This window comes from Microbulbifer rhizosphaerae, assembly GCF_014191725.1.
Taxonomy (GTDB): Bacteria; Pseudomonadota; Gammaproteobacteria; order Pseudomonadales; family Cellvibrionaceae; genus Microbulbifer; species Microbulbifer rhizosphaerae.
This window is the reverse complement of the sequence record NZ_JACHWZ010000022.1, coordinates 1-56,672: the sequence shown is the minus strand read 5'-3', so window position 1 is coordinate 56,672 and position 56,672 is coordinate 1. Positions and strand designations below refer to the sequence as shown.

The following is a 56,672-nucleotide window of genomic DNA, read 5'->3' as shown; positions in this document are numbered from 1 at the left end:
AAGAAAGCAGATGATAGTGCTCTTGCGGACCGGCGCGATGCTGTGCCGCCTCGATCAGTTCCGGCACCGCGTCGATCCCCCACACCTCCAGGCCCCGCTCCGCCAGGACCCTGGCCAGCCAGCCTTCGCCACAGCCGATATCCAATACCGTTGCCGGCTGTCGTTGCAGCACGGCGTCTACAATTGCCCCATTCGTAACCAGTTTGCGGCTGGCGATATCGCCCTCGCCGATGGCGCGGATCCAGGGGGCGGCGTTTATGTGCCAGCTGTGCAGGATGTTTTTATCGCTGAATTCAGAATCGCTCATATGGGCGCCTTGTTGAAGCTGCGATTCCAAGTGTACCGTCAGGCCGGTTGGGAGAAAAAAGAGAAGCAATATGCCCCGTCAAATGGTATTCGACTATGTCATCGTCGGCGGCGGCTCCGCCGGCTGCGTACTGGCCAACCGCCTCAGCGCCGGGGAGCAGAACCGCGTCTGCCTGCTGGAAGCGGGACCGACGGACTGGAACCCGCTGATCCGGATGCCGGCGGGTATCGGCTACCTGGTCCCCGGCGCCGGCTGCAACCAGCACCACTTTACCGAACCACAGGAACGCTTGAACGGCCGCCGGCTGTTCTGGCCCCGCGGCCGTACCCTGGGGGGCAGTAGCGCGATCAATGCCATGATTTATATGCGTGGCAACTGTGCCGACTACGATGACTGGGAAGCGGCGGGCAATCCAGGCTGGGGCTGGCGGAGCCTGTTGCCTTACTTCCTCCTGGCGGAGGGCAACGAGCGCGGCAGCGATGCCTACCACAGCGGCTACGGCCCGCTGGCGGTATCGGACCTGAAATGGAAAACCCCCGTGGGCGCTGCCTTTGTGCGCGCGGGCCAATCTGCCGGGCACCCTCTCAACAATGATTTCAACGGCAGTCTGCAGGACGGTGTGGGTTTCTACCAGGTCACACAAAAACACGGACGCCGCTGTTCTTCCGCGGCGGCCTACCTGCACCCGGTGAGAAATCGTTCCAATCTCAGTGTTTTCACCCACAGCCAGGCGGCGCGGCTGCTGTTCAGGGGCGACCGGGTGTGCGGTGTGCAACTGCTGGACGGCAGGCGTATTCTCACCAACGGGGAAGTGCTGTTATGCGCCGGCGCCATCCAGTCGCCGCAGCTGCTGCTGCTGTCCGGTATAGGTCCGGGAGCGGAGCTGAAAAAGGCGGGCATAGTGCCCCAGGCGCATTTGCCGGGAGTGGGCAAGAACCTGCAGGACCACCTGGATATCACCCAGGTGGTGGAGGCTTCGGCGCCGGTGACTTTCTCCAACTCCCTGTGGCCAAAACTGAAAACCGCCCTGCACCTTCCGGAATACTGGTTTGCGGGCCGCGGCCCGCTGACCAACAACGTCGCCGAAGCCGGCGGCTTCGCCTGTTCCAGCAGGGCAAGCGGCCGGCCGGATATCCAGTTTCACCTGACCGCCGCGCCGCTGTTCCAGCACGGGCTGTGCAAGCCCGGCGGCTACGGCTATTCGCTGCATGCCTGTGCGTTGAGGCCGAAAAGCCGCGGCGAGATCACCCTGGCTTCCGGGGACCCGCGCGCGCTGCCGCTGATCCACCCCAATTACCTGGGTGCAAACGAGGATCAGGCTGTCCTGGCCGAGGGTTTGGAAATGGCGCGGGAGATTCTCCTGCAGCCGGCGTTGCAGCGCTATCACAAGCGTTGGTGGAGCCCGGATAAACCGCTGAAAACCCAGAAGGCCATCGGGGAATTTATTGCGCGGCACGCGGAAACCATTTATCACCCCGCGGGCACCTGCAAAATGGGCGCCGACGAAATGGCGGTGGTGGACGCGCAGTTGAAAGTGCACGGCGTCGATGGACTGCGGGTGGTGGACGCCTCCATAATGCCCGCCCTGATCAGCGGCAACACCAATGCGCCGGTGATTGCTATCGCGGAAAAGGCCGCAGATAGTATTTTGCAGCGTCAGCAAAAGCCGCTGCCTGCGCAAGTTGCTTTGGAACCCGAATGATTTGGCTGTGTCCCGTCTGTCAGTTGCCACTGGAGTTTACCGATGCCGCCTGGCGCTGTGCCGAGAGGCACAGTTTCGATCGTGCGCGCGAGGGATATGTCAACCTGCTGCCGGTCAGTCGCAAGCGCAGTAAAGAGCCGGGAGATTCGGCGGACATGCTGCGGGCGCGGCGGCGCTTTCTCGAGGCGGGGCACTACCGCCCGCTGGTGGACGCCACCGTGGCGCTGCTGCCCTATATACCGGGCCGGCAGCTACTGGATATCGGCTGTGGCGAGGGCTATTACTCACGTCAACTGGAAGCCGCGGGCTGGCCGTCGGAGGCCCTGGCGGGAATCGATATTTCCAAGGCCGGGGTGCGCATGGCGGCGAGAAGCCAGCCGGGAACCCAGTTCGCGGTGGCGGGCAGCTACCATTTACCGCTGGTTCGGGACAGCGTCGACCACCTGCTGCGTATCTTCGCGCCGGCGGCGGATGATGAGATGCACCGGGTGGTGAACCCCGGCGGTTCCCTGCTGGACGTGGCTCCCGGCCCGGAGCATCTCTGGTCATTGAAGTCCGCGCTCTATACCGAACCCCGGCAGCACCCGCCACCGAAACCGGTTGTGGGGTTCGCCGCGGAAGTGGAAATGCGCTGCAGTTTTCCGTTTACCCTGCGCGGGCCCGAAGCGATTGCCGACTTCCTCGCCATGACGCCCTTTGCCTGGAAGGGGCACAGCGAAGTGCGCGAGGAACTGGAACGGCGCGACTCGCTGAAAATGGAGGCGGATTTCGTGGTGCGCAGACTGGTCAGTAAAAAGTAACTATAAAAAGTAACTATGGCTACCCCGAGAGATTACGGTTTTATGCAGCGCGCCATCGAACTGGCGCGCATTGCCGGCGAGCGCGGCGAAGTGCCGGTGGGCGCAGTGGTGGTGCTGAACGGGCAGATCGTCGGTGAGGGCAGCAATCGCCCCATCGGCAACTGCGACCCCAGCGCCCACGCGGAAATTATCGCCCTGCGCCAGGCGGCGGAACACCTGCAGAACTACCGCCTGCCGGAGGCCACCCTGTATGTCACCATAGAGCCCTGCACCATGTGCTTTGGTGCCATGGTGCACGCGCGGGTTGGGCGGCTCGTATACGGTGCCGCGGAACCCCGCGCCGGTGCGGTGGAGAGCCGTTTGCGATTGAGCAAAGAGAATTTTTTCAATCACCGAATAGCCGTGGAGGGCGGTGTGATGGCAGGGGAGACAGGGGACTTGGTGAAGGAGTTTTTCCGGGGCAGGCGCTGACATGCTGGTCGCCTTCCTGCTCAACAGCTTCCTTGTGGCGGTGACGGTACTGATTCACCACGAGGCGTTAAACAGTCTCTTTCTGTTGGGGCAGAAGTTTTCCGTCCGGCGCAATACGGCAGTATTGATCGGCGTATTCGGCGCGCTGCTCGCGCATATTGTCGAGATGTGGCTTTTTGCCTTGGGCTATTTCTTTATGGTGCACTCGGATTACTTCGAAACCCTTGAGGGCAATTTCGACGGCAGCCTGATCGACTGCGCCTACTTCTCCTTTGTCACCTACACCTCCCTCGGTATCGGCGACATTGCGCCCACGGGACATTTGCGCTTTACCGCCGGGCTGGAGGCGCTGACCGGACTGATGATGATCACCTGGACCGCGTCGTTTATGTTCCTGAAAATGCAGAGATACTGGGAGCGCTGACCGCGTTAATTTGCTACAGGCCGAGATTGCGATTGTATTCCCGAAGCTGTCCCGGGGCGCGTCAGAGCCCTGCCGGCCGCGATCGAGGGGCGCTCTACCAGTTGATACAGAATCCAGGCCATGACAATGGCGAGCAGGCTTGTTGCGAGTATATAGAAGCTCAACGACAAAGCCGCGAAAGCCTGTCCCCAGCTTTGCTTGATCGACCAGTCCACCAGCCTCATGGCTATCGGGTGGAACAAGTAGATCGAGTAGCTGATGGTGCCAAGCAGTAACAGGAAAGCTGGGGGCCTTATCGGTAGCAGCAGTACCCCAAAGAAAACCGCCAAGGCAATTAGATGTGAAAGACCGAACCGGAAGGGGCTTTCTACGACATTGATTTCCATAACGCCCAACAGCAGTACGCAAAGCGGCAGTAAAAAAAACCCCAGAACACCGAGAAGCGCATGGAGATAGCCCGATTTTTTTGTATGGCAATAGCGAATCAAGGCTCCACAGAACATAACTGCGAGGCAATAGGGAATATAGGTTATTGTGGATGGCAGGTCGACGATTTGAGGAACCAGTTTGCCTGCTAGCTGCCATGCGACAAAAAAGAACAGGCTGCCCCAGCAAAGCAACAACAGTGGTAGGCGCCTGTGGAGAATGTTTAGCGCAAATGCCAGTACGCACAGGAAATAAAAGATCAGTTCGACTGTCAGTGTCCAATAGAGCCCCTGGATATTCTGGAAACCGAACAGTCCCTGCATCATAGTTGTGTTGGCGGCGATGACGGAACCCGAAAACCGGTATTCCGCGAGAGCCACGGACGCGGCTACCGCCATGATCAGGGATAACCAGTAGACCGGATACAGTCGAAAGAATCGGCGTACGGCAAATTTTTTGATCGTGGAGTCCGTGCCAGAAAAGCTGTAGGGAATAACGAATCCTGAAATCAGGAAAAAACAGATGACCCCGATTCTGCCGAAATCCACTGTGGAGGCTATGTCCGCCAGGATTGTTCCGTGTTGCGCAATACCGGGATTGCGGACGAAAGATTCACTGCTGTGCTGCCACACCACCAGCAAAGCCGCAATGCCGCGTAGTGCGTCCAGGTTTAGGAAGCGGTTATTCATATTCTTGTTGCTGTCGGGAGTTTGCGACTGGGGCTGAGAAGTTGAAATTGCGGCATTGTACAGGAGGAATGAGGCCGCTTACGAGACAGGCTGGAAAAAGTGCTCTCGCGTCGGGCGGGCTCAATTTTGATTTGGTACCGGAGGCCGGACTCGAACCGGCACGCTATCGCTAGCGGGGGATTTTGAATCCCCTGTGTCTACCAATTTCACCACTCCGGCAGGCGAGGTGTTGCGGTGGGCTGCAATTATAGCCATCACCCTTAGACGGTCAACCGGATTTCGGGTACCCTTCGCCGCCGTTGCCAACTGCCTACACTACTGAGCCCATGCGCCGCCAGGATTTCCACTTCGAGCTGCCCGACGAGCTGATCGCCCGCACTCCCGCAAAGGAGCGTCGCGGCAGTCGCCTGCTGTGCCTGGACGGTCCCAGCGGTGCCTTGGAGCACCGCCGCTTTGCCGAGTTGCCAGGGTTATTGCTGCCGGGCGATCTGCTGGTGTTCAACGATACGCGGGTGATCCCCGCGCGATTGTTCGGGCGCAAGGCCAGCGGCGGCAGGCTGGAAATACTGATCGAGCGGGTGCTGGACGGGGGGAGGGCGCTGGCACATATTCGTGCCAGCAAGTCCCCCAAACCCGGCAGCCGGATACTGCTGGAGGACGGCACGCCGCTGCAAATGACGGCCCGGCACGAGGCGTTGTTCGAGCTGGAATTTCCCGCGGAAGGGGTATTGCCGGTGCTGGAGCGCCTGGGGCATATGCCGCTGCCGCCCTATATCGACCGGCCCGACGACGATGCCGACAGGGAGCGCTACCAAACGGTTTACAGCCGCACCGCCGGCGCCGTAGCGGCCCCCACGGCGGGGCTGCATTTCGATGACGAGATGCTGGATCACCTGCGCGAAATGGGGGTGGAAACCGCTTTCGTGACCCTGCATGTGGGGGCGGGCACTTTCCAGCCGGTGCGGGTGGACAATATCTTTGAGCACCGGATGCACAGCGAGGTGCTGGATGTGCCCCAACGGGTCTGCGAGGCAGTTGCGGACTGCCGTGCCCGTGGCGGCAGGGTGACGGCGGTGGGCACTACCAGTGTGCGCGCGCTAGAGAGCGCTGCGGCCAGTGGCGAACTGAAGCCTACGGTGGGCGAGACGGACATCTTTATCTACCCGGGCTACCGGTTCCAGGTGGTGGACCGGCTGATCACCAACTTCCACCTGCCGGAGTCCACGCTGCTGATGCTGGTGAGCGCCTTCGCAGGTTACGAGCAGACGATGAATGCCTATCGAGAGGCGGTAAAAGAGAAGTACCGTTTCTTCAGTTACGGCGATGCGATGTTGATCAACGGCAATCCCGAAGTGGGTGCCCTCTCCCCCAGCTCCTCTCCCGCAAGCGGGAGAGGGGGGTAATCTTCCCCGAGGTCAGAATAAACTGAGGATATATCCTTGAGTCGTCAGTGCTTTATGCAATTCGAGCTGGACACCACCGACGGCCTGGCCCGCCGCGGGCGCCTGCGCTTTCCCCGCGGCGTGGTGGAGACCCCGGCGTTTATGCCGGTGGGCACCTACGGCACCGTCAAGGGCATGCTGCCGCGGGATATCGAGGCCATCGGCGCGCAGATTATTCTCGGCAACACCTTCCACTTGATGCTGCGCCCGGGTACCCAAGTAGTGAAGGAGCACGGCGACCTGCACGATTTTATGCAGTGGCACGGCCCCATTCTCACGGATTCCGGCGGCTTCCAGGTATTCAGCCTGGGGCAGATGCGCAAGATCACCGAGGAGGGGGTTTCCTTCAAATCCCCGGTGGACGGCAGCCCGGTGTACCTGGACCCGGAGGAATCCATGCGTGTGCAGCGGGAGCTGGGTGCGGATATCGTGATGATCTTCGACGAGTGCACCCCCTATCCGGCCACCCCCGACGAGGCGCGCAAGTCCATGGAGTTGTCGCTGCGCTGGGCGGAGCGCTCCCAAAAAGCCCACGGCGACAGCCCCTCCGCGTTGTTCGGCATAGTGCAGGGGGGCATGTACCCGGAATTGCGGGATGTCTCCCTGAGGGGGCTCACCGAAATCGGCTTTGACGGCTACGCCATCGGCGGGCTGTCTGTGGGCGAGCCGAAAGAGAAAATGATCAAAATCCTCGACCACCTGCCCCCCAGGATGCCCGCGGACAGGCCCCGCTATTTGATGGGAGTCGGCAAGCCGGAGGACATCGTCGAGGCGGTGCGCCGCGGGGTGGATATGTTCGACTGCGTGATGCCCACCCGCAATGCGCGCAACGGCCACCTGTTCACCGCGGAGGGCGTGGTCAAGATCCGCAATGCCCGCTACCGCCACGACACCGGCCCGCTGGAGCCCGGCTGCGATTGCTACACCTGCGAGAACTTTTCCCGCAGCTACCTGCACCACCTGGATCGCTGCGGAGAGATATTGGGGGCGCAGCTCAACACCATCCACAATCTGCGCCACTACCAGCGGTTGATGCAGGGGTTGCGCGATGCGATTGCCGCGGGCGAGTTGGAGGCTTTCGTAGCGGACTTCTACCGCCGCCTGGGCCGCGAAGTGCCGCCGCTGGCCGTGTAGGGGCCAACTCCGCTTTCGCCTGGACGGGCCTGCGGCCCATTTGCCGGGCTGGGCCCGTGCCCCCCGATTTGTACCACAAGACGATGCCCGTATAATCGGCCCCCATTCGAGAGAGACGGCGCCGCCTTGCAATCCGCGGAGGCTGCCCGCATATCTCCCGACATTGTCGCGAACGTCCGGCCTTCCGGGGCCTGAATACAACAATGAGAGCAGCATGAATCGCTACCCCTTCTGGAAGTACCTCCTGATTCTCACGGTTGCGGTGCTCGGCTTCCTGTACGCCGCGCCCAACCTCTACGCACCGGACCCCGCAGTGCAGATCTCCGGCCAGTCCAGCACCACCAGTATCGGGCCGGCGGTGCTGGAACAGGCGGAAAAGGCCCTCGACCAGGCCGGTATCGAGTATTTCGGCGGCGAGGTCGGCGATAAAAACTCCGTGCTGCTGCGCCTTGAGTCCATCGAGGAGCAGCTACCCGCCAAGCGCGCTATCCAGGAGGCCCTGGGGCACAGTGACTATGTGGTGGCCCTGAACCTGGCCTCCACCACCCCCGAATGGCTGAGCAACCTTGGCGCCAGCCCGATGAAACTGGGCCTGGACCTGGCCGGTGGCGTGCACTTCCTGATGGAGGTGGACACCAACTCCATTGTGAAAACCAACTTGGAGGGCTACGAGGCCGACGTAAAAGCCAAGCTGCGCGCGGCGGACGCCCGCTACCGCAGCGTGGATCTGGTGGACGACCGCGAGATCGTCGCCCGCTTCCGCAGTGAGGAACTGCGCGACCTGGGCATGTCCACCCTGCGCAAGGAATTCCCGCAACTGCAGCTCACCGAGGCCGGCAGAGGCGAGAACCTGGAGATTCGCGCGACTCTGACCGACCAGGAGATCAAGCAACTGGAGGACTACGCGGTAACCCAGAACCTCACCACCCTGCGCAACCGGGTCAACGAACTGGGCGTGGCCGAACCCATAGTGCAGCGCCAGGGGCGCAACCGCATCGTGGTGGAATTGCCCGGGGTGCAGGACACCGCCGAGGCCAAGCGCATTATCGGCAAGACCGCCAACCTGGAATTCCGCATGGAGGCGCGCCCGGACGCGCTGGTGACCAACAAGGAATATTTCGAATACCGCAACGAGCGGGACCGCCAGATGTACGGCGGTGCCTGGCTGGAGCGCAAGGTGATCATCACCGGCGAGCGGGTGACCGACGCCCGTGTGGGTTATGACGAGAGCGGCTTCCCGCAGGTGAACATCACCCTGGACTCCCGCGGCGGCGAGATGATGCACCGCGCCACCTGGAAAAACGTCGGCCGCCGCATGGGCACCCTGTTTATCGAGAGCCGCTTTACCCCGGAGACCAAAATCGACGCGGAAGGCAACGAAATCGTGGTGCAGAAGCGCACTGACGAGAAGAAGATCATCAGCCTGGCCACGGTGCAGAGTGCCCTGGGCCGGCAGTTCCGCACCACCGGCCTGGACAGTCCGGCGGACGCCCAGGAACTGGCGCTGCTGTTGCGCGCCGGTGCCCTGGCCGCGCCCATGTATTTTGTGGAAGAGCGGGTGATCGGCCCGTCCCTGGGCGCGGACAATATCGAGGTGGGTGTCACATCGGTACAGATAGGCCTGCTTGCGGTGGTGATCTGCATGCTGCTGTTCTACCGCGCCTTCGGCCTGGCCGCCAATATTGCGCTGGCGATGAATATGGTGCTGCTGGTGGCGGTGATGTCGATACTCGGCGCCACCCTGACCCTGCCAGGTATCGCCGGCATGGTGCTCACTATCGGTATGGCCGTGGATGCGAACGTGCTGATCTTCTCGCGAATACGGGAGGAATTGCGCAACGGCATGCCGCCGCAATCGGCGATCACGGCCGGTTTTGACAATGCCTACAGCACTATCGTGGATGCCAATATCACCACCCTGATCGTCGCAGTGATCCTTTATGCGATCGGTTCCGGCCCGGTACAGGGCTTCGCAGTGACCCTGTCCATCGGCATCCTGACCTCCATGTTCAGCGCCATTATGGGTACGCGGGCGTTGATCAACTTGTTCTACGGCGGCCGCCGTGTACAGAAGCTTTGGATATAGGAGCGCCGACCGTGAGTGAGAGCAAAAGCAAAGCCGCTGAGACCAAAGTGGAAGATGGCCAGATCACCGAATATATGGGCAAGCGCGTATTCGATTTTATGCGCTGGCGCAAACTGGCTGCGGCCGCGTCCATCGCCCTGGTGGTGGCATCCATCGCCGCGCTTGTGGTGAATGGCCTGCAGTTCGGGCTGGATTTTACCGGCGGCACCCAGGTGGAGGTGGGCTATGAAAAAGCCCCGCGCATCGAGGATGTGCGCAGTCAGCTGGTGGATGCCGGCTATGCCGGCGCTTCGGTGGTGCGCTTCGGTTCCGATAACGAGCTGCTGATCAAGCTGCCTCCGGAAGTGGCCGAGGAGCAGACCCAGCTCAGCGCGCGGGATGAAGAGGCGACACAGTCCATCGGCGACGAGGTAGTGAGCGTGTTGCGCCAGGGCGCGGACGGCGATGTGGAGCTGCGCCGGGTGGAAATGGTCGGCCCGCAGATCGGCGAAGAGCTGAGGGACGACGGCGGCCTGGGCATGCTGTTCGCGCTGTTTGTGGTGATGGCCTATGTGGCCCTGCGTTTCCAGTACAAGTTTTCCATCGGCGCGGTGGTGGCCCTGGCCCACGACGTGATTATCGTGCTGGGCTTCTTCGCGCTGTTGAAACTGGATTTCGATCTCACCGTGCTGGCGGCGGTCCTGGCGGTAATCGGCTACTCGCTCAACGACACCATCGTGGTGTCGGACCGCATCCGCGAGAACTTCCGCAGGGTGCGCAAGGCGAGCACGATGGAAATCATCAATATTTCCATCAGCCAGACGCTCGGCCGTACCTTCATGACGTCCTTCACCACCTTGCTGGTGCTATGGGCCCTGCAATTCTTCGGCGGCGAGCTGATTCACAACTTCTCGCTGGCGCTGATCGTCGGCGTGGTAGTGGGTACCTATTCGTCCGTCTACGTGGCCGCCAACACTCTGATGCTGCTGGGAATCACCCGGGAGGACATGATGCCACCGGTGAAGGAGGGGGCGGAGCTGGAGGAAATGCCCTGAGGCTAGCGGATGGTGGTTAGTGGTCGGTGTTTTTCACTGGCCACTGACCACTGTTAACTGCGGGGTTTCTTACCCAGGGTAATGTGCTTGGGGCCGGAGGTGCTGGTCTGGCCGCTCACACCCTTCGGCACCTGCTGGATTTCACCGCCAGCGGCGAGGAAGGCCTTTACTTGTTCCTCGATATTCTCGCGGCTCTCGAGGGTGGTGGGTTGCTTGCGTTTGGAGGCGCTGGTAGCTTTCTTGGCCACAATAAATGTCCCGATTTTCTACGTGAATCGGCCATTGTACAGCAGTTTGCACAAAAAATCACCCAAGTGCCTAAGCGCTGCTCAGCTGACTCAGGACTGCCTGGTAATCCCTGGCCAGCCGGGTCGGAGTGGTTGCGTCCAGCAGCCCGTAACGGCGCATCTTCTTTACCAGAGCGGGCCGCACGTGGATCAGGTAAAGGGTGGTGTGCCGCCCGGCCAGATGCCTGGCGATAGCCTCCAGGTTTTCCATGGCAGTGGCATCCAACACCGCAACATCCCGCATATCCAGCACCACCGTGTGCACATCGCGATCCACCGCGGTGACGATTTTCAGGGCCTTGTAGGCGGCGCCGAAAAACAGTGGGCCGTCCAGGTCGTAGAGCACTACCCCTTTTTCCTGCTGATGTTCCGCTTCCCCGTGGGGTTTGATCAGTGTGGTTTGCGTGAGTTCGGTCACCCGGCGGATAAACAGCACCGAGGCCAGCGCCAGGCCCGCGGCTACCGCCACCTGCATATCGATCGCCACGGTGAGTGCGAAGCAGGTGAGCAGCACCGCGGCGTCCGCCCGCGGCGCCCGGCGCAGGATATGCAGTGCGTGGCCCGCCTCGCTCATATTCCAGGCCACGACCAGAAGTACCGCGGCCATCGCTGCCATGGGGATCAGCGACAGCCAGGGGGCCAGCAACAGCATGGCCAGCAGTACAAACAGTCCGTGCACCACTGCGGACAGCGGAGTGCTGCCACCGGAGCGCACGTTGGTCGCTGTACGCGCGATAGCCGCTGTGACCGGGATGCCACCGAAAAAAGCCACCGCTATATTGCCCATGCCCTGACCGACCAGTTCGCCGTCCGGGTCGTGCTGCTGGCCGCTCATGCCGTCTGCCACTACCGCACACAGCAGGGATTCCAATGCGCCCAGCAGGGCGATGGAAAACGCCGGTCCGATCAGCGCGCGCAGCAGTTCCCAGCTGAAACCTATGGGCATGCCGTCCGGCCCTGGCAATTGCCAGGGTAGTAAAAAGTGCGGTGCCACCGGCGGTATTCCGCTGCCCTCGACACCGCCCAGGGAAAAGCGGAAGCGCGAGGCGATGGTGTCCACGTCCGGCAGGTCGGCGCTGCCGTTGAATACCGACGCGACGAGAGTGCCCACCAGCAGCGCCACCAGGTAGGCGGGAATGCGCCCGGGTACTTTTTTCCACAGTATCAGCATACCCAGGGTAAGCGCGCCGATAGCGAACTCCTGCCAGCGAAAGCTGGGCAGCGCTGCCGCGAGTGCGCCCAGTTGCTGCAGAAAATGTGTGGCCCCCGGTTCCGGTTGCAGGCCGAGGAAGTCTTTCATTTGCAAAAAGGCGATCACCGTGCCGATACCGGAGGTGAATCCGACGATCACCGGATAGGGGATAATCTGGATGAGCCGTCCCAGCTTGAGCAGGCCGAACCCAATTGTGATCAACCCTGCCAGCAGGCCCGCCAGCAGCAGGCCGCCGAGGCCGAACTGCTGCACCACCGGCAGCAGTACCACCACAAATGCGGCGGTGGGGCCGGAGATATTCACCCGGGAGCCGCCCAGCAGTGCCACCACGATACCGCCGACGATGGCGGTATAGAGCCCGTGCTGCGGCGGCACACCGCTGGCGATGGCGAGGCCCATGGACAGTGGCAGCGCCACTATGCCCACGGTGATCCCGGCGATCAGGTTGCGCGGCAGGGTGCCGAAAAGACTGCCGTCGGCGAAGGATTGACGTAGGGCGGAGACGAACAAGTGGAGAGCTCCCGGTTTTCAGTGGCACAACCGGAAAGACCCGGCAAAAAACCGGGTCTTTCTGAAGAGCGGGATTATAGCGCCTCGCCGGGGGCGCGGTAAGTAGCGGGAGTTAGTTCCAGCGGGCCTCCCATGGAAAACCGCTTACAGACGATTGTCTCAGGCCCTGTTGGAGAGCCTCCACAGCCAGATGCACAGTATTGCGAGGATTATCAGCGCCAGCACGCTCGGCCAGACGGGCATGGGTGCGCCGCCAACCAATACTTCCGGGGTGGCGAATACCCGCCACAGCTGGCCCAGGGCCATCAGTCCGAACAGCACGCTGGCCACGCGCAGGCCACCTCTCGGAGTGTTCATCTTCTGCCTCCTCCGCATCGGGAAAACCGCATTTTCACCGAATGGTAGTGTCCGGGATGGCGACTCCGCTATTCCGGTGGGCGTATCCTTTTCCCGTAGGAGCGGCCGCCCCTACAGCACAGTCCCGCCGGCCGATCAGGGGCAGGCGCCCTTCTCCCAGTAATTTCCGCCGCTGCTGTACAGGGTGTTCCGGCCCCAGATGGACTCGGTGCTGCTTTCATCGTCATTGCCGTGCCGGAGCAGGCGGCCAGCGATGCGGTGCAGGAGTCGTCATCGTCCCGCTATTGACACTAACCTCCGGATATTGGGGCACTCGTCCAGACGGAAAGGATCGGCGCCGTACTTTGGTGGCATCATTTATTTCATAAATAGTAATCAATATCATTTGCATTTAATTTATCTTTGCATACAATCCTGCCCGCCTTCTTCCAATAATCACACGATGTGAGGTATGCCCATGAACCCCAGGCTAAACGCCTTCGCCCCCCTGTCTCTGGCAGTAAGTCTCACCCTGCCGTTGGTTGCCCAGGCAGCTGAAAGTCGCTCGGATGAGTCCGGCGATATCGAAGAAGTGTTTATCGTCGGCGTGCGCGAGAATCGCACCAGCAAGGGGGCAACGGGCCTGAACCTCGACCTCAAGAACACACCCCAATCCATCAGCGTGGTCGATAGGGAACTGATGGATGCCTACGGTGCCAGCAGTATCAACGACGCGCTGGATCTGGCCACCGGTATCAGCGTGGAGAGATGGGAGACCAACAGAACCAATTACCTGTCCCGTGGATTTGAGATCCAGAACACCCAGGTGGATGGCGTCGGCCTTCCCAACGGCTGGGGCCTGGTGCGCGGTGCAACGGATTCCTTCGGTTACGAGAAAGTGGAGATTATCCGCGGCGCCAACGGCCTGCTGACCGGTGTCGGCAACTCGTCCGGCACCATCAACTACGTGCGGAAGCGGCCTGCCAACCACGCCCGTGGGCAGATGGGAGTTACCGCAGGCTCCTACGACCGGGTCCGGGTGGAGGTGGATTATTCGACGCCGCTCAGCGGCAGTGGCGACTGGGCCGGTCGCCTGGTGGTGGCGGCGGAGGATTCCGGTTCCCACCTGCGCGGGGTGGAGAATGACCGTACTTTTATCTACGGCGTGGTCGACGGCCAGTTGACGGAAAATTCCACCCTGGCCGCGGGCTATTCTCACCAGGCGGCGAACACCGTCGGCGGTATGTGGGGCGGCCTGGTATTCGCCAACAGCGACGGCACCCAGGCGGAGTGGGACACGGATGCGTCCACCAGCCAGGACTGGACCTACTGGGATACGGTCAACCAAACGGCTTTTGTGGAATACAGCTACCGGCTGCCGTCGGACTGGGAGTTGAAGCTCTCCTACAACTATCGCGGCTTCGAGGACGAAAGCCAGCTGTTTTTTGCCTATTCCATCACGGGCCTCGACCCGGAGACCGGCACCGGCCTGCTGGGCAATCCGGGCAAGTGGCCGACGAAGGATGAGGCCCATCTGTTTGACGCCGGCCTCTCTGGGGGGTACGAGCTGTTTGGTGCCACCCATGAAGCCGTCCTCGGCGCCAGCCATTCAACCAGCGAGCGAGACCAGTACTGGCACCCGGTGGATACCACCGATCCTGCCTTCGGTGCGCTGCCGGGGTTTCCTTACGGGGGAGACATGGTGGCCGAGCCTCCCTGGGGGGCCAGGACCCTGTGGGACCAGAGCGAACAGACGCTCTCCCGTGTTTACGGCGCCACCAGGCTCAATTTTGGCAGCCTGAGTATTATTCCCGGCTTCAACGCCGTCAGTTACGAGCGCTCGGTGACCAGCCTGCGCGGCGATATCGACGAAAGCGAGATCAGCCCCTACCTGGGCCTGACCTATTCAGTCACCGGCAATATCTCCGTTTACGCCAGTTACTCGGATATCTACCAGCCTCAGGATCAATACGATATCGACGGCGTTTACCTGGACCCCACCAAGGGCGTGAATTACGAGCTGGGGGCCAAGGCCGACTGGCTGGATGGCCGCCTGCTGGCGACGCTGGCGGTATTCAAGGCCGAGCAGCGCGGGCTCGCCACCTATGCAGGCCTGAATCCCGATACTCTCCAATATTATTACCAAGGCGCGGATGTCGATTCGGAGGGATTCGAAATAGAAGTTTCCGGGGCGCTGAACGAGTACATGAACCTGGTGCTCGGTTTCACCTCCCTCGAACTCGAAGACGAGGCCGGTGACGATACCTACACCTGGGTGCCGCGGGAGACCGTCAACTTCTCCGTGAACGCGACCCTGCCCCAACTGCCGGACGTTTCCCTGGGGCTGGGCGGCAACTGGCAGTCGCGGACCTCCAAGGTGGATTCCTATACCGGGGTGGAAATAGAGCAGGGTGCCCACCTGCTGCTCAACGCTTTTGCGCGCTGGGATATCGACGCCAATTCCCGGCTGCAGCTCAACGTGAGCAACCTCACGGACGAGAAATACATCACCAGCCTGTACGAAATCGGCTATTACGGTGCGCCGCGCAATATGGCGGTGAGCTACCAGTACACTTTCTAGGGAGGGCTGTGTGAAATGAAGGCGCAATCCATCCGCAACTGGTACCTGGTCCACAAATGGACCAGCCTGATCTCCACTCTGTTCCTGTTGATGCTGTGCGTCACCGGCCTGCCGCTGATCTTCTACCACGAGATAGATCACGCCCTGGGCAATTCGGTGGAGCCGCCGGAGATGCCCGGGGCTGCCGCGACGGCCAGCGTCGACGATATCGCGGCGGCCGCCGCTGTGCGCCGGCCGCAGGACGCGGTGCAGTACCTGTATCGGGAACCTGAGGAGCCGGAGGCCTGGTACGTGGGGATGGCGAAAACGGTGGACGCCGCGGAGGCCACCGCCTTCTTCATGTACGACGCCCGCACCGGGGAATTCCTTCACGAATATCCCCTCCAGCAGGGATTCATGTATGTGATTTACCGCCTGCACCTGGATATGTTCGCCGGGCTCGGCGGCACCTTGTTTCTCGGCTTTATGGGATTGCTGCTGGCGGCATCGCTGGTGTCCGGCGCAGTGGTCTACGGCCCGTTTATGTCGAAGCTGAAGTTCGGCACCGTGCGCCGCAACCGCTCGCCGCGACTGAAATGGCTGGATCTGCACAACCTGCTCGGCATCGCCATCCTGGTGTGGGTGATGGTGGTCGGCGTCACCGGCGTGATCAACACCCTCGCGCTGCCGATATTCGGCCAGTGGCAGAGCAGTGAGCTGGCGGTGATGACCGAGGATTACCGGAACGACGCCCTGACCGAAGGTGTGGACCACTCGGTGGAGCGCGCCCTGGAAACGGCGCGGGCCGCGGCGCCGGAGATGGAGCCCGGCTTTGTCGCCTTCCCAGGCAACCCCTTCGCCAGCCCGCATCACTTCGGCGTCTTTATGCAGGGGAATACGCCGTTTACTTCCAAACTGATGACACCAGTGCTGGTGGACGCCGCCACCGGCGAACTGACGGCGGTGGCGGAGATGCCCTGGTATGTGACCGCGTTGCTGCTGTCCCGCCCGCTGCACTTCGGAGACTACGGCGGCCTGCCGCTGAAAATTCTCTGGGCCTTGCTGGATCTTATCGCCATCCTGGTGCTGGGCAGCGGCGTCTACCTGTGGGTGAAGAAGCGCAACGTCTCCATCGAGGAAAAGCTCGCGGCCCTGCGCCCGGCTGAAGACAAGTTCCCGCCGCTGGCGGCGCGGCAGTCACAGGAGGTTCTGTGAGCAGAAAGTTGACCCGCTCTCAGGTATGGGGCACGCCCGTCGTCTTGGGTATCCTCAGTGCCGCCGGTTTGCTGGCGGCGCTGTTCTCGGACGGCAGCGGGGATCTGGCCGCCTGGGTGACGCTGGCGGTGCCGGTGGCTGTCAGCGGCTGGTATTCCTTTCGGGAGAATTGATTCGGCGCCGTCTATTTTCTAAGAGTCTGTTTGATATCTTGCACTGAGCTTGCCGACCCCCGCTCTGGGCCTGAAAAATATGGAGACTTTAAACAGGCTCTAACGGAACAGCTCCAGAATTTCCTCTCCGCTCAACCGCGAGAGCGCGGCGCCTTCGCCGCTGAGTAGAGCGTCGGCGAGGGACTGCTTGCGCTGTTGCAGTTGCTGGATACGCTCCTCGATGGTGCCTTCGGCGATCAGCTTGTAGACGAAGACCGCTTTCTGCTGGCCGATGCGGTGGGCGCGGTCGGTGGCCTGGTTTTCCGCCGCCGGGTTCCACCAGGGGTCGTAGTGGATCACCGTGTCCGCCGCGGTGAGGTTGAGGCCGAAGCCGCCGGCCTTGAGGCTGATCAGAAACAACGGCACCTCGCCGGACTGGAATCGATCGATCGCTTCGTCCCGCTTGCGGGTGCGCCCGGTAAGTTTGCTGTGGGCGATGCCGCGCTTGTTCAGTTCGCGCTCGATAATCGACAGCATGCTGGTGAACTGGGAAAACAGCAGTATTTTGCGCCCCTCGGCGAGCATCTCCTCGAGCATTTCCAGCAGTGCCTCCAGCTTGGCAGACTGCTTTACCTTCGCCGCGCTGGGAATTTTCACCAGCGCGGGATCGCAGCAGATCTGGCGAAGCTTGAGCAGGGCATCCAGCACTTGGATATGGCTCTTGGCCAGGCCCTTGTTCTGCAGCAGCTTGCGCACCTCTTTCTCCATGCTGGCGCGTACGGCCTGGTAGAGTTTCTGCTGGCCGCCGCCCAGGGTCACCGTCTGCACGATCTCGGTTTTCGGTGGCAGCTCGCCGGCCACCTGTCCCTTGGTGCGCCGCAGCATAAAGGGCGCGGTGCGGTTGCGCAGCTGGCGCTGGCGGGTCTCCTCGCCGTGCTTTTCGATAGGGTTGCGATAGAGACGATTGAAGGATTTGTCATTGCCGAGCAGCCCCGGCATCAGGAAATCGAACTGGGCCCAGAATTCCCCCAGGTGATTTTCCAGCGGCGTGCCGGTGAGGCACAGGCGCTGCTCGGCGCTGTAATTGCGCAGCGCCTGGGAGACCTTGGCGCGCGGGTTCTTGATCGCCTGGGCCTCGTCCAGCACCAGCAGGCTGAAGGGGTGGGGCGCGAGGATGTCCGCGTCCCGCTGTGCCAGGGCGTAGCTGGTGATCAACAGATCGCAGTCGGCGAGTTTGCGCAGTTTCGGTTTTCTGTCGATGCCGTGGCTGACCACTGCCCTGAGCCCCGGAGTGAATTTCTCTGCTTCGTGCAGCCAGTTGCCCAGCAGGCTGGTGGGGGCGACGATCAGCGCCGCTTCGGGCAGTTCGCCGCTCTCTTTCAAGTGGAGAATAAAAGCCAGGGTTTGCAGGGTTTTGCCCAGGCCCATATCGTCGGCGAGTATGCCGCCGAAGCGGAAGCGGTGCAGGAAGCCGAGCCAGTTGAGGCCCTCCTGCTGGTAGTGGCGCAGGTCGGCATTCAGCCCTTGTGGCGGCGCGACCGCTTCGACCCCCTTGAGGTTTTTCAGTTGCCGCGCCAGGGCGCGGCGCTCCTCGCCGCCGCTCCACTGGAGTTCGCGCTCGCCCAGCGCGTCCTTGAGCTGTGTGAGTGGCGCCAGGTTGTGGCGGTGCAGCTTGAGGCGGCCGTCGGCATCGAGATCCGGCTCCTCGTGCAATTCAATCAGGGTATCGAGCACCGGGCGCAGCCAGTCGCTGGGGATGTTCAGCCACTGGTCCGGTTCCAGTTCCACCATCAGCCCGCCCTCGGGCAGTTGGTCCCCGTATTCGAGGGCGCGCACCAGCAGCGGCAACAGGGCGAGCTGCTCATCGCCGAAATTGACCTGGATGCCGAGGCTGTCTTCTCCCAACTCGCCCGACAGGCTTTCGGCGCGGGTGATATTGAGCTGGAAGCTCGGGTCCGTTTCCACCCGCCAACCCTGTGCGCGCAGGGCATCCGCGTCCCGCTCGAGGAATTCCTGCCAGCGCAGCGGCGAGGGGAGTATCTCGTCGTCGGGCAGCAGAAAGCCGATATCGCCAGGGTCCCCGGCGGACAGGCGGTAGCCGGTGAAGCCGAGCCCTTCCAGTTCGTCCGCGGCGTCGCTCTCGAAATCCTCGTCGCGCGCCAGTAGCAGCCGTTGGTTCTCTGTTTCCACAATCTGTGTGGGGCGGGAGGGGAAGGCCGGAACCTGGTATTTCCCGTAGAGGAAATGCAGGCTGGCGTAGAGGTAGCCCTGGGGCTCCCGGCGTGCCAGCCGCAAAAGCGGCACCGGCTCGCCGGCGACGCTGGCGGGCTGCTCCACTGGCAGTGGCAGGCTGTTGGCGGGCAGCTTCTCCGCCAGCAGCTGTGCCATTTCCAGCCGCGAGTGCTCCGGCACCGGAGGCATTTGCATCAGCAACAGTATCTGCTCGCCGGTGAGCGGCGTGTCGATGACGCCGCAGAGGCCGGTTGCGGGCTCCAGGTAGTGGGGCGGCTCGGTGGCGGCGGCCAGACATTCGCCGGCGCAGTCCTCGAGCATCACCCGCAGCTGTGTCTGTTCCACACTGCCGTTGTCGTCCCAGGTGAAGGCCAGGCGGCGCTCGCCGCCGGCGGTGACAGGGAGATCGCTGGAGGCGAGGAAAGCGCGGCCCGTGGCCAGTATTTCCGCCAGCGCCAGGGTGCCAAGGCGGCCTTTGGGGGCGAAATCCCAGTCCGCATTGCCGCAATTCGTGAGCAGTTCCACGATGGTGTCGTCGTGGGGGGATAGGTGTTCGTTGCCCTCGTAGGTCCAGGGGTTGCCGGGAATGGATTCTATCTTGCCCCAGTTGCCATCCTTCCTGCGCCTGACCCGGCGCATGCTCACCTGAAATCCGCCGTCGGCGGAGCGGTCGAACAGGTAGATCACCCTCCGGTCGCGGCGCTCCGGCAGTGGGGTGGAGGCGCGGCCGATGGCGTGGAGGCGCCGCTGCCAGTTCGACAGGGCGAAATTGCCGCTGGAAACATTGCCGCTTTCCATCTGCCGCATGACGGTGAGCAGTACGGCGGTCACATGCTTGCAGTTGAAACCTACCGGGCAGTCGCAGTAACCGCTGATTCGCGCCTGCCGCTGGCCCGGCGCCAGGTGAATTTCCTGCTCGTAAATGTCGCCACCGGATACCGCGCTGTAGATGACGCCGGCTTCCCCATCGACTCTGATGTCCGTTACCCGCTGGTCTTCGGCGTACTGCTGGCCGCGTTGAAAGGCGCCGGCGCCACAGGCGGCGAGTATGGCACCGCGGGTGACGGTCGGTAACGGCATGGGAATGGCTCCGTGCGGGGAAAAGGCGAAATCCTATGCCAGTGTCGGGGAGGTGTCGAGGGGCTGGCACCTATCGCGATACCTGGTCGGCAAAACCGCCTTCAGAGCGGCAACTGGCCCAATGCCCAGCGCAGCAGGAAGAACACCAGCAGCCCGCCGCCGATGGTCGCCAGCAGGTGCCGGCTGAGGGCGGCGATGGCGATGGTCGCCAGCCCGGCCAGCAGGTAGGCGTTGTCCGGGCCTAGAGCCCAGTGCTCGCCGTCCGGCAGCAGCATGCCCGGCACCACGATGGCGGTGAGCACCGCGGTCGGCACGTAGTGCAGGCCCTGGCGCACCAGTGGCGGGAAGCGCAGGTCGGGAAAGGCGAACAGGCTGTAGCGGATTGAAAAGGTGATCGCCAGCATGCCGAGAATCAATAGCCAGTTGTCCATCAGGCCAGTTCCTCCACCATCTGCTCCTTGCGCCGCTCCAGCAGCACGCCGACTGCTATCCCGCTGAATGCCGCCGCCATCAGGCCGAGCTTGTATGGCAGGCCATAACAGGCCAGGGCGACCGCGCCGGCCACCAGGGCCGCCGCCACCTGGGGGCTGTTGCGCAGCGTGGGCACGACGATGCCGATAAAAGTCGCCAGCATGGCGAAGTCCAGCCCCCACGCGCTTAGATTTGGCACGCTCTGGCCGAACAGCACGCCGATCAGGGTGCTCAGTTGCCAGTTCAGGTACATGGCCAGCGCCGCGCCGAAAAAATACCAGTGCTTGTTCGGTGAGACATCGGCGTCGGTGTAGCGATGCAGTACCACCGCGTAGGCCTCGTCGGTCAGCCAGAAGGCCAGTGGCACCCGCCAGCGCTTGGGCAGATGGCGCACGAAGGGCTGCAGGCTGGCGCTGTAGAGGGCGTGGCGCAGGTTGACGACGAAGGTGGTGAGCAGCAGCACGATCAGGCCGGTGCCGGCGTTGAGCAGACTGATGGCGATGAACTGGGCCGAGCCGGCGAATACCAGCAACGACATGCCGAGGGTCTGCCAGGCACTCATCCCGGCGGCGCCGGCCAGGCTGCCGAAGATGATGCCGAAGGGCATGGCGCCGAGCAGCATCGGCAGCATGTCGCGGGCGCCCTGGGTGAATTCCTGCAAGCGGGTCATGGACGTTCTCCTCCTGACCCGGAAGCCTACCGCTGCCGCTCCGCCAGGTCTTGAACGATCTTGCGCAATCGCTTGCGGAAGGGATATCTACCGTCTGCGAGTGCCGCAGGCCCTGCGGTATTCGCCGGGGCCGACGCCGTAGGCTTGTTTGAATTGGCGGGTCAGGTGGCTCTGGTCGGCGAAGCCAAGCTGCAGGGCCACGTCGAGCGGCGCGCAGCCTTCCTTCAGCAGGGCGCGCGCCCGCTCCAGGCGCCGCTGCCTGAGCCAGGCATGGGGCGGCAGGCCGGTGGCGCGGCGAAACACCCGGGCGAAGTGGAACGGCGACAGGTTGACCGCCGCCGCCAGTTGCTCCAGTGACGGCGGCTCGGCCATGCGGCTGCTCAACAGTTCCCTGGCCAGCGCCACCGCCTGCGGTTCGCGCCCCGGCGATGGCGCCTCTGGAATATGGGCATGGCGCTGGAACAACAGGAGAATCGCCTCGCGCCAGGCGGTCTGTTGCTGCAAGGCGCTGGCGCCGCCGTCGAGCAGGCGGTGCAGTTGGGCAAAGCGCCGGTGTAACCGCGGGTCATGCAGCACGCTGGCGGAGAATGCAGGCAGCCCCCTCCGGCCCAATTGCAGCTCCTCCAACACTCCGACAACCTGGGCATCATCCGGGTAGAAGCCACGGTAGCTCCATCCCTGCTCATGCGCTTTGGAGCCGGTGTGCACTTCGTTGGGATTGATCAGCACCATGCTGCCCACCGGCGCCAGGTGTTCGCTTCCCTTGTGACGGAAGCGCTGGGCACCCCGCTCGATCACGGTGAACACAAAGCCTTCATGCACATGGGGGGCGAAGCGCTGCTCAAGATATTGCGCGTGTAGCAACTCCACTCCGCCGAGCTCTCGGGATTGCCAGAAACGGGTCTGTTCGCTGCTGCCCTTGGCCATCTTTTTACGCGCTGAATTCTTTCAGTTGTTGCTTGCGGCCATTCCCGGCCGGTGCTGCCGCACAGCACGAGACCGTCGAACAAGTCACTCGCCGCTCGATTCCTGCAGGGGCCATCCGCCCAGCTCCCGCCATCGATTTACGATACCGCAGAACAGTTCCGCGGTCTTCTCCGCGTCGTATTCGGCGGAGTGGGCGCTGCTGTTGTCGAACTCGATACCGGCCACCTGACAGGCCTTGGCCAGCACTGTCTGCCCGTAGGCAAGGCCGGCGAGGGAGGCGGTGTCGAAGCAGGAAAAGGGGTGGAAGGGGTTGCGTTTGATACCGCAGCGCTCCACGGCGGCGTTGATAAAGCCCAAATCAAAATGGGCATTGTGGGCCACCACCACGGCGCGGGTGCAGCTGTGTTTCTTTACCGCCGCGCGCACCTTGCGGAAGAGTTCCGGCAGGGCGATTTCCTCGGGCAGGGCGTCGCGATCCGGGGATTCCAGGTCCACGCCGATAAAGTCCAGTGCCGACTGCTCGATATTGGCGCCCTCGAAAGGGTCCAGGTGGAAGCTGTGGGTCTCCACCGGTTTGAGCACGCCGCTGTCGTCCATATCCAGGATCACCGCGGAGATTTCCAGCAGGGCATCGGTGCGTGCGTTGAAGCCCCCGCTCTCCAGGTCCACCACTACGGGCAGGAAGCCGCGAAATCGCTGTGCCAGGAGGCTCTTGGGTCCAGTGGGTTCTTCCGCGGGGGTCACTTGGGGTCCTTAAAAATCAAAAATCTGACTTGGTTTTGAAGCTTACTTGTAGGATGGGCAAAGGAGCGGTCCCGATCATACCAACCGCCAGCTCAATACCTCCCCGGCGGCCAGAGGAATCAATTGTTCCTCGCCCATGGCCAGGCTGTCCGGCAGGGCCCAGGGCCGCTTCTCCAGGGTGATGGTATCCGTGTTGCGCGGCAGGCCGTAGAAATCCGGGCCGAACTCGCTGGCGAAGCCCTCCAGTTTGTCCAGCTTGCCCACGCGGTCGAAAACCTCGGCGTAGAGCTCGATGGCGCTGAAGGCGGTATAGCAGCCGGCGCAGCCGCAGGCGGTCTCTTTCTTGTGTTGGGCGTGGGGCGCGGAGTCGGTGCCCAGGAAGAATTTCGGGCTGCCGCTGGTGGCCGCTTCGATCAGCGCGGACTGGTGATAGCTGCGCTTGAGGATCGGCAGGCAGTAGTAGTGGGGCCGGACGCCGCCTACTAACATGTGGTTGCGGTTGTACAGCAAGTGATGGGCGGTGATGGTGGCGCCCACGCCGTCGCGGGCCTGGCCGACAAATTCCGCCGCCTGGGCGGTGGTGATATGTTCCAGCACGATTTTCAGCTGTGGAAAGTCGTCCACCACCCGGGACAGGATCTTTTCGATAAACACCCGCTCGCGGTCGAAGATGTCGATATCCGCAGTGGTGACTTCCCCGTGCAGCAGCAGTTTCATGCCGCAGGCCTGCATGGCCTCCAGCGCCGGGTAGATGTTGGCGATATCGGTGACGCCGGAATCGGAGTTGGTAGTGGCGCCGGCGGGGTAGAGCTTGGCGGCGACCACGCCGGCTTGATGGGCCTGGCGGACGATTTCCGCACTGGTCCGGTCGGTCAGGTAGATGACCATCAGCGGCTCGAAGGGGTTGCCCTCGGGAATCTGTCCGTGGATGCGCAGCTGATAGGAGAGGGCGTCTTCCGCATCCACTACCGGCGGCACCAGGTTGGGCATCACGATGGCGCGGCGGAACTGCCTGGCTGCGTCGCCCACGGTGCGCGGAAGAGCGGCGCCGTCGCGCAGGTGGATATGCCAGTCGTCCGGAGTGCGTAAAGTGACGCGGAGGGTGGGTTGCTCCATCATAGGCTGTGGTCAAATGGCCGGTGGTTAGTGGATGCGATCAGCGCCGCGAATGCTACCCGAAGCGCGGGCAAATTGCGATGAATTGTCTGGTCAAAAAGTGTACAATGGTGAGCCGATAGCCTGCTGGCGCTAGTCGTCCGCGAGTTGAGGCGCTACAATCGCGCCCCGAAAAAGGCGGGCCAACCGCCTGTCCTGGGTACACTTCCAACAATAACCCCTCCCAGACCGACACTCTCCGGGGCGTGGTAGCGCTCTGTGTGGTGGCTTATTTCCCAGCAGAGGACAGCAATGAGCAAGATCGACAAAGTGGTACTGGCGTACTCTGGCGGACTGGACACTTCCGTGATTGTGCGCTGGCTGCAGGAAACCTACGGCTGTGAGGTGGTGACCTTCACCGCCGATATCGGCCAGGGCGAGGAAGTGGAACCGGCGCGCGCGAAGGCGCAGGCACTGGGGGTGAAGGATATCTACATCGACGACCTGCGCGAGGAGTATGTGCGCGATTTCGTCTTCCCTATGTTCCGCGCCAACACCATCTATGAGGGCGAGTATCTGCTGGGCACTTCCATCGCCCGCCCGCTGATCGCCAAGCGCCTGATCGAGATTGCCAACGAGACCGGTGCCGACGCCATTTCCCATGGGGCCACCGGCAAGGGCAACGACCAGGTGCGCTTTGAGCTCGGCGCCTATGCGCTCAAGCCGGGTATCAAGGTGATCGCCCCCTGGCGGGAGTGGGATCTCACTTCCCGCGAAAAGCTGATGCAGTACTGCGAACAGCACAAGATCCCGGTGGACTTCTCCTCCGGCAAGAAGAAATCCCCCTATTCCATGGATGCCAACCTGCTGCATATCTCCTATGAGGGCGGCATTCTGGAGGACCCCTGGGCGGAAGCCGAGGAGGATATGTGGCGCTGGAGCGTGAGTCCGGAAGCGGCGCCGGATGAGCCTGTGTATATCACCCTGACGTTTGAGAACGGCGACCCGGTGGCCATCGACGGCGAGCGCCTGAGCCCCGCGACCCTGCTGGAGAAGCTGAACAAGCTGGGCGGCGCCAATGGCATTGGCCGCCTGGATATCGTCGAGAACCGCTACGTGGGCATGAAGTCCCGGGGCTGCTATGAAACTCCCGGTGGCACCATCCTGCTCAAGGCCCACCGCGCCATCGAGTCCATCACTCTGGACCGGGAGGTGGCTCATATGAAAGACGAGCTGATGCCGCGCTACGCCAATCTGATCTACAACGGCTACTGGTGGTCCCCGGAGCGCCGCATGCTGCAGGCTGCAATCGATGAATCCCAGCAGGTTGTCAACGGTGAGGTGCGCCTGAAACTGTATAAAGGCAGCGTCAGCGCCGTGGGCCGCCGCTCCACGGAGAGCCTGTTCGACGAGCGTATCGCCACCTTTGAAGAGGATGCCGGCGCCTATGACCAGAAGGACGCCGAGGGCTTCATCAAATTGAATGCCCTGAGACTGCGGATTGCCGCTGGTAAAGGACGAAAATTGATATAGATCAGTTCCCGCCGGCAACGGGTGCGTTTAAATCCCTGCCGGCAAAGATTCACCGGGCAGATCCCGGCCCTTCGGGCGGCTTCGCTGCTCCGGATTATCCGGTGGCCGGCAGGCGGGTTCCTACACTGTAGGCTCTGTTCCCGCCCGATAGGGGCCTGCGTCGCCACGGATGGCGGGATGCCGCCCAACGGGATGCCGCCCAACGGAATGCCGCCCAACGGAATTACAGATTCTGCGGGGCTGAAGGTGCCGTGAATACCTGGAGCTGGGGGCAAAAATCTGTCCGTGGCCGCGATCGATGCCCGCTCCGCCAGCGACCGTTCCCGCGAGAGCACGAATTTTAAAAAGTAACGGAAGTAACACAATGACGACAACCGTGGCAAAGGCCGGCGATGCGCCGGACTATGACTACACAGTGGTACGCCAGTTCACCATCATGGCGGTGGTCTGGGGTATCGTTGGTATGGCTGTAGGCGACCTGATTGCGGCCCAACTGGCCTGGCCCCATCTGAACGATCTGTGGCAACCCTTCACCCACTTCGGCCGCCTGCGGCCGCTGCACACCAACGGGGTGATCTTCGCCTTCGGCGGCAGTGTGCTGTTCGCGACTTCCTATTACGTGGTGCAACGCACCTGCCAGACCCGCCTGTGGGGCGGCTGGCTGATCCCGTTTACCTTCTGGGGCTGGCAGGTGGTGATTATCGCCGCGGCCATCACCCTGCCCATGGGCTACACCTCCACCAAGGAGTACGCCGAACTGGAGTGGCCGATCGATATCCTGATCGCACTGATCTGGATCGCCTACGCGCTGGTGTTCTTCGGCACCATCGCCAAGCGCCGGACCTCGCACATCTATGTGGCCAACTGGTTCTTCGGTGCCTACATCATCACCATCGCCGCGCTGCATATCGTCAATAACCTGGAAATTCCGGTCGCGCCGTTCAAGTCCTACTCCATTTACTCCGGTACCAAGGACGCGATGATCCAGTGGTGGTACGGGCACAACGCGGTGGGCTTCTTCCTCACTGCGGCCTTCCTCGGCATCATGTACTACTTCGTGCCCAAGCAGGCGGGCAGGCCGATCTACTCCTACCAGCTGTCCATCGTGCACTTCTGGGCGCTGATTTCTATCTACGTCTGGGCCGGCGGCCACCACCTGCACTACTCGGCGCTGCCGGACTGGACCCAGAGCCTGGCGATGGTGATGTCAATCATCCTGCTCGCGCCCTCCTGGGGCGGCATGATCAACGGCATCATGACCCTGTCCGGCGCCTGGCACAAACTGCGCACCGATCCGACCCTGCGCTTCCTGGTGGTGTCCCTGTCCTTCTACGGCATGTCCACCTTCGAGGGGCCGATGATGTCCATCAAGACGGTCAACGCGCTGTCCCACAACACCGACTGGACCGTGGGCCACGTGCACTCCGGTGCCCTGGGCTGGGTGGCGATGATTTCCATCGGTGCCATCTATCACCTGGTGCCGGTGCTCTTCCACCGCCGGCAGATGTACAGCGTGCAGCTGATCAACGCCCACTTCTGGCTGGCTACCGTGGGCACGGTCCTGTACATCGCCGCCATGTGGGTCAATGGCATCACCCAGGGCCTGATGTGGCGCGCCTTTAACGCCGACGGCACCCTGACCTACAGCTTTGTGGAGAGCGTGATCGCCAGTCACCCGGGTTACGTAGTGCGTTGGCTGGGCGGGGCCCTCTTCCTGCTGGGGATGTTCATAATGGCCTACAACGTGTTCCGCACCGTCACCGAAGAGGAAGATGTGGCCCGCAATGACAACACAGCGCCAGTGCCGCATGCGGTTTAGGAGGTCGAATCGTGAAAAATCATGACATAGTAGAGAAGAACGTCGGCATCCTGATCGTATTCATCTGTATCGCCATCAGCTTCGGCGCCCTGGTGGAAATCGTGCCGCAGTTTTTTGTCGAGGCCAATGTGGAACCCGTCGCCGGTCTCAAGCCGCTGGGGCCGGTCGAACTGGAAGGCCGGGATATCTATATCCGCGAGGGCTGCCACGTGTGCCACACGCAGATGGTGCGCCCCCTGCGCGCGGAAGTGGAACGCTACGGCCACTACTCCATGTCCCAGGAGTCCGTCTACGATCACCCCTTCCTGTGGGGTTCCAAGCGCACCGGCCCGGACCTGGCCCGCGTGGGCGGCCGCTACTCCGACGAGTGGCACCGCGCGCACCTGTACAACCCGCGCAACGTGGTGCCGGAATCCAATATGCCTTCTTTCCCCTGGCTGTTTGACAATGTGGTCCACGGCGATCGCACTGCCATCAAGATGCGCGCGCTTCGCACAGTGGGAGTGCCCTATACCGATGAGGATATCGCCAAGGCCGGCGAGCCCTTCGTGGGCGGCCGGGTAAAAGAGATCGACGCGCTGGTCGCCTACCTGCAGCAGTTGGGTGTTCTGGTTCAGCAGAAACGCTAACGGAGCGGGATATTCGTGGATATCAACACTTTGCGAGTAATCGGCGTCGTCCTGGGGGCGCTGGCATTTTTGGGAATCTGTTGGTGGGCGTTTTCCCCCAAGCGCAAAAAGCGCTTTGAAGAGGACGCCAAACTGCCGTTTGCCGATGAAGAGCTGTCCGAGCGGTCAGCGAGAAAGGCTGGCGAGAAAAAAGAAAGCGGAACACCGGCAAAACAGAATACGAGGCAAGACGATAAATGAGTACCTTCTGGAGTATATGGGTCATTGTGCTCACGCTCGCCAACCTGGCGCTGGTCACCTGGATATTATTCGCCAACCGCAGGGTTGCGGTGAACGACCAGGAAGATCCTGAGGACCGTACCACCGGTCACGTGTACGACGGCATTGAAGAGTTCGACAATCCCCTGCCCAGATGGTGGTTTCTGCTGTTTGTCGCCACACTGGTTTTTACCGGCATCTACCTGGCGATCTATCCTGGCCTGGGTAACTTCAAGGGCTTCAGCGGCTGGACCTCCGTGGGCCAACTGGAGAACGAGGAGGCCAAGGCCCGCGAGAAATTCGACGAGACCTTCGGCCGGTATGTAGAAATGTCCATCGAAGAGATTGCCGACAACCGCGAAGCGCTGAAAATGGGTGCGCGCATCTTCGCCAACAACTGCGCCGTATGCCACGGCGCCGATGGTGGCGGCAACTACGGCTTCCCGAACCTGACCGACAGCGATTGGCTCTATGGCGGCTCTCCGGAAGATATTCTCAAGACGATTCACGAAGGTCGCAAAGGCACCATGCCGCCCCAGGGGTCGGTGATCGGCGAAGAGGGTGTGAGAAATGCCGCGGAATACGTACTGGCTCTGAACGGACTGGAGCACGATGCCGCCATGGCCACTGAGGGCCAGAAGACCTTCGGCACTGTGTGCTATGTCTGTCACGGTCCGGACGGCAAGGGCAACCAGGCCATGGGCGCCCCCAATCTCACCGACAATATCTGGCTCTACGGTGGCAGCCGCGAGCAGATACAGCACACCATTCGCAGCGGCCGCAGCAACCAGATGCCGGCGCAAAAGGAAAAGCTGCGCGAGGACAAGATCAAACTGGTGGCGGCCTATGTGTACAGCCTGTCCCGTCAGGAAGAGGTGGAACAGTAGTCGGTGATCGGCTGGTGGGGTGGGCATAGATCAGCACATCCCGCCGGCAAAAACTGCGGCGGACAGGGAAGAAAAAGAAAAGCCTCATATCTTTTGAAACAGCACCCTGTTGTCATATTTGCGAAGGGTATCAGTGAGGTTTTGTGAGCGATCAAATTCCCACACGCGAAGAGCAGGACGGTGATGGCGAAGTGCGCTATCGCATGCTCTACGAGTCCGAAGACAAGGTCTATATCCGCCATATCCGCGGCTTTTACACCCGTATCCGCAAATACACCGGCCTGCCGCTGCTGGCGCTGTTCTTCTTTACCCCCTGGCTGAATATCGAAGGCCGGCAGGCGGTACATTTCGATCTGCCCGCGCGGCAATTTCACATTTTCTGGACCACCTTCGGCCCCCAGGACGGTTTCCTGCTCGCCTGGCTGCTGATCATTGCCGCTTTTGCGCTGTTCGCGGTCACCACCTGGCTGGGGCGGGTCTGGTGTGGTTTCACCTGTCCCCAAACCGTATGGACGCTGATGTTTATATGGGCCGAGCGCATCTGTGAAGGCGATCGCAACAAGCGCATGAAGCTGGACGCCGGCCCCTGGAATGCGGAAAAGATTCTGCGCAAGGGCGGCACCCACGCCCTCTGGATTTTTATCTCCCTGGCCACGGCGCTGGCATTCGTGGGTTATTTTTACGGTATTCGCGACCTGGTGGTGGACCTGGCGGGCTTCCAGGCCCATCCCCAGGGGGTCTTCTGGGTGGGTTTCTTTACCTTTGCCACTTATATGAACGCCGGTTTCCTGCGCGAGCAGGTGTGCAAATACATGTGCCCCTACGCGCGCTTCCAGTCGGTGATGTACGACCGCGACACCTTGACAGTGCACTACGATGCCCGTCGCGGCGAGACCCGCGGTCCGCGCAAAAAAGGCATCGACTACCGCGCCGAAGGGTTGGGGGACTGCATCGACTGCTATTGGTGCGTGCAGGTGTGCCCGGTGGATATCGATATCCGCGATGGCCTGCAGTACGAGTGCATCAATTGCGGTCTCTGTGTGGACGCCTGTAATAGCGTGATGGACAAAATGGAATATCCGCAGGGGCTGATCCGCTACACCTCGGAAGACGAACTGGAAACCGGCAAAACCCAATTGCTGCGCCCACGTCTGTTCGGCTATGCCCTGGTGCTGCTGTTGATGGCCGGCCTGTTCGTGCAGCAGGTGGTTACCCGCAGCCCCATCGAGGCGGAAGTCCTGCGCGACCGCGGCGCCCGGATGTTCCGGGAGTCGCAGGGCCTGATCCAGAATGTGTACACCGTCAAGATCAACAATATGGACCAGGCTCCACACGAATTTACCATTCGCGTGGAGGGTAAAGTCGGATACGACTACACCTTGCGCATGCCGCGGGATATCTACCTGAAGGCCGGCGAGATTTTTGCCGTGCCCATCCGCGTGAGCATACCGAAGGAACAGTTGAAGGATGCGAAGCACGATATTTATATCGTGGTGCAGGCGGTGGACAAGCCGGAGCTGGTGGACAAGCACCAGACGGTGTTTATTGGACCGAAACGGTAATTATGAACGAACACAATTCGAAACCCTGGTACCGCGAGCCCTGGCTCTGGCTGGTGCTGTCGCCGATTATCCTGGTAGTCGTGGTCTCCACGACCATGGTGGCGATTTCGGTGCGCTATGCCGACGACACCGTGAGCGACACCTATTACAAAGACAGCCGCATGTATCACTACAGCGCCCGCCAGGACGAGCGCGCCCGGGAGCTGGGGTTGGCGGGGATGGTGCAGTTCCAAAGCGGCGCCGGCAAAGTGGTTTTGGAGCTGAACGGCGATCTCGAATACCCGCAGCGGCTGCTGCTGACCCTGAGCCACCCGGTGGAGGCGGACCAGGACCGGCATATCCTGCTCACCCGCGAGACCGGCGGGCGCTACGCCGGGTCCATCGACCAGCCTCTGCAGCACCGCTGGTACCTGCGCCTGATGCCGGAACTGCACCCGGATCGACATCTGAAGGCGGAATGGCGCCTCAAGGGCGAAATCGATTTCGACCTGGGAGATGCCGCGCCCCTCAGCCCCAGGATGCAATGAGCAAGACCAGCTGTTTTCACTGCGGCCTGCCGGTCCCCGCCGGCAGCCGCCATTCGGTATTGATCAACGGAACTGAACGACCCATGTGCTGCCCTGGCTGCGAGGCAGTGGCCGGCGCCATTGTGGCCGGGGGCCTGGACAACTTCTATCGCTATCGCGATACCTGCAGCGAGCGCCCGGAACCGGCAGCGTCGGCTTCCAATGCTGCCAACTGGGCTGCCTACGACCTGCCGGAAGTTCAAAAACAGTTTGTGCGCGAACACGAAGGCGGCCTGAAAATTGCCGGTCTGCTGGTGGGCGGTATCAGCTGTGCCGCCTGTGTGTGGCTGATCGAAAAGCACCTGGGCCGCCTGCCTGGAGTGGAAAAAGTATCGGTCAATGCGAGCAGCCAGCGCGCACAAATCTGTTTTGATCCCCAGGCCATACAGCCGCGCCAGCTGTTTGCCGAACTGGCGCACATCGGTTACCGCCCGGCGCCGGCCACCGCCGCTGAAAGTGAGCGGCTGATCCGGGACGAACAGCGCAGCGCCCTGCGCCGCCTGGGCGTGGCCGGGCTGGGCACCATGCAGGTGATGATGTTCGCCATCGCCCTCTACTTCGGCGCGAGTTCCGGCATCGATCCGCAACTGGAGCACTACCTGCGCTGGGTGTCGCTGCTGGTGGCCACCCCGGTGGTGCTCTACGCCGCGCGGCCTTTTTTCTCCGCCGCCCTGCGCAGCCTGCGCGGCGGCCAGTTGAGCATGGATATGCCGGTATCCCTGGCCATCGGGCTGGCCTACGCGGCGAGCTTCTACGCCACGGTATTCAATACCGGCGACGTGTACTTCGAATCCATCTCTATGTTCACTTTCTTCCTGCTGCTGGGGCGCACCGTGGAAATGCGCGCGCGTCACCGCGCGGGGCTCGCCCGGGGCGGGCTGGCACAGTTGCTGCCGCTGACCGCGACCCGTCTCACCGGCTCCGGCGAGGAGTCGGTACCGGTTGCGGCGCTGGCACCGGGAGATCGCCTGCTGTTGCGCCCTGGGGATACCATTCCCGCGGACGGCGAGGTCTGCGAAGGAGAGAGCGGGGTGGACGAGTCCCTGCTCAGCGGCGAGTCGGCACTGCAGCAAAAGACCGCCGGCGATCGGGTTTTTGCCGGCAGCGTCAACGGCGATTCCCCGCTCAGGATAAAAGTGCTGGCCGCCGGCGAGTCCACCCGCCTGTCCGCGATCGAAAAACTGGTGGAGCGGGCGCAGCTGGAAAAGCCCCTACAGGTGGCGTTGGCGGACCGTGTCGCCGGGGTGTTCGTTGGCCTGGTGCTGCTGGCGGCGCTGGGCGCCTTCTCCTTTTGGTGGCAGGTGGAGCCCGATCGGGCCTTCTGGGTTGCGCTGTCGGTGCTGGTGGTGACCTGTCCCTGCGCCCTGTCCCTGGCCACCCCGGCGGCGCTGGCGGCGGCCACCCTGCGCCTGCAGCAGTTGGGGCTGCTGGTGGCCGGCGGCCACGTGCTGGAAACACTGCCCCGGCTCACTCGGGTTGTGTTCGACAAGACCGGCACCCTGACCCGGGGCGAGCCGCGCATCCTGCGTATCGAAATCCTGCGCGAGGGCTGGACTCCGCAGCGGGTGAAGGATTGTGCGGCGGCACTGGAATCGGAGAGCAACCATCCGCTGGCGCGGGCCTTTCGCGCCTGGACCGGCAAGCTCTCCGCAACCGGGTTGCGCGTGCACACCGGCCGAGGGTTGGAGGGCGTAATCGAGGATGTCCGTTACCGGCTGGGGCGCGCGGACTTCGCCCTGTCACAGCCCCTGCAGGCGCCCGCGGGCGAAGGGCAGTGGCTGTTGCTGTCTGGTGAGGGCGAGGCCATTGCCTGGATAGCCCTGGGCGATCGCCTGCGCCCCACGGCGAAAGCGGCGGTGGTTCAGTTGGCGGGGGCGGGGCTGGCGGTGGAACTGCTCAGCGGCGACCAATCCGCGGAAGTGGCGCGCCTGGCGGCGCGGGCCGGCATTGATGAATATCGCTCCGGCGCCTCCCCTGAGGCCAAGCTGGCGCGGCTGCGCGAGTTGCAGCAGCGTGGCGAGCGGGTATTGATGGTGGGCGACGGCCTCAACGATGTACCAGTGCTGTCCGGTGCCGACGTGTCCGTGTCGATGATGTCCGCCGCGGACCTGGCCCAATCCAGGGCCGATGCGATTCTGTTGCGGGGCGACCTCGCCGTGCTGCCCCGGGCTGTGGTACTGGCACTGAAATGCCGGCGCATCGTGCGCCAGAACCTGGCCTGGGCGCTGGGTTACAATGCGCTGGCACTGCCGCTGGCGGTGTGCGGCCTGGTGCCCCCCTGGGCGGCGGCCATCGGTATGTCCGTCAGCTCCCTGGTGGTGGTGCTCAATGCGATGCGTCTTTCCCGGGGCGAGGGGCAGCCCGCGGATACCCCCTACCCCAACCCCTCCCCCGCAAGCGGGGGAGGGGAGTTTCATTAGCGGTAGTTGAAAATGGACAGCCTGTATATCCTGATTCCCATCGCCATTATTTTTATCGGCACTGCGGTCAAGCTGTTTTTCTGGGCGGTCAACAGCGGTCAGTACGACGACCTGGAGACTGAGGGCCGGCGCATTCTCTTCGACGACGACCCGCCCGACGACGAGCGCGTGGAGGAGTAGTGGAAGGCTGGGGGTTTCTCGCCGCGGCGCTGGCGATCGGTTTTCTCGGCAGCAGCCACTGTATCGGCATGTGTGGCGGAATTGCCGGCGCGCTGGGCGTGGCGGTGCCGGGGCAGAGGCCGGCCTGGGGTCAGTTGATCGGCTATTCCGCCGGGCGCCTGGGCAGCTATGCGCTGATGGGGGCGCTGGTCGGCGCCGTGGGCGCCGCGATCCTGCCAGCGCTGGGGCCCCTGCGCCTGGTGGCTGGTTTGATGTTGATCGCGATGGCGCTGTATATCGCCGGAATCTGGCGCGGCCTCGTATGGCTGGAGCGGGGTGGGGCCTATCTGTGGCGCTACCTGCAGCCGCTGTCCGCGAAGCTGCTGCCAGTGCGCAGTGCGAGCAGCGCGATGGCCTTGGGTTCGCTCTGGGGGTGGTTGCCCTGCGGGCTGGTATACAGCGCGCTCACCTTCGCCCTGGCCCAGGGCGGCAGCCTGCGCGCGGCGCTGGCGATGCTGGCCTTCGGCCTGGGCACGGTGCCGGCGATGCTGGCAACCGGCGCCGCAGCGGCGCGGGTGCGCGGCTTTGTGCAGCGCCCGGCGGTGCGGTTGCTGTTTGCCGGATTGATCCTGCTGTTCGGCCTCTGGACGATCTGGGGTGGGCTTGGGCACCACAGTGCTCCGACTGAAACAGGTGTTGAGCATCACCATCACCGCCACTAGTCCCCATTTTAAATTGACGTGGTGGCGGCCCAACAGCCGGGTGGCTTCGCATCAGAGATTGGTTATTCTTGCCGAGTCCCGAGTCCCGAGTCCCGAGTCCCGAGTCCCGAGTCCCGAGTCCCGAGTTCGTAGGGTGCGCCGCGCGCACCATTTGCCATTGACGGACCGATTCGCCGAGACGCACCCACCATTCACTTTGCGCACTTGCACTATCCCTTTCGCCTGCAAGCAGGCTCCTACAGGGCACTTTGTAGGAGCCTGCTGTGACCGCCATGGATGGCAGAATGCCGCCCAACGGAGTGCCGCCCAACGGAGTGCCGCCCAACGGAGTGCCGCCCAACGGAGTGCCGCCCAACGGAAATACAGATTTTGCAGGAGCAAAAATCTGTCAGGCGAGGCCGCTAGGCGCGGTCGACTAATTCGTCGTGCCCCGCTGCAGAGGCGCAGTGGGCGCAGCAGTAGAACTCATCGCCCACCTCGGTACCGTGACCGAGAATCCGGCAGTTGCAGTGCGCGCAAGTGGGCGCCAGGGCCTGGATGGCACACTCGAAGCTGTCGAATGTGTGGCTCTGATTGTGCAGGGTGATTTCCATGGGCTTGTCGTACTGGTTGCCACAGGTCTCGCACTGTTTCATGGCGTCGCTCTCCTCTTTTGGTAAGCGGTTACCAGTAGAATAGCCGCTGCCCGCTGACTCACAGGTCGATGCGCAGGGAGAGGTCGATTGCGCGCAGGTGCTTGGTCAGACTGCCGGAGGAGATGTAGTCCACATCCAGTTGAGCCAACTGCCGCAACCGTTCGCTGTCCACGCTGCCGGAGATCTCGATCTTGGCTTTTCCCCTGGCCAGGGAGAGGGCGGCCTGGGTATCCGCGTCGGTGAATTCGTCGAGCATAATCACATCGGCGCCGCTCGCCAGGGCCTGTTTCAATTCTTCGAGATTTTCCACCTCCACTTCCACCAGGGCTTCCGGCTTGATGGCGCGTGCCTGGGCCACCGCCTTGTCGATGCCCCCGGCGGCGGCGATATGGTTCTCCTTGATCAGGAAGGCGTCGTAGAGGCCGATGCGGTGATTGTGGCAGCCACCGCAAAGCACGGCGTATTTCTGTGCGCTGCGCAGGCCGGGGATGGTCTTGCGCGTATCCAGTATCCTGATTTGCGTATCCGCCGCGCGCGTGGCGTATTGACTCGCCGTGGTGGCGGTGCCGGAGAGTGTCTGCAGGAAGTTCAGCGCGGTGCGTTCGCCGGTGAGAATGCTGCGGGCGCTGCCCTCCAGTTCGAAGATCACCGACTCCGCCGGGACCTTGTCGCCGTCCTCGAAATGCCACTCGAGGCGCAGTTCCGGGTCCAGTTGGCGAAAGACCTCCTCGGCCCAGGCGCGCCCGCACAGGGTGCAGTCTTCGCGGGTGATCACCCGCGCGCGGGCCCGCTGGTCGGCGGGGATCAACTGGGCGGTGATATCGCCGGAGCCCACGTCCTCCGCCAGTGCCGCGCGCACCGAGTGCTGCATGTCGGCGACCAGGTTGGGGATGTCGGTGTCTTGCGGGTGCATGGCCGGACCTCGGAAATTCGGGGGCGCAATATTAACAGAAGCGGCCCCTCCTGGTTTATTCGCAATCGGCTGTGACTAGCGTCTCAAATTGTCATTGCTCCCTTTTTAAGGGGCCTATGGTGGGCGGTAGAATAATGCCCGGTTGCGGACTTTCAGCCGGGCGGTGCCACACAAACAAAAAGAACAGAAGGTTACCGGGCGCCAACCGCATTCACTATCAATAGCGCAGTGCGCCCGGCGGGTGCGCAGAGGTCCTAATGGATATGAAAGACTCGAACAAGGTGGTGTCCCTGGCGGAGAAAAGTGCCGGGACGGGTTTCTCCGCGCGCAAGAATACCCCCCTGCCTTCGACGGTGGCAGCCCTGCGGGAGAAAGCGAGCAGTTTGCTGCTGGAACAGTTCAAGCAGCTGTTCGGCAAGGTGGACGATTCCCTCTTCTCCATGGCCGAGCGTGCCCACGGCCAGGAAGAACAGGATGGCCTGTTCCAGGCGCTGCGACTGCTGCGGGTGGAGCGGCGGGCGATCGCCGAGCGCTTTGCCGACAATATTGACCGGGCTTTCCAGGTTCGGGAGGAGCGCGGGGCGGACCCCTTTGCCTCGGAGAGTCTCTCCCTGGTGCACAACGACGACCTCGAACAGCTGGTGGCCGCGGATACCATGGTGGCCAACGCCAAGCGCGACTTCGCCGAGCCCATCACCGAGCTGTCCCTGCGGCTGGATACCCTCTACGCAGTCAAGATTTACGACAAGAACAACCCCCTGGGGCCCGACGGCATCTGTGACGCTTTCGTCGAGGCCGTGCGGCCCCTGGATCTGCATATCCGCGCCCGCCTGACCCTGCTGAAGAAATTCGAGCAGGTGGTGATGCTGCAGCTGAGAGACTTCTACGACCGCTGCAACCAACTGCTGATGGAGCGGGGAATTCTCCCAAACCTGCGCGAACAGCGGCGCCTGGTCCGGCAGCGGTCGTCGCGCCCCACGCCAACAACGCCCGCGGGCGGGTCGTCGGCGCCCGCCCAGGGCCCCGGCACCCAGGGTACCGGCGGCGGTGGCACGGGTATGTCCGGCGGTATGATTTCCGGCAATTTCGCACCGGGACTGGTGCCAGCCAGTGCGGGACTCGCCCCCATGCCCTCCGGTGACCTTCTGGGCCATCTGGGAGAGTTGCAGAGCGCCGCGCCCTACCAGAGCGGCGGGGAGATACAGTTACTCAACGTGGCCGAGCTGTTGCAGCAGCGACTGGTGCAGGCCAACCAGTCTGCATCCCTCGCCAAGGTGGACAGCGACATCATCAAGCTGGTGGAAATGCTGTTTTCCTTCATCCTGGACGACCGCAACCTGGCGGAGCCGCTCAAGAACCAGTTGGGGCGCCTGCAGTTGCCGCTGCTTAAGGTGGCGATCGCCGACAAGTCTTTCTTCAGCAAGGGCGGCCACCCGGCGCGCAAACTGCTCAACGAGCTCGCCGATGCCGCCACCGGCTGGCAGCCGGGGGAGCACTTCGAGACCGATCCCCTGTACCGGGAGGTCAGCAAGGTCGTCGACCGGGTACTCGAGGAGTTCGACCGCGACGTGAACATCTTCTCCCTGCTGCTGGAATCCTTCCGCCAGTTTATCCAGCGCGAGCGCAAGCGCGCGGAGATGCTCGAGCGCCGCATCGTCGACGAGGCCGATGGTCGCGCCAAGACCCAGGCCGCGCGCGCCCGCGTAGCCGCGGTGATGGACGCCCTGGTCGCCGAGCGGGAGCTGCCGCCGGTGGTGCAGGAGTGGCTGCAAAAGGTGTGGAACAACATGCTGTTTCTCACCTGTGTGAAAGAGGGCACCGAAAGCGAGGCCTGGAGCCGCGATGTGCGCACCGCCCGTGACCTGGTGTGGAGTGTGCAGGCCCCGATGCCGGACAGCCGCCAGCAACTGCTCGGCCTGCTGCCGGCGCTGCAGGAGCGCCTGCGGGAGGGCGTCGAGGCGGTATCCCTGAACCCCTTCGAGGCCCGGCGCCTGTTCGCCGAGCTGAAAGAGGTTTACCGGGAGCGCTTTGCCCTGGCCCAGCGGGTCAGCGAGGAGCGCGAGCGGCAGGCCAGGGAACAGGCGGAACAGGACCTGGCGGAAGAGCGCGAAGTGGAACAGGTCGCGGCGGCCGAGCCGGAGTCAGAGTTGGCACCGGAAGTGGCTGTGCCGCAGATGGAGGAGCTGGAGCAGGTGGTGGCCGAGGCGGAAGTTGCCCCGATGGAGCCGGAGGGCGAAAGCCTGGCGGCACTCCCGGAAAGCGACCCTCACTGGCAGCAGACTTTCCGCTTGGCCCAAGGCAGCTGGTTCGAACTCAAGCGCTCCGACGATGAGCAGTTCCGCTGCCGCCTGGCCGCGGTGATCAAGGACATCGACCAGTTTATTTTCGTCAACCGCAACGGCGCCAAGGTGGCGGAGTTCTCGCGCCTTGAACTGGCCCATGCCCTGCGCACCGCCCAGTTGATGTCCCTGGACGACGGTATGCTGTTCGAGCGGGCGCTGCAGTCGGTGATCGGCAATGTGCGCAAGAAGCGTGGCGAGATGAGCTAGTGTACTGTCTCATACTAAATGGTCCTATCAGCGGGCCGCTAAGCGGCCAGATGCAAGGCGCACTTGCGCAGGCGTAGTCATTCTACGTCAAGCAAGTGCAACGCCGCAGATGGCTGCTTAGCGGCCCGCCCGCAGGGAGCCCCCCAAAATGCCCACAGCGGCGTTGCAGCTCTTGAAAATGGAATGACCATTCCCTGCGAGCTGCGCCTAACTGTGAGCATTTTGGGGGGCTCTGATAGGACCATTTAGTATGAGACAGTACACTAGTTGGGGCCACCTGCGGGAGCCAGCCCCGCTGGCGAAGCGGGTGTCGCCGGTACCTCAATCGCCTGCAGGCAGGCTCCCACAGTGTGCCATCCATCGATAGTCCATCCCGCCCCGAAATTTGAGTTACAAGAATCGTCCGCATGAAAGATCTCAAACAGGCTTTTTCAGCATCCTCGCCACTTTCATGGCTCTTCCCATAGAATTGTCTCCAGTCGTACTGGAGAAATCATAGTGAAATACCAATTCGAATCCGGCTGGCTGTCCGGCGCCCGCCGGGTACCGAGCCCCCACTGCAACGATCGCCCCGACGGCACCGAGGTGGATCTGCTGGTGATCCACTGTATCAGCCTGCCGCCGGGACAGTACGGCGGCCCTTACATCGACGACTTCTTTCTCGGGCAGTTGGATATCGACGCTCATCCCTACTTCTCCGAAGTTGCCGGATTGCGGGTTTCCGCCCATATCCTGATCGATCGAGGCGGCCGGGTCACCCAGTACGTGCCTTGCGGCAAGCGGGCCTGGCACGCCGGTCAGTCGGAGTTCTGCGGGCGTTCGGACTGCAACGACTTCTCCATCGGTATCGAGCTGGAGGGGCTGGATACGGATACCTACACCGACATCCAGTACCGCATACTGGCGGAGATCACCGCGGCGATTATGGACACTTATCCGGCGATCGGCCGCGACAGGATCACCGGCCACTCCGATATTGCCCCCGGACGCAAACTGGACCCCGGCCCCGGGTTCGACTGGCAGCGCTACTTTGCGTTGCTCGATGATATGGTTAGTGACTAGCTACTCCCCGCGAATCACTAACCATTGACCGCCAACTACTGGTTTTCCCTGTGCCGCTGGCGTTATTCTTCTCGTTCGATAATTTATTCGACTGGACCTGACTATGGCTCTTTTCACGGTACTGCTGGCCCTGGGGCTGGTGCAGTTCTGGGGCTCCGGCGCGCCCCTGCACCGGGACGACTGGTTCCACTGGTGGTGCGGTCGCCTCTTCGGCCGCGGGGAGCTGCAAGGCCACCCGGAGCGGATGCTCGCCGTGGCGGTACTGCCGCCGGTTGTGGCCGCAGCGATACTGATGGTGCTGGTGGAAGCCGCACTGGGCGGCCTGGGGGCCCTGTTGCTGGGGGCGCTGCTGCTGCTCTACTGCCTGGGGCGGGGCAACTTCAACGAAATGGTTAGCAGTTACCTGCGCAACTGGTATCAGGGCGACCTGGAAGCGGCGCGCAAGGCCGCCGCGCCGTTGTTGCGCGAATTGCCGGAGGCCCCGGCGGATGAACCGCAGGTACTGCACGAGCAGGTTTTTCGCGGCGCGGCCTACTGCGCCTTCGAGCGCCTGTTCGCGGTGCTGTTCTGGTTCCTGTTATTGGGGATACCCGGCGCGGTGATGTACCGTCTCAGCGCACTCTACGCGGACGCGGCGCCAGAGGGTGGGAACAGGGAAACCGCCATGCGCTGGCTGTGGCTGCTCGAGTGGTTGCCGGTGCGGGCAATGGGATTCAGCTTTGCCATCGTGGGTAATTTCGCGGGCTGCTACCGCGCCTGGCGCCAGTGTCTCACTTGTCGCGAGCGGAGTACCCCGGAGGTGCTGGAGATCTACCTGGAGGGCGCGCTGGGCGGTATCGACGCCAGTGAGTGCAGCGCCGGCGTGGAGGTGGCCGAGGGGCAGCGGGCCTGCGGTGCGCAACTGGAAGGGCTGCAGGCGCTGTTGTCCCGCGCCCTGTTGTTGTGGATCACGGTACTGGCACTATTGGTGCTGTTTGATTTCTGATCGGCCCGTAGGATGGAAGAAGTGAACTGGCGCCAAGTTTGGAACTTTGTTCCAATTGGCGGCTTGACTTGGTGCCGGCTGCCCCGGATATTGCGCGCAAGGTCAAGGCCGATAAGTGGCCTTTGTTGTGCGGAGTCAAAAGAACAATAAGAATTCAAGGCGGGGCAGAATTATTTATGCAAGCATTCACCCTGGAGCCGCAAATGGCAGCCAATCTCGACGGTGGTACTGGCGGCGAACTCAATGCCGCGGCCCTGATGGCCGGTTTGAGAACCTACTTTCGCAGCGGCACCACGGCGGATCTCGCCTGGCGTCGCCAGCAGCTCAGCCAGTTGCGCAGGATGCTCTCGGACAACGAGGAGCAGTTCCTGCAGGCCCTGCGCGAGGACCTGAACAAGGCGCCGCAAGAGGGCTATACCACCGAGGTCTCCGCCCTTTATGGCGATATCGACCACGCCCTCAAATACCTGAAAAAGTGGGCCGGCAAACGCCGCGTCTCCACTCCGGTCATCGCCCAGCCGGGCCGGAGCTACATCCAGCCCGAGCCACTGGGGGTGGTGCTGATCATCGGTGCCTGGAACTACCCGTTACAATTATTGCTATCGCCGCTGGTACCGGCTATTGCCGCCGGCAATTGTGCCGTGGTGAAACCCTCTGAGCTGGCTCCCGCCACCTCAAAGCTGGTGACGGAACTGCTGCCACGCTATCTGGACAATGACGCCTTTGCCTGTGTCGAGGGCGCGGTACCGGAAACCACCGCGCTGCTGGAGCAGCGCTGGGATCATATCCTCTACACCGGTGGCGGCGCCGTGGGCAAGATAGTGATGAACGCTGCGGCCAGGCACCTGACGCCGGTTACCTTGGAGCTGGGGGGCAAGAGCCCCTGTATCGTCGCTGACGACGCAAATATCGATGTGGCCGCGCGCCGCATCGCCTGGGGCAAGTTCACCAATGCCGGGCAGACCTGCGTAGCGCCGGATTACCTGCTGTGCACCAAGGCTACCGCTGACCGGCTGCTGCCGGCGATTGAGAAGGCTGTGCGCGAAATGTTCGGCGACGATCCCGGCCGGTCCGCCGACTACGGGCGTATCGTCAACCGCCGCCACGCCCAGCGCCTGGCCGATTACCTGGCCGACGGGGATGTGGTATTCGGCGGCCGCGTGGAGATTGAGAACCGCTATGTGGCGCCCACCGTGCTGCGCAACGTGGGCGTGCAGGCCCCGGTGATGCAGGAGGAGATATTCGGGCCGATGCTGCCGGTAATCGAGCTGGAGGATTTCGGGCAGGTGGAGGCGTTCGTCAACGGGCGGGAGAAGCCGCTGGCGCTCTATGTCTTCACCCGGAACGAGCACCTCGCCGACCGCATCCTCAGCCACTGCAGCTCCGGAAATGCCTGCGTCAACGACTGCATGATGTTTATGACTGCCCACGACCTGCCGTTCGGCGGCGTGGGCCCCAGCGGCATGGGCGCCTACCACGGCGAGCACGGTTTCAAGACCTTCAGCCATTTCAAGGCGGTGATGAAGCGCAGCTACCTGTTCGACCTGGACCTGCGCTACGCGCCGTTTACCGGCAAAAAATTCAAACTGCTGCGCCTGTTGCGGTAGTCTGATTCCGCGCTGTAGAGCCCTCAGTAGGATGGGCACGTCGCTGCGCTCCTTTGCCCACCCTACAAGAAGAGGTCGCTTAACTCAGAGCCTTTCATGTCAGGCCTTGGAAACCAGCAGCGACGCGTTGACCCCACCAAAGCCAAAGCCGTTGCACAGCGCGTGCTGCGTCTGCTGGCTCCGGCTCGTGTTCGGCACCAGGTCCAGATCCTGCATGCATTCATCCGCACAACCGAGATTCAGGGTAGGCGGCAGCTTGTTCTCGCGCACGGCCATGATGGTGAATATGGCTTCCGCCCCTCCGGCGGCGCCCAGCAGATGGCCGGTGGCGGATTTGGTGGAGGAAATGGGGATGTGCGCCAGCTGTCCACCGAATACATTGCGCAGCGAGGTAATCTCCGCCCGGTCACCCACCGGAGTGGAGGTGGCGTGGGCGTTGATATAGTGCACATCCTGTGGCGTCAGGCCGGCCATGGCCAGGGCGCTGCGTATGGCCGCGGCGGCACCGGCGCCGTCCTCCGGGCCGGCGGTGATATGGTGGGCATCGGCACTGGTGCCGTAGCCGTTGATCACCGCCAGCGGCGTCGCGCCGCGGGCCTCGGCGTGCTCCAGGGTCTCGATCACCAGCAGGCCGGCTCCTTCCCCCATCACAAAACCATCGCGGTCGCGGTCGAAGGGACGGGATGCCCGGGGCGGATCGTCGTTGCGGGTGGAAAGTGCCTTCATGGCGTGGAAGCTCGCCAGCGACAGGGGATCGACACAGCCCTCGGCGCCACCCACCAGCGCCACTTCCGCCTCACCGCTGCGGATCAGGCGCATGCCGTCGCCGATCGCCTGCAGTCCGGCGGCGCAGGCGGTCACCGGGCAGCCCATGGGGCCTTTGAAGCCGAAGCGGATCGACAGGTTTCCCGCCGCCAGGTTGGCGAGAAAAGCCGGCACGGTGAAGGGGGAGAGGCGCTTGTAGCCGCGCTCCACCAGGGTCTGCTGGGCCTGGGTGATGGTGGGAAATCCGCCGATGCCGCTGCCCACTACTGTGGCCGTGGCGCGTCGCTCGGCTTCGGTGCGCGGCTGCCAGCCTGACTGCGCGAGGGCTTCCTGCGCCGCCGCCAGGGCAAACACAGTGAAGCGGTCCATTTTCTTGCGCTCTTTGGCGCCGGCCACCGCCTCGCCGTCGAGCCCGATCTCAGGGTCCCGCTCACGGTCCGGCACCATTCCTGCCAGGCGGACGGGAAAATCGACGGTGTCGAAATGTTCGATGGGCCCCACGCCGGACACGCCGGCGCACAGCCGTTGCCACACCGCGTCGACGCCGCAGCCCAGCGGGCTGACCAACCCCATGCCGGTGACGACAATTGGTGAATTCATACAGCCTCCCGGTGATTCATACCTCGGAAGCAAATTACCCACAGCTAATATATGATCAAGATAATATTTCGGGGGGGGAGAGACCGTGCCTTATTCCAAAACCCATAAATCGCAAACGAAAGACCGTATCCTGCGCTCGGCCACCGAGCTGTTCTGCCGCCACGGTTTCGATAAGGTCTCCATCGGCCAGATCATGGAAGTGGCGCGCATGACCCACGGGGCCTTCTACACCCACTTCGAATCCAAGGAGGCGCTGTTCAATGCCTCTTTTCTGGAGAGTTTCAAGCGCAGTCGGGTCGCGCGGCTGGCCAAGGCTCCCTTTTCGATAAAACACCTCACCGCGCTGGTCACCGACTACCTGAACCTGCGCGCGCTCAGGGACCGGGGTGCACCGGGCCCGGAAGCCCTTCTGTTCAATGAAATCGGCAGCGATCGCCCCCGCATCAAAAAATTGTACGAAGAGGCCTACGAGCGCATGAAAAAAATGCTGGAGACGCGCATCACCGCTCTCGGGCGCTTGAAGAAACTGCCGTATGCGGCGGATCGGGAAACCGTTGCGGAAAAGGCCCGGGGAATTATCGCGGCTATGGTCGGGGCGGTGGCCGTGGCCAGAAGTATTTCCCAGGAGCGGGAGCAGCACCTGATTCTGCAGGCCGCGCAGAAACAGATCCTGGGAATTCTGGGGGTCAATGAAACGGAATTTGACCCGGCGGTGAGAAAGGGGAGCGCCATGCGGCTTGAACACGCGTGAAAATCCGGCGCCGTAAATTTTATCTTTGACTGGCCCCGGCCGCTGGGTCACCATGCTTTTTTGGCGGACCGGGCTGTGGTGGAGTTTTGACCCGGAGCCCGCTGCGCTGCCAACTATCGCCAATAGCGGACTACCACGACGGATTTGTCGACACCATGCCAACCGATCGCAATGACCTGCCCACCAGCGCGGAAGTCTTCACCGCCGCACAGAATATCGCCGGCCGCATACACCGCACCCCATTGATCAGCAGCGGCCAGATCAACGGCATCACTGGCGCCAACCTCTGGTTCAAGTGCGAGCATCTGCAGAAAGTCGGCGCTTTCAAGGCCCGCGGCGCCAGCAATGCCCTGGCCCAGTTGCCACCGGAAACCCGCCGGGTCGCCACCCACTCCTCCGGTAACCACGGCGCCGCCCTGGCCTGGGCGGCAGCGGAGCGCGGCCTGGCCTGCATCGTGGTCATGCCGGAGACCGTACCGGCGGCCAAGCGCGCCGCGGTGGCCGGCTACGGCGCGGAGATAGTTACCTGCGGCGCCACCCAGGATGAGCGAGAAGCGGCCCTGAAGAAGGTGGTAGCCGAGACCGGCGCCCATGTGGTGCCGCCCTTCGACGACCGGCGAATCATCGCCGGCCAGGGCACAGTGGCGCTGGAAATCATGCAACAGTGCCGCGAGCAGGGTTTTACCCCGGACATCGTCATGGCCCCGGTGGGCGGCGGGGGGCTGCTCGCCGGGGTGGGTCTGGCGATCGCCGCGCTGGCACCGGACGTGTTGGTGATCGGCGCCGAGCCCGCCGGTGCCGACGACGCCCAGCGCTCCCTGCGCGGCGGTGTACATATCACCTCCCAGGAACCCCGCACGATAGCGGACGGCCTGCGGACCACCCTCGGACGCCGCAATTACGCGATAGCGCGGCGCACGGTACGGGATGTCGTCACCGTATCCGAGCGGGGTATAGTGGAGGCCATGCGACTGCTGTGGACCCGCACCAAGCAGCTGGTGGAGCCCTCCGCGGCAGTGCCGCTGGCCGCGGTGCTGGAACACGGCGCGCGCTTTCGCAACAAGAATGTTGCCCTGGTGCTGACCGGTGGCAATATGGATCTCGACAGAGTCGCCGAACTCTTTTCCGAATCGAGCGAGGAGGATGAATCGCCATGAACTCACGCAAACTGCGCTGTTTTGGGGCTGCTAAACTGGTGGCTGCCACAGTTCTTTCGGTACTTGCCGCTATGTCTTCAACAGCATCTTCCGCCGCGGGGCTCGTCCTCACCTCGAAAACCCTGGCGCCGGGTAAGCGCATGCCGGACGCGCATGTCTACAACGGTTGTGGTGGCGAAAATGTTTCCCCCCAACTGAGTTGGAGCGGTGCCCCGGAGGGCACCAAGAGCTTCGCCCTGATGGTCCACGATCCGGATGCGCCCACCGGCAGTGGCTGGTGGCACTGGGTGATGTTCAATATTCCCGCCGATGTGACCGAACTGGCGGAGGGCGCAGGGGATCCGAAAACCGGTTTGATCCCCGAGGCGATTCAGGGCCGCAACGACTTCGGCAGCCTCGGTTACGGGGGCGCCTGTCCTCCCGAGGGACACGGTGACCACCACTACCAATTCAAGGTATTCGCGCTCAAAGTCGAGCAACTGCCGCTGGACGAGATGGACACGCCGGCGAAGGTGGGCTTTTACGTCAACGCCAATAAATTGGCGGAGGCGCAGCTGGAAGTGGTCTACGGTCGGTAGTGGGCCGCTGAAGTGCTCTAAATGTCACGACGGGGCATCCCCCTCAACGAATAATACTCGGAGGCACCCTTCAGGGATCGCATGAGCGGAATTACACTAAGGGAGGCCATATTCAACCGGCGTATGCTGATCTGTATCGCTACCGGGTTCAGTTCAGGGTTGCCGCTTTACGTACTGATACAGCTCGTCCCCGCCTGGCTTCGCTCCGAAGATGTCAGTTTGGCAGCTATCGGCCTCTTTTCTCTGGTGGGCTTCCCCTACACATGGAAATTTCTGTGGTCTCCTTTGATGGAGCGCTATCAGATGCCGTTTTTGGGTAGGCGTCGCGGTTGGCTGCTGGTCACACAGCTCCTGCTGTTGCTTAGCATCGGTGTGCTGGGCATGCTGAATCCCAAGGTTTCCATCTGGACCGTGGCCGTATTATGTGGCGGCGTGGCTTTCTTTAGTGCCAGCCAGGATATAGTACTGGACGCTTATCGCAGGGAGATCCTTCCTGATCGTGAGCTGGGTTTAGGCAACTCCTTCCACGTCAATGCCTACCGGATCGCCGGGCTTATACCCGGGGCGCTGAGCCTGGTGCTTGCCGATATTCTCCCCTGGGATCAGGTGTTTTTAATCACTGCCGCCTTTATGGGCGTGGGCCTGTTGATGACCCTGATGGTGAGTGAGCCCATTCATCCGGGTGCGAGGCCAAAGACTTTGGCGGAAGCGGTGACCCAGCCGTTTGTAGAATTTTTCAAACGCAACGGCGTCAGGCAGGCATTGTTGGTGCTCACCTTCATGTTCCTCTACAAGTTGGGGGACAACATGGCCACTGCGCTGGCCACCCCCTTTTACCTGGATATGGGTTACAGCAAAACCGAAATCGGCCTGGTTGCCAAAAACGCCGGCCTTTGGCCAATGGTCATCGGCGGTATTTTGGGCGGCCTTCTGATGGTGCGTATCGGTATCAATAAGAGTCTATGGCTATTTGGGGTTGTGCAAATGGCGTCAATCCTGGGCTTTATCCTGCTCTCCGAGGCGAATGTGGGAAGGGTGGGCACGCCGGGCTTTGAACCCAACCTGTGGTTGCTGGCACTGGTGATCAGTTTTGAATACCTCGGTGTAGGGCTGGGTACCGCGGCATTTGTGGCGTTCATTGCGCGAACTACCAGCAAGCACCACACAGCGACGCAGTTGGCCCTGTTCACCGCACTCACCGCGCTGCCGCGCACCTTCGCCAATGCCACTACGGGATTCATCGTGGAGAGAGTGGGGTGGACCGAGTTCTACCTGATTTGCACAGCACTGGCCGTGCCCGGGATGCTGCTGCTGATGGTGGTGGCGCCCTGGAAGGGGAACAGCAAGCCCGAATCGGTCACCGTTATGGCCAAGCCGATAGAGCGAAACCCGGATTAGGGGCTCCATCGGTACTTCTTCAAATCCACCCTGCCGTTCAGCAGGGTGATCCCTTCCTTCTGCAATCGTTCGATCTGCCGTTGTGACGCCGGCTCCGGCAGGGAGATACGCCCCTGGGCGTTGATCACCCGGTGCCAGGGAAGCTTGGTGCCGCGGGGCAGTTTGCGCAGCGTCTGCCCGGCGAGCCTTGCTGCGCGGGGGTAGCCGGCCATCTCCGCGAGGTCGCCGTAAGTGATTACATACCCCCGAGGTATCTCCGCCAGTACACTGCAGATTCGAGTTGTGGCATCATTGCCCCCGTTTAGTGCGTTATCTCCCACAGAAAAATTCACTTTCGATAACTCCAGTAATTCCAGGATTTTCTTTCGTGGTTCGAGCTGTTTATAAATTAACCTCTATCTTCCTGTTTTTTCTTTCCCTTGTCTCCCTCAATGCCGCGGCTGGTGTTCTCACCCTGAGCAACGGCGACCGGGTGCACGGCGAACTGGTGCTGGTGGAGCGGGAGCATGTGGTGTGGAATGCGGAGAACTTCGGTGAGGTGCGCATCGAAAAGAGCAAAATCCTGTCGCTGGATACGGATCTGGACCTGAAGATCGCCGGCCGCGATGAGCCCTGTACCCTGGCTGGTCACCGGCGTGAACAGTGGGAGTTGTACTGCGACGAGGGCTCCGGCTGGGTGATGGATTTTCCCGCAATCGAACGCGCCGAACCCTATGTCAAATTTGTCGGCAACCCCACGATTCTCCATGGCAATGTCAGTGCGGGTGGGGTCTTCGAACACGGTAACCGCGAGCGCAAAGACCTGGATGTCAATGCGAATCTGGATATCCGCCATAGCGATTTCCACCACCTGTTGAATGCGCTCTACCAGAACCAGAATAATATCGAAGTGGGTTCCCTGGAAAAGTACCAGCTCAGCTACAACTTGCGCTGGATCTTCGCGGAGAAGTGGTTCGCCGCGGCCAATAGCGCGCTGGAGCACGAGGAGGCACGCAACCTGGATCTGGGCACCACCTTGGGTGTCGGCCTGGGTTACCTGTTCTACGATACCGACAAGACCGCCTTTTCGGTGCAAGGTGGTATCAGCAGCCTAAAAGAGGATTTTATAGACAGCGAGCTGAGCGAGAACCAGGACGATCGCTACGGCGCGGCCCGGGCCGCGATCGACTACCGTTACAAGTTCTCCCTAGGACCGGAGATCTACTTTAACCAGGAGATGCTGCAGTCCATCGACAGCGGCGACGACTTCCAGAGCAACGCCAAGCTGGGAATGCGTACGCCGCTGGTGAAGGGGGTGCTGATGGAGGTTGCCTACCACTGGCTCTACGATAACACCCCCTCCCTGGAGAGCGAGAAAGAAGACACCAAGCTGACCGTGGGCGTCGGCTACCAGTGGTAGCAGTCTTCAATTTCCCCTCTCCCTAACCCTCTCCCCGGAGGGGAGAGGGAACTGATAACGATTACGACAAGGAACCCAAATGCAAGTTGCCCAAAGTATTGTGGCCATCACCGGCGCCGGCCAGGGCCTGGGCCGGGCCATGGCGGAGTACCTGGCGGCCCGCGGCGCCCGCCTGGCGCTGATCGACGTGAACGAGCCGGGTCTGGCGGAGAGTGTCGCCGCCTGCGAAAAGCTGGGGGCCGAGGCGCGCAGCTACCGCATCGATGTATCCTCGGAAGAGGAGGTGGACAGCGGTCTGGCGCAGATCGCCGCGGATTTTGGTGGGTTCGATGTGCTGGTCAACAACGCCGGCATCATGCGCGACGGCCTGCTGATCAAGGTGAAGGACGGCAAGCTGGCCGACCGTATGTCCCTGGCCCAGTGGCAGTCGGTGATCGATGTCAATCTCACTGGCGTCTTCCTGTGTGGTCGTGCAGCGGCGGGCATCATGGCGGAGAGCGGGCGGGGTGGGGTGATCGTGAACATCTCCAGCCTGTCCCGCGCCGGCAATATGGGCCAGACCAACTACTCCGCGAGCAAGGCCGGCGTGGCCGCCATGACCGTCACCTGGGCGCGGGAGCTGGCCCGCTACGGCGTGCGCGTTGCCGCCATTGCACCGGGCTTTATCAATACCGATATGGTGGCGCAGATGCGCCCCGAAATCCTCAAGTCCCTGGTCAAGCAGGTGCCCCTGCGCCGGCTGGGTGAACAGGAGGAAATCGCCTCCACTGTGGCGTTTATCCTCGAAAACGACTTCGTCAGCGGCCGTGTGCTGGATATCGACGGCGGCGCCCGTATCTGATTTGAGTCGCATTCCCTGTAGGAGCGGCCGTTGGCCGCGACAAATTTATCTGGAACAAATTTGGACGCCGAAGGCGCCCGAAGGGTGAGCGCCACGGATGGCGCAAATCAGCGGCATATGCTACGTAGCTTTCGCCAATCGCGGCCAACGGCCGCTCCTACAAGGATTCCCCAAATCTGGGCTCAGGAAACTCTCTGTACGCCGCCCTCCAGCCTTTCCGAGAATATCCACTGCCACAGCTGGATATGCCGAGCGCGGAAGGCGCCGGCGCAGGACAGCAGGTAGTAGCGCCACATACGGTAGAAGCGCTGGCCATACTGCCCCGCGAAGCGCGGCCAGTGCTCCTCGAAGTTGCGGTGCCAGGCCATCAGGGTGCGGTCGTAGTCGCTGCCGAAGTTGTGCAGGTCCTCGCAAACCAGCAGGTTGTTGGCGGCATCGCCGATCTGGCCCGCCGAGGGCAGCTCGCCGTTGGGGAATATGTACTTCTCAATCCAGGGATCGGTGGTGGAGCGGCGCTGGTTCTTGCCGATGGTATGGAGCAGCAACAGCCCGTCCCTCTTCAGGCAGCGCCTGGCCACGCGCATGAAGGCGCGGTGGTTTTTGTGCCCCACATGCTCGAACATGCCCACACTGGCGATGCGGTCGAACGACTGGCTGAGGCTGCGGTAGTCCTGCAGGTGTACGGTGATCGGCAGGTCCTCGTAGTGCTCCCGGATATAGTCGCACTGGGCCTTGGAGACGGTGACCCCCACGCATTCAACCCCATAATGCTCTGCGGCGTAGCTCACCAGGCTGCCCCAGCCGCAGCCGATATCCAGCAGGCGCATCCCCGGCTTCAGGCCGAGCTTGCGGCAGATCAGGTCCAGTTTGGCAGTCTGCGCCTGCTCCAGGGTCTCGGCCTCGCGCCAGTAGCCGCAGCTGTAAGTGAGGCGGCGGTCGAGCATGGCGCTGTAGAACTCGTTGCCCAGATCGTAGTGGCGCTCGCCCACCTCAAAGGCGCGGCCACGGCTCTGCAGGTTGATCAGGTAGCTGCGAAGAATACGCCCGGCGTGGCGCCAGGGCTTGATATGGCGGGTCAGGTCGGCGCGCAGTAAGCGGTAGAAGAACTGGTCCAGAGCCGGTACGTCCCAGTCGCCCCGCATATAGGTCTCGCCCAGCCCCAGGCTGTGGCGCGCCACTATCTCGTCCAGCGCTTCGGCGCGGTGTAGTTGAAGATCCCAGGGCCTGTCGCCGTTGATGCGGATATCCGCTTCGCCGAGCACCTCATCCAGTAGATGGCGGTTCCGGGACAATGCCGGTGTGGGTACCGCGCTCTGCTGTTCGCTCTCCATGAAAGCCTCCTTTGCTTCCGGCCGCATTAGGTTGATTGCGGCGCCCTTGAAGTATTTGCCAGCACTCCTCATTTATTACAGCATATTGAAAAATACCCAGTTTCGCTTGAAGCAACAAGTGAACTGCCCCGGAGGAACCCACCCCATGCGCCCACTGCTGTTGCTGTTTATTACCATGCCCATCCTGGAGATGTGGCTGCTGATCACCGTGGGCCGCGAAATCGGCGCGCTACCCACTATCGGGCTGGTGCTGCTCACCGCGGTGGTGGGGCTGGCGCTGCTGCGCCGCCAGGGCCTGTCCACCGTTATGCGGGCCCAGCGCAAGATGGAGGCCGGTGAACTCCCCGCCAGGGAGATGGCGGAGGGGATCTTTCTCGCCGTGGGTGGCGCGCTGCTGCTCACCCCGGGCTTTATCACCGACGCGCTCGGCTTCGCCTGCCTGATCCCGGGGCTGCGCCAGCTGTTGCTGGGACGGATTCTGCGTCATGTAACGGTGGTGCGCGGCCCCGGTTACCCCCCGGGAGAGGGACGCGGGCGAGAGCGCGACCAGGACGTCATTGAGGGAGACTACAAGCGCGAAGATGACAAGCACGAATAAAAAATGATCAGTTTTGCCGCTGGGTCTCCCCGGCGGCCCCCGCCCGCACAGTTTTTTTTCCCACTCCTGTTGAAATCGCTACGGCTGCCCATAGATAGGGAGCACCCCAAGTTTTTGCCCCGGCTCTGCCGGTCAGAGTGGGGCACTCGGGCCCGAAAGCCCACTGGGTTCAGGGCCTTTCTGACATTGGAAACCTCAAACGACTCAATGGAGAGCTTATCCATGAAAATTCGTCCTTTACACGACCGCGTCGTAGTGCGCCGTAAGGAAGAAGAAGAGAAAACCGCCGGTGGCATCGTGCTGCCGGGCGCCGCCAAAGAGAAGCCGAACCAGGGCGAAGTCGTCGCCGTGGGCGAAGGCAAGCTGCTCGACAACGGCGACGTGCGTGCGCTGTCCGTCAAAGTGGGCGACACCGTGGTATTCGGCCGCTACGCCGACAGCAACACCCTCAAGATGGATGGCGAAGAGCTGATCATCATGAGTGAGAGCGACATCTACGGCGTGCTGGAAGGCTAAATCCGGCTTCCACTTCACACAGAATTGAGGAAAAAGAATCATGGCAGCTAAAGACGTAAAATTCGGAGACAGCGCCCGCCAGAGGATGCTCAAGGGCGTAAACATCCTGGCCGACGCGGTCAAGGCCACCCTGGGCCCCAAAGGCCGCAACGTGGTACTGGACAAGTCCTTCGGCGCTCCCACCGTCACCAAAGACGGCGTATCTGTAGCCAAGGAAATCGAGCTGAAAGACAAGTTCGAAAATATGGGCGCGCAGATGTTGAAAGAAGTGGCCTCCAAGGCTTCCGACACCGCTGGTGACGGCACCACCACCGCCACCGTACTGGCCCAGGCCATCGTTACCGAAGGCCTCAAATCCGTCGCCGCGGGCTTCAACCCCATGGACCTGAAGCGCGGTATCGACAAGGCGGTGAGTGCCGCCGTGGATCATATCGCCAGCCTGGCCACCCCCTGTGAAGACAGCAAGTCCATCGCCCAGGTGGGCACTATCTCCGCCAACAGCGACCAGAGCGTGGGCACCATCATCGCCGAAGCCATGGAGAAAGTAGGCAAGGAAGGCGTGATCACCGTGGAAGAGGGCAGCGGCCTGGAGAACGAACTGGACGTAGTGGAAGGCATGCAGTTCGACCGCGGTTACCTGTCCCCCTACTTCATCACCAACCAGGAGAACATGACCGCGGAGCTGGAAGCGCCTTACATCCTGCTGGTGGACAAGAAAATCTCCAACATCCGCGATCTGCTGCCGCTGCTTGAGCAGGTAGCCAAGGCGTCCAAGCCGTTGCTGATCGTCGCTGAAGACGTGGAAGGCGAAGCCCTGGCCACCCTGGTGGTGAACAGCATGCGCGGTATCGTGAAAGTGGCCGCCGTCAAGGCACCGGGCTTCGGCGACCGCCGCAAGGCCATGCTGCAGGACATCGCCATCCTCACTGGCGGCACCGTGATCTCCGAAGAAGTGGGCCTGGAGCTGGAAAGCGCCACCCTGGAGCATCTGGGCAGCGCCAAGCGCGTCACCCTGTCCAAGGAGAACACCGTGATCGTGGACGGCGCCGGCGATGTCAAAGACATCGAAGCCCGCGTCGGCCAGATCCGTGCCCAGATCGAAGACTCCTCTTCCGACTACGACAAAGAGAAACTGCAGGAACGCGTGGCCAAGCTGGCCGGTGGTGTTGCAGTGATCAAGGTCGGCGCCGCTACCGAAGTGGAAATGAAAGAGAAGAAAGCCCGCGTCGAAGACGCCCTGCACGCCACCCGCGCCGCGGTTGAAGAGGGCGTGGTGCCCGGCGGCGGTACCGCACTGCTTCGCGCCGTTCTGGCGGTCAAGGTGACCGGCGACAACGAAGACCAGAACCACGGCATCGCCGCCGCACTGCGCGCCATGGAAATGCCGCTGCGCCAGATCGTAGAGAACGCTGGTGACGAGTCTTCCGTCGTGGTGGACAAAGTGAAGCAGGGTTCCGGCAACTACGGTTACAACGCCGCTACCGGCGAGTACGGCGACATGCTGGAAATGGGTATCCTCGACCCGGCCAAGGTAACCCGCACTGCACTGCAGGCGGCCGCCTCCATCGCCGGCTTGATGATCACCACCGAAGTCATGGTCGCCGAACTGCCGGAAGAAAAGCCCGCAGCACCTGACATGGGTGGTATGGGTGGCATGGGCGGAATGGGCGGCATGATGTAAGCCAGCCTTATCCGGCCAACTAACGAAGCCCCGCATCCGCGGGGCTTTTTTTAATCCCCCCTCTCCCGCAAGCGGGACAAGTTTGAGGGGATCAAATTTGGACGCCGAAGGCGCCCGCAGGGTGGGCGCCATGGACGGCGCCTATCAGAGGGCCCGGGGGAGAGGGCTTAACCCAAACAGCTGCAGTCCCTTATCTTCAAATTGCCATTCCATAAGCCACCACCGGCTCAGCGATTCCGTCCGGCGGCTGCATTCGGTCTACCGGACTGAGCACACCTTTACCACCACGGTTCACCACATGGGTATAGATCTCCGTGGTTGTGATATCCGTATGGCCCAGCAACTCCTGAATCGTGCGCAGATCATAGCCCGCCTCCAACAGGTGGGTGGCAAAGCTGTGGCGAAAGGCGTGGGCGCGGGCTGGCTTATGAATCCCGGCGGCTCGGACAGCGTGACGAATACGCTTTGCCAATGCAGATGGATGCAAATGGTGGCGTCGTGCGACTCCGGCACGGGGATCACGGCTGATTTTGCTGGCGGGAAACAAATACTGCCATGCAATCTCCCGCGCCGCATTGGGATATTTCCGCTCCAACGCATCCGGCAAATAGACCGCACCAAAACCGTCGGCCAGATCCTGAGCGTGTAGGACCTGCACCCTCTGTATCTGCCGCTTGAGTTCCGGTACCAGGGACTGCGGCAACATAGTAGTGCGATCCTTATTGCCCTTGCCTCCACGTACGAAAATATTATTACTGCCGAAATCGATATCCTTGATCCGCAGGGAAAGCAACTCCGCGGATCGCAAGCCGGCGCCGTAGAGCAGCTGTACCTGTAACCGGCTTACCCCTTGCAGGTGAGAGAGAATCGCCGAAACCTCATTGCGGCTATAGACCACAGGCAGGCGCCGGGGAATTCTCGCTTGCGAGAAAGTCAGGTTGTCGAGTGCCACATCGAGAAAGCGCGTGTAGAGGTACACCAAAGCATTCAGCGCTATTCTCTGTGTGCTTACCGAACAATCCCTCTGTTGTGCGAGATGCGTCAGAAAATGCTCCACTTCCGCGGCACCCATTTCCTGCGGATGGCGTTTCTGATGAAAGTAGATAAAACGCCGCACCCAATGGATATAAGTGCGTTCAGTGGTATACGCCAATCCGCTCTCGCGAATGTGAAGTCGCAGCCTGTCCAAAAAACGTACCGGTTGGGCGGGAATCCGAGGCCGAATATCATCCATGGTCATAATCAAGCACTCTTTTACTGTTTTTATATACAGTATTGACGCGGGGAAACTTATGTCAAGCCCGTATTCAGAAGCCAGTGGCTCTTGTTCACCGGCAAACAATCGCTAAGTGATTGACTTTAAAGGAAACAACATCGAAACTTTGAGCCAAAGCCGCATAAGAGCGAGAGAGTACCAGGCTCGTTTTACTTTGAATACGAAGTAAAGATATTGATCTATCTATTTGACTTTAATGAAAAAAATTTCACATGTGGCATTGTGCGCCAGTGAACAAGTGCCTGGTGATAATAAGCCAGTGGCTCGTGAATAAAACTGTTATATCTATTCCTATGAACGAACATGAGTTGATGATTAATAAGCTGGCCCAAGGTCTTGTTCCTCGTGAAGAGGGGCAGGGCTGGTTTCGCGCGGCCACACCTGACTGCCGGGTTCAGATTATGAGAGCGCTGGACTATTGCCTTTTTCAAGCTCATCCAACACCAGCTGAAATTCAGGAAGGCATCGATCTGTCCGGTTTGAAAGATACATATTCGCCTTGTGTTGTTGCTGTAAAGAAGCCGCTTGGCGAAGCTAGGCAAACCATTCTAAGGATGGTTGGTCTTGATCAGCAGAGAGGGTTTGAGCTTTGGCTTTCTGTTTTTTCTGTTGCGGACAAGCGTAGGCGAGAAAGTGACTGTAAAGTTGGTTGTTCACATGAATGGCACAACCTGTAGATATAACAAGCAGCGGCAGGCGGATCAAATTTCCGCTCCTTCGTCGCTCCAATTTGCCCGCTGCGCTGGGCGTTATGTTTCACCATGAATGAACTACTAGCGTACTTAGGAAAATGGAAATCCTCCAAATCAAAGATATTTGGTGCTGAGGGCTATGTGGTTTCGATAACTGCAGAACTGGGTGATAGTGTTAAGTCGCGCTATATCGAGATTGAAGGTAATGGATTGCTTTCTAGGGCTACATTGTGGGAAAACGGTAGCTTGGTTATTGAGGCCCTGGATATTGAAAATGAAAATACTGTGTTACAAGAGTCATTCGAAACTTTAGAAACATGGCAGCTTGATGACAAATTAAACTGGTGGCTCAGCGAGATAGCTACGTATGAGGGCTAAAAACATAACAAGGCCAAGCAGCATCGCCCCTTCGGGGCTGGACCTCGCTACGCTCGGCCGCTGTTGGCGGCGTTATGGCGGCTTGTTCGTAAAGAAAAAAGCAAAATTTATGGCGTAAAGTGCTGTGCTAGTAGCCAGCAATTCGGCATCAAAGTCAGTGCCAGCTTGTGGTTAGGCAGTGTTTTTCCTGGTGCCTTCGTTCAAGATCAAAGGCATCGGCAATCACAAACCAGTATTGTGGGTTGCCAGTAAGAGAATTTATCGGTTGGGGAAGCGTGTTATTCTTTCCCATCTTAATTGGGTGGTGGCCCTCCGCTGCGCTACGGGCAAAGTGCCATTAGCAAGTTCAGCGCGGCGCCGTCCATAACCAGGCCAGGCAGTACGCTCCGGCGCTGCGC

Annotated in this window: 53 protein-coding genes and 1 tRNA gene (1 of these 54 running past the window's edge); 36 read left to right on the top strand and 18 right to left on the bottom strand. The window is 61.9% G+C overall.

Annotated elements, in window-relative coordinates:
* A protein-coding gene (locus FHS09_RS18710; RefSeq protein ID WP_183462750.1) for a class I SAM-dependent methyltransferase crosses the window boundary here: on the bottom strand, nt 1-307 show its 5' portion. Its footprint begins 383 nt before the window's first position; only the first 307 of its 690 coding nucleotides appear in the window; it begins with the start codon at nt 305-307; the stop codon falls past the left edge of the window.
* A 70-nt stretch (nt 308-377) separates the two neighbouring features.
* Between FHS09_RS18710 and FHS09_RS18705 the strand changes: the two genes are divergently transcribed.
* Genes FHS09_RS18705 through FHS09_RS18690 form a run of 4 tightly spaced genes read left to right on the top strand, consistent with a single transcriptional unit; the run spans nt 378 to nt 3,704 of the window.
* Nucleotides 378-2,009: a GMC family oxidoreductase gene (locus tag FHS09_RS18705; protein WP_183462749.1), complete on the top strand. Its 1,632-nt coding sequence runs from the start codon at nt 378-380 to the stop codon at nt 2,007-2,009.
* Nucleotides 2,006-2,809, top strand: coding sequence for a putative RNA methyltransferase (locus FHS09_RS18700; protein WP_183462747.1), 804 nt, complete (start codon nt 2,006-2,008; stop codon nt 2,807-2,809). Before FHS09_RS18705 ends, FHS09_RS18700 begins: the two co-directional genes overlap by 4 nt.
* Nucleotides 2,810-2,824: 15 nt before the next feature.
* The gene (tadA, locus tag FHS09_RS18695; RefSeq protein WP_183462745.1) at nt 2,825-3,280 is read left to right on the top strand and encodes a tRNA adenosine(34) deaminase TadA; all 456 of its coding nucleotides are present in this window, start codon (nt 2,825-2,827) and stop codon (nt 3,278-3,280) included.
* A 1-nt stretch (nt 3,281) separates the two neighbouring features.
* Nucleotides 3,282-3,704, top strand: coding sequence for a two pore domain potassium channel family protein (locus FHS09_RS18690; protein ID WP_183462743.1), 423 nt, complete (start codon nt 3,282-3,284; stop codon nt 3,702-3,704).
* 5 nt (nt 3,705-3,709) lie between these two features.
* On the opposite strand, the gene FHS09_RS18685 is transcribed toward FHS09_RS18690, so the two are convergent.
* Nucleotides 3,710-4,819: an acyltransferase family protein gene (locus FHS09_RS18685; RefSeq protein WP_183462741.1), complete on the bottom strand. Its 1,110-nt coding sequence runs from the start codon at nt 4,817-4,819 to the stop codon at nt 3,710-3,712.
* Between the two features lie 132 nt (nt 4,820-4,951).
* A tRNA-Leu gene (locus tag FHS09_RS18680) sits at nt 4,952-5,038 on the bottom strand.
* Between the two features lie 107 nt (nt 5,039-5,145).
* Here FHS09_RS18680 and queA point away from each other — a divergent pair.
* From queA to secF, 4 genes are all read left to right on the top strand, one after another.
* Complete coding sequence (gene queA, locus FHS09_RS18675; protein ID WP_183462739.1) at nt 5,146-6,222, top strand: tRNA preQ1(34) S-adenosylmethionine ribosyltransferase-isomerase QueA; 1,077 nt, start codon at nt 5,146-5,148, stop codon at nt 6,220-6,222.
* Nucleotides 6,223-6,276: 54 nt separating this feature from the next.
* On the top strand, nt 6,277-7,395 hold the full coding sequence (gene tgt / locus FHS09_RS18670; protein ID WP_425487783.1) for a tRNA guanosine(34) transglycosylase Tgt: 1,119 nt from the start codon (nt 6,277-6,279) through the stop codon (nt 7,393-7,395).
* 214 nt (nt 7,396-7,609) lie between these two features.
* Entirely contained in the window at nt 7,610-9,481 is a 1,872-nt protein-coding gene (gene secD, locus FHS09_RS18665; RefSeq protein WP_183462735.1) for a protein translocase subunit SecD, read from the top strand.
* A gap of 74 nt (nt 9,482-9,555) precedes the next feature.
* The gene (gene secF, locus FHS09_RS18660) at nt 9,556-10,515 is read left to right on the top strand and encodes a protein translocase subunit SecF (RefSeq protein WP_183462809.1); all 960 of its coding nucleotides are present in this window, start codon (nt 9,556-9,558) and stop codon (nt 10,513-10,515) included.
* Nucleotides 10,516-10,568: 53 nt separating this feature from the next.
* On the opposite strand, the gene FHS09_RS18655 is transcribed toward secF, so the two are convergent.
* The 3 genes from FHS09_RS18655 to FHS09_RS18645 form a co-directional block, all read right to left on the bottom strand.
* On the bottom strand, nt 10,569-10,763 hold the full coding sequence (locus FHS09_RS18655; protein WP_183462733.1) for a hypothetical protein: 195 nt from the start codon (nt 10,761-10,763) through the stop codon (nt 10,569-10,571).
* Nucleotides 10,764-10,833: 70 nt separating this feature from the next.
* The gene (gene dauA / locus FHS09_RS18650; protein ID WP_183462731.1) at nt 10,834-12,525 is read right to left on the bottom strand and encodes a C4-dicarboxylic acid transporter DauA; all 1,692 of its coding nucleotides are present in this window, start codon (nt 12,523-12,525) and stop codon (nt 10,834-10,836) included.
* Nucleotides 12,526-12,684: 159 nt separating this feature from the next.
* On the bottom strand, nt 12,685-12,882 hold the full coding sequence (locus FHS09_RS18645; protein ID WP_183462729.1) for a hypothetical protein: 198 nt from the start codon (nt 12,880-12,882) through the stop codon (nt 12,685-12,687).
* Nucleotides 12,883-13,339: 457 nt separating this feature from the next.
* Between FHS09_RS18645 and FHS09_RS18640 the strand changes: the two genes are divergently transcribed.
* Genes FHS09_RS18640 through FHS09_RS18630 form a run of 3 tightly spaced genes read left to right on the top strand, consistent with a single transcriptional unit; the run spans nt 13,340 to nt 16,809 of the window.
* Nucleotides 13,340-15,442, top strand: a complete 2,103-nt coding sequence (locus FHS09_RS18640; RefSeq protein ID WP_221192115.1) for a TonB-dependent siderophore receptor — start codon at nt 13,340-13,342, stop codon at nt 15,440-15,442.
* Between the two features lie 15 nt (nt 15,443-15,457).
* Nucleotides 15,458-16,636, top strand: a complete 1,179-nt coding sequence (locus tag FHS09_RS18635; RefSeq protein WP_183462725.1) for a PepSY-associated TM helix domain-containing protein — start codon at nt 15,458-15,460, stop codon at nt 16,634-16,636.
* Entirely contained in the window at nt 16,633-16,809 is a 177-nt protein-coding gene (locus tag FHS09_RS18630; RefSeq protein ID WP_183462722.1) for a hypothetical protein, read from the top strand. The genes FHS09_RS18635 and FHS09_RS18630 overlap by 4 nt, the downstream gene beginning before the upstream one ends.
* Before the next feature lie 99 nt (nt 16,810-16,908).
* On the opposite strand, the gene FHS09_RS18625 is transcribed toward FHS09_RS18630, so the two are convergent.
* The 6 genes from FHS09_RS18625 to pyrC form a co-directional block, all read right to left on the bottom strand.
* Entirely contained in the window at nt 16,909-20,100 is a 3,192-nt protein-coding gene (locus FHS09_RS18625) for a DEAD/DEAH box helicase (RefSeq protein ID WP_183462720.1), read from the bottom strand.
* A gap of 101 nt (nt 20,101-20,201) precedes the next feature.
* Entirely contained in the window at nt 20,202-20,531 is a 330-nt protein-coding gene (locus FHS09_RS18620; RefSeq protein ID WP_183462718.1) for an AzlD domain-containing protein, read from the bottom strand.
* The gene (locus FHS09_RS18615; protein WP_183462716.1) at nt 20,531-21,241 is read right to left on the bottom strand and encodes an AzlC family ABC transporter permease; all 711 of its coding nucleotides are present in this window, start codon (nt 21,239-21,241) and stop codon (nt 20,531-20,533) included. The genes FHS09_RS18620 and FHS09_RS18615 overlap by 1 nt, the downstream gene beginning before the upstream one ends.
* Nucleotides 21,242-21,328: 87 nt before the next feature.
* On the bottom strand, nt 21,329-22,168 hold the full coding sequence (locus tag FHS09_RS18610) for an AraC family transcriptional regulator (RefSeq protein ID WP_183462714.1): 840 nt from the start codon (nt 22,166-22,168) through the stop codon (nt 21,329-21,331).
* Between the two features lie 84 nt (nt 22,169-22,252).
* Nucleotides 22,253-22,912: a ribonuclease T gene (gene rnt, locus FHS09_RS18605; protein WP_183462712.1), complete on the bottom strand. Its 660-nt coding sequence runs from the start codon at nt 22,910-22,912 to the stop codon at nt 22,253-22,255.
* 75 nt (nt 22,913-22,987) lie between these two features.
* Nucleotides 22,988-24,028, bottom strand: coding sequence for a dihydroorotase (gene pyrC, locus FHS09_RS18600; RefSeq protein WP_183462807.1), 1,041 nt, complete (start codon nt 24,026-24,028; stop codon nt 22,988-22,990).
* Between the two features lie 291 nt (nt 24,029-24,319).
* Here pyrC and FHS09_RS18595 point away from each other — a divergent pair, with 291 nt between their 5' ends.
* From FHS09_RS18595 to FHS09_RS18550, 10 genes are all read left to right on the top strand, one after another.
* Entirely contained in the window at nt 24,320-25,540 is a 1,221-nt protein-coding gene (locus FHS09_RS18595; RefSeq protein WP_183462710.1) for an argininosuccinate synthase, read from the top strand.
* Nucleotides 25,541-25,904: 364 nt separating this feature from the next.
* Complete coding sequence (gene ccoN, locus FHS09_RS18590; protein ID WP_183462708.1) at nt 25,905-27,359, top strand: cytochrome-c oxidase, cbb3-type subunit I; 1,455 nt, start codon at nt 25,905-25,907, stop codon at nt 27,357-27,359.
* 11 nt (nt 27,360-27,370) lie between these two features.
* Nucleotides 27,371-27,988 carry a cytochrome-c oxidase, cbb3-type subunit II gene (gene ccoO, locus FHS09_RS18585; protein WP_183462706.1) on the top strand — a complete coding sequence of 206 codons (618 nt, stop codon included), beginning with the start codon at nt 27,371-27,373 and terminating at the stop codon, nt 27,986-27,988.
* A gap of 15 nt (nt 27,989-28,003) precedes the next feature.
* Nucleotides 28,004-28,228: a cbb3-type cytochrome oxidase subunit 3 gene (locus FHS09_RS18580; RefSeq protein ID WP_183462704.1), complete on the top strand. Its 225-nt coding sequence runs from the start codon at nt 28,004-28,006 to the stop codon at nt 28,226-28,228.
* On the top strand, nt 28,225-29,133 hold the full coding sequence (gene ccoP / locus FHS09_RS18575; protein WP_183462702.1) for a cytochrome-c oxidase, cbb3-type subunit III: 909 nt from the start codon (nt 28,225-28,227) through the stop codon (nt 29,131-29,133). Before FHS09_RS18580 ends, ccoP begins: the two co-directional genes overlap by 4 nt.
* A 143-nt stretch (nt 29,134-29,276) precedes the next feature.
* Nucleotides 29,277-30,695, top strand: coding sequence for a cytochrome c oxidase accessory protein CcoG (gene ccoG / locus FHS09_RS18570; RefSeq protein WP_183462700.1), 1,419 nt, complete (start codon nt 29,277-29,279; stop codon nt 30,693-30,695).
* Between the two features lie 2 nt (nt 30,696-30,697).
* Nucleotides 30,698-31,222: a FixH family protein gene (locus FHS09_RS18565; RefSeq protein WP_183462698.1), complete on the top strand. Its 525-nt coding sequence runs from the start codon at nt 30,698-30,700 to the stop codon at nt 31,220-31,222.
* Entirely contained in the window at nt 31,219-33,681 is a 2,463-nt protein-coding gene (locus FHS09_RS18560) for a heavy metal translocating P-type ATPase (RefSeq protein ID WP_183462696.1), read from the top strand. Before FHS09_RS18565 ends, FHS09_RS18560 begins: the two co-directional genes overlap by 4 nt.
* A gap of 12 nt (nt 33,682-33,693) precedes the next feature.
* The gene (ccoS, locus tag FHS09_RS18555) at nt 33,694-33,861 is read left to right on the top strand and encodes a cbb3-type cytochrome oxidase assembly protein CcoS (RefSeq protein ID WP_183462694.1); all 168 of its coding nucleotides are present in this window, start codon (nt 33,694-33,696) and stop codon (nt 33,859-33,861) included.
* The gene (locus tag FHS09_RS18550) at nt 33,861-34,562 is read left to right on the top strand and encodes an urease accessory protein UreH domain-containing protein (protein WP_183462692.1); all 702 of its coding nucleotides are present in this window, start codon (nt 33,861-33,863) and stop codon (nt 34,560-34,562) included. The genes ccoS and FHS09_RS18550 overlap by 1 nt, the downstream gene beginning before the upstream one ends.
* Before the next feature lie 401 nt (nt 34,563-34,963).
* Here the strand turns inward: FHS09_RS18550 and FHS09_RS18545 are convergent, their stop codons facing one another.
* On the bottom strand, nt 34,964-35,197 hold the full coding sequence (locus FHS09_RS18545) for a hypothetical protein (protein WP_183462690.1): 234 nt from the start codon (nt 35,195-35,197) through the stop codon (nt 34,964-34,966).
* Nucleotides 35,198-35,255: 58 nt separating this feature from the next.
* Nucleotides 35,256-36,110 carry a carboxylating nicotinate-nucleotide diphosphorylase gene (gene nadC / locus FHS09_RS18540; RefSeq protein ID WP_183462688.1) on the bottom strand — a complete coding sequence of 285 codons (855 nt, stop codon included), beginning with the start codon at nt 36,108-36,110 and terminating at the stop codon, nt 35,256-35,258.
* A 257-nt stretch (nt 36,111-36,367) separates the two neighbouring features.
* Here nadC and FHS09_RS18535 point away from each other — a divergent pair, with 257 nt between their 5' ends.
* The 4 genes from FHS09_RS18535 to FHS09_RS18520 all read left to right on the top strand — a co-directional run bounded on the left by FHS09_RS18535 (nt 36,368) and on the right by FHS09_RS18520 (nt 42,313).
* Nucleotides 36,368-38,659 (top strand): DUF1631 domain-containing protein, encoded by a 2,292-nt coding sequence (locus FHS09_RS18535; protein WP_246395136.1) that lies wholly within the window; start codon nt 36,368-36,370, stop codon nt 38,657-38,659.
* Between the two features lie 498 nt (nt 38,660-39,157).
* Nucleotides 39,158-39,721 carry a 1,6-anhydro-N-acetylmuramyl-L-alanine amidase AmpD gene (gene ampD, locus FHS09_RS18530; RefSeq protein ID WP_183462686.1) on the top strand — a complete coding sequence of 188 codons (564 nt, stop codon included), beginning with the start codon at nt 39,158-39,160 and terminating at the stop codon, nt 39,719-39,721.
* A gap of 103 nt (nt 39,722-39,824) precedes the next feature.
* Nucleotides 39,825-40,706, top strand: coding sequence for a regulatory signaling modulator protein AmpE (ampE, locus tag FHS09_RS18525; RefSeq protein WP_183462684.1), 882 nt, complete (start codon nt 39,825-39,827; stop codon nt 40,704-40,706).
* 176 nt (nt 40,707-40,882) lie between these two features.
* The gene (locus FHS09_RS18520) at nt 40,883-42,313 is read left to right on the top strand and encodes an aldehyde dehydrogenase family protein (RefSeq protein WP_183462682.1); all 1,431 of its coding nucleotides are present in this window, start codon (nt 40,883-40,885) and stop codon (nt 42,311-42,313) included.
* Between the two features lie 99 nt (nt 42,314-42,412).
* Here FHS09_RS18520 and fabF read toward each other — a convergent pair whose 3' ends face one another.
* Nucleotides 42,413-43,678: a beta-ketoacyl-ACP synthase II gene (gene fabF, locus FHS09_RS18515; protein ID WP_183462680.1), complete on the bottom strand. Its 1,266-nt coding sequence runs from the start codon at nt 43,676-43,678 to the stop codon at nt 42,413-42,415.
* An 85-nt stretch (nt 43,679-43,763) separates the two neighbouring features.
* On the opposite strand from fabF, the gene FHS09_RS18510 reads away from it, so the two are divergent.
* The 4 genes from FHS09_RS18510 (at nt 43,764) to FHS09_RS18495 (ending at nt 47,562) form a co-directional block, all read left to right on the top strand.
* On the top strand, nt 43,764-44,429 hold the full coding sequence (locus FHS09_RS18510; RefSeq protein WP_183462678.1) for a TetR family transcriptional regulator: 666 nt from the start codon (nt 43,764-43,766) through the stop codon (nt 44,427-44,429).
* A gap of 86 nt (nt 44,430-44,515) precedes the next feature.
* Complete coding sequence (locus tag FHS09_RS18505) at nt 44,516-45,586, top strand: threonine ammonia-lyase (RefSeq protein ID WP_246395135.1); 1,071 nt, start codon at nt 44,516-44,518, stop codon at nt 45,584-45,586.
* A gap of 71 nt (nt 45,587-45,657) precedes the next feature.
* Nucleotides 45,658-46,164, top strand: a complete 507-nt coding sequence (locus FHS09_RS18500) for a YbhB/YbcL family Raf kinase inhibitor-like protein (RefSeq protein ID WP_246395134.1) — start codon at nt 45,658-45,660, stop codon at nt 46,162-46,164.
* An 81-nt stretch (nt 46,165-46,245) separates the two neighbouring features.
* On the top strand, nt 46,246-47,562 hold the full coding sequence (locus tag FHS09_RS18495) for an AmpG family muropeptide MFS transporter (RefSeq protein ID WP_183462676.1): 1,317 nt from the start codon (nt 46,246-46,248) through the stop codon (nt 47,560-47,562).
* Here the strand turns inward: FHS09_RS18495 and FHS09_RS18490 are convergent.
* Entirely contained in the window at nt 47,559-47,894 is a 336-nt protein-coding gene (locus tag FHS09_RS18490) for an MGMT family protein (protein ID WP_343057522.1), read from the bottom strand. The two genes, FHS09_RS18495 and FHS09_RS18490, sit on opposite strands and share 4 nt — an antisense overlap.
* A gap of 35 nt (nt 47,895-47,929) precedes the next feature.
* On the opposite strand from FHS09_RS18490, the gene FHS09_RS18485 reads away from it, so the two are divergent.
* Nucleotides 47,930-48,961, top strand: a complete 1,032-nt coding sequence (locus FHS09_RS18485; RefSeq protein WP_183462674.1) for a DUF481 domain-containing protein — start codon at nt 47,930-47,932, stop codon at nt 48,959-48,961.
* A 79-nt stretch (nt 48,962-49,040) separates the two neighbouring features.
* Nucleotides 49,041-49,802, top strand: a complete 762-nt coding sequence (locus FHS09_RS18480) for an SDR family oxidoreductase (protein WP_183462672.1) — start codon at nt 49,041-49,043, stop codon at nt 49,800-49,802.
* A 182-nt stretch (nt 49,803-49,984) separates the two neighbouring features.
* Here FHS09_RS18480 and cfa read toward each other — a convergent pair whose 3' ends face one another.
* Nucleotides 49,985-51,133, bottom strand: a complete 1,149-nt coding sequence (gene cfa / locus FHS09_RS18475; protein WP_183462670.1) for a cyclopropane fatty acyl phospholipid synthase — start codon at nt 51,131-51,133, stop codon at nt 49,985-49,987.
* Between the two features lie 145 nt (nt 51,134-51,278).
* Here cfa and FHS09_RS18470 point away from each other — a divergent pair, with 145 nt between their 5' ends.
* The 3 genes from FHS09_RS18470 (at nt 51,279) to groL (ending at nt 53,928) form a co-directional block, all read left to right on the top strand.
* Nucleotides 51,279-51,731 carry an FxsA family protein gene (locus FHS09_RS18470; RefSeq protein WP_183462668.1) on the top strand — a complete coding sequence of 151 codons (453 nt, stop codon included), beginning with the start codon at nt 51,279-51,281 and terminating at the stop codon, nt 51,729-51,731.
* 222 nt (nt 51,732-51,953) lie between these two features.
* Nucleotides 51,954-52,247, top strand: coding sequence for a co-chaperone GroES (locus tag FHS09_RS18465; RefSeq protein ID WP_183462666.1), 294 nt, complete (start codon nt 51,954-51,956; stop codon nt 52,245-52,247).
* 40 nt (nt 52,248-52,287) lie between these two features.
* Entirely contained in the window at nt 52,288-53,928 is a 1,641-nt protein-coding gene (groL, locus tag FHS09_RS18460; RefSeq protein WP_183462664.1) for a chaperonin GroEL, read from the top strand.
* Between the two features lie 196 nt (nt 53,929-54,124).
* On the opposite strand, the gene FHS09_RS18455 is transcribed toward groL, so the two are convergent.
* The gene (locus tag FHS09_RS18455; protein WP_281383186.1) at nt 54,125-55,168 is read right to left on the bottom strand and encodes an integron integrase; all 1,044 of its coding nucleotides are present in this window, start codon (nt 55,166-55,168) and stop codon (nt 54,125-54,127) included.
* A gap of 347 nt (nt 55,169-55,515) precedes the next feature.
* On the opposite strand from FHS09_RS18455, the gene FHS09_RS18450 reads away from it, so the two are divergent.
* Together FHS09_RS18450 and FHS09_RS18445 are read left to right on the top strand one after the other, a co-directional pair.
* Nucleotides 55,516-55,881: a DUF5958 family protein gene (locus tag FHS09_RS18450; RefSeq protein WP_183462662.1), complete on the top strand. Its 366-nt coding sequence runs from the start codon at nt 55,516-55,518 to the stop codon at nt 55,879-55,881.
* 84 nt (nt 55,882-55,965) lie between these two features.
* The gene (locus FHS09_RS18445) at nt 55,966-56,274 is read left to right on the top strand and encodes an immunity protein TriTu family protein (RefSeq protein ID WP_183462660.1); all 309 of its coding nucleotides are present in this window, start codon (nt 55,966-55,968) and stop codon (nt 56,272-56,274) included.
* Nucleotides 56,275-56,672 lie beyond the last annotated feature (398 nt).

Excerpts from the sequence above, each read along its gene's own strand:
- FHS09_RS18705 (WP_183462749.1), top strand. The coding sequence starts at position 378 with ATGCCCCGTCAAATGGTATTCGACTATGTCATCGTCGGCGGCGGCTCC.
- FHS09_RS18700 (WP_183462747.1), top strand. The coding sequence starts at position 2,006 with ATGATTTGGCTGTGTCCCGTCTGTCAGTTGCCACTGGAGTTTACCGAT.
- tadA (WP_183462745.1), top strand. The coding sequence starts at position 2,825 with ATGGCTACCCCGAGAGATTACGGTTTTATGCAGCGCGCCATCGAACTG.
- FHS09_RS18690 (WP_183462743.1), top strand. The coding sequence starts at position 3,282 with ATGCTGGTCGCCTTCCTGCTCAACAGCTTCCTTGTGGCGGTGACGGTA.
- FHS09_RS18685 (WP_183462741.1), bottom strand. The coding sequence starts at position 4,819 with ATGAATAACCGCTTCCTAAACCTGGACGCACTACGCGGCATTGCGGCT.
- queA (WP_183462739.1), top strand. The coding sequence starts at position 5,146 with ATGCGCCGCCAGGATTTCCACTTCGAGCTGCCCGACGAGCTGATCGCC.
- tgt (WP_425487783.1), top strand. The coding sequence starts at position 6,277 with ATGCAATTCGAGCTGGACACCACCGACGGCCTGGCCCGCCGCGGGCGC.
- secD (WP_183462735.1), top strand. The coding sequence starts at position 7,610 with ATGAATCGCTACCCCTTCTGGAAGTACCTCCTGATTCTCACGGTTGCG.
- secF (WP_183462809.1), top strand. The coding sequence starts at position 9,556 with ATGGGCAAGCGCGTATTCGATTTTATGCGCTGGCGCAAACTGGCTGCG.
- FHS09_RS18645 (WP_183462729.1), bottom strand. The coding sequence starts at position 12,882 with ATGAACACTCCGAGAGGTGGCCTGCGCGTGGCCAGCGTGCTGTTCGGA.
- FHS09_RS18640 (WP_221192115.1), top strand. The coding sequence starts at position 13,340 with ATGAACCCCAGGCTAAACGCCTTCGCCCCCCTGTCTCTGGCAGTAAGT.
- FHS09_RS18635 (WP_183462725.1), top strand. The coding sequence starts at position 15,458 with ATGAAGGCGCAATCCATCCGCAACTGGTACCTGGTCCACAAATGGACC.
- FHS09_RS18625 (WP_183462720.1), bottom strand. The coding sequence starts at position 20,100 with ATGCCGTTACCGACCGTCACCCGCGGTGCCATACTCGCCGCCTGTGGC.
- FHS09_RS18620 (WP_183462718.1), bottom strand. The coding sequence starts at position 20,531 with ATGGACAACTGGCTATTGATTCTCGGCATGCTGGCGATCACCTTTTCA.
- FHS09_RS18615 (WP_183462716.1), bottom strand. The coding sequence starts at position 21,241 with ATGACCCGCTTGCAGGAATTCACCCAGGGCGCCCGCGACATGCTGCCG.
- FHS09_RS18610 (WP_183462714.1), bottom strand. The coding sequence starts at position 22,168 with ATGGCCAAGGGCAGCAGCGAACAGACCCGTTTCTGGCAATCCCGAGAG.
- pyrC (WP_183462807.1), bottom strand. The coding sequence starts at position 24,028 with ATGGAGCAACCCACCCTCCGCGTCACTTTACGCACTCCGGACGACTGG.
- FHS09_RS18595 (WP_183462710.1), top strand. The coding sequence starts at position 24,320 with ATGAGCAAGATCGACAAAGTGGTACTGGCGTACTCTGGCGGACTGGAC.
- ccoN (WP_183462708.1), top strand. The coding sequence starts at position 25,905 with ATGACGACAACCGTGGCAAAGGCCGGCGATGCGCCGGACTATGACTAC.
- ccoP (WP_183462702.1), top strand. The coding sequence starts at position 28,225 with ATGAGTACCTTCTGGAGTATATGGGTCATTGTGCTCACGCTCGCCAAC.
- FHS09_RS18565 (WP_183462698.1), top strand. The coding sequence starts at position 30,698 with ATGAACGAACACAATTCGAAACCCTGGTACCGCGAGCCCTGGCTCTGG.
- FHS09_RS18560 (WP_183462696.1), top strand. The coding sequence starts at position 31,219 with ATGAGCAAGACCAGCTGTTTTCACTGCGGCCTGCCGGTCCCCGCCGGC.
- ccoS (WP_183462694.1), top strand. The coding sequence starts at position 33,694 with ATGGACAGCCTGTATATCCTGATTCCCATCGCCATTATTTTTATCGGC.
- FHS09_RS18545 (WP_183462690.1), bottom strand. The coding sequence starts at position 35,197 with ATGAAACAGTGCGAGACCTGTGGCAACCAGTACGACAAGCCCATGGAA.
- nadC (WP_183462688.1), bottom strand. The coding sequence starts at position 36,110 with ATGCACCCGCAAGACACCGACATCCCCAACCTGGTCGCCGACATGCAG.
- FHS09_RS18535 (WP_246395136.1), top strand. The coding sequence starts at position 36,368 with ATGGATATGAAAGACTCGAACAAGGTGGTGTCCCTGGCGGAGAAAAGT.
- ampE (WP_183462684.1), top strand. The coding sequence starts at position 39,825 with ATGGCTCTTTTCACGGTACTGCTGGCCCTGGGGCTGGTGCAGTTCTGG.
- FHS09_RS18520 (WP_183462682.1), top strand. The coding sequence starts at position 40,883 with ATGCAAGCATTCACCCTGGAGCCGCAAATGGCAGCCAATCTCGACGGT.
- fabF (WP_183462680.1), bottom strand. The coding sequence starts at position 43,678 with ATGAATTCACCAATTGTCGTCACCGGCATGGGGTTGGTCAGCCCGCTG.
- FHS09_RS18500 (WP_246395134.1), top strand. The coding sequence starts at position 45,658 with ATGTCTTCAACAGCATCTTCCGCCGCGGGGCTCGTCCTCACCTCGAAA.
- FHS09_RS18495 (WP_183462676.1), top strand. The coding sequence starts at position 46,246 with ATGAGCGGAATTACACTAAGGGAGGCCATATTCAACCGGCGTATGCTG.
- FHS09_RS18480 (WP_183462672.1), top strand. The coding sequence starts at position 49,041 with ATGCAAGTTGCCCAAAGTATTGTGGCCATCACCGGCGCCGGCCAGGGC.
- cfa (WP_183462670.1), bottom strand. The coding sequence starts at position 51,133 with ATGGAGAGCGAACAGCAGAGCGCGGTACCCACACCGGCATTGTCCCGG.
- FHS09_RS18470 (WP_183462668.1), top strand. The coding sequence starts at position 51,279 with ATGCGCCCACTGCTGTTGCTGTTTATTACCATGCCCATCCTGGAGATG.
- FHS09_RS18465 (WP_183462666.1), top strand. The coding sequence starts at position 51,954 with ATGAAAATTCGTCCTTTACACGACCGCGTCGTAGTGCGCCGTAAGGAA.
- groL (WP_183462664.1), top strand. The coding sequence starts at position 52,288 with ATGGCAGCTAAAGACGTAAAATTCGGAGACAGCGCCCGCCAGAGGATG.
- FHS09_RS18455 (WP_281383186.1), bottom strand. The coding sequence starts at position 55,168 with ATGACCATGGATGATATTCGGCCTCGGATTCCCGCCCAACCGGTACGT.
- FHS09_RS18450 (WP_183462662.1), top strand. The coding sequence starts at position 55,516 with ATGATTAATAAGCTGGCCCAAGGTCTTGTTCCTCGTGAAGAGGGGCAG.
- FHS09_RS18445 (WP_183462660.1), top strand. The coding sequence starts at position 55,966 with ATGAATGAACTACTAGCGTACTTAGGAAAATGGAAATCCTCCAAATCA.